The sequence below is a fragment of the Mycobacterium yunnanensis genome (assembly GCF_025823185.1).
GTDB lineage: Bacteria > Actinomycetota > Actinomycetes > Mycobacteriales > Mycobacteriaceae > Mycobacterium > Mycobacterium yunnanensis.
Genome location: NZ_JACKVK010000013.1, coordinates 458,823 through 514,926, shown reverse-complemented (window position 1 = coordinate 514,926; position 56,104 = coordinate 458,823). Strand labels below are relative to the sequence as shown.

Below are 56,104 nucleotides of genomic sequence, written 5' to 3'. Positions count from 1 at the left end.
GCAGTACACCAAGCACGTTGCGCGACAGGTCGATGTTGCGGTGGCCGAGAAGGCTGACGACCGCCAGGGCGATCAGTGCGTACACACCCCAGTGGATGTCGGGCAACCCGTAGGAGGCGAACAGCGCCTGCGCACCTTGTCCGAGAAGTCCGTAGACGCCGATCTCGAGGGCGAGGTAGGAGATCAGCGCTACGAACGCGAATCCGAAGCCGGTGACCTTGCCGAGGCCCTTGCCGATGTAGGAGTAGAACGCCCCCGCATTCGGTACGTGCGGTGTCAAAGCGGTGAAGCCGACCGCGAAGAGCAGGACGATGACCGTGCTGATGATGAAGATCGCCGGGAACCCGACGCCGTTGCCGCTGGCGATGCCGAGCGGCACCGGACCGCCGATCACTCCCAGCGGCGAGGCGGCGGCCACCACCACGAAGACGATGCCCCACACACCCAGTGAGCCGCGAAGCTTCCGGTGCGGATGAGCGTCTGCGGACTCGCCGGGGGCCAGAACGCCACCCGACTCGTCGATGTGATTGGACATGTCTGACTCCTCGAGGCCCCTGGGACGGCATGATCGCAGGGAATCAAGTTAACGACGACGAAACAAATGCTGCAGAGTTGCGATCACGGCGATCCCATCGCCGAAGTTCCGCGCCGAGTCAGTCCGGCGGACGGTAATTCGCCGCCGAATTCCTCAGCTGCCAGACCCGCACAGGGCACAGGATGCCGATCGCGTTGGACACCAGGTAATTGGCGGCGAACTCGTCATTGGGCGTGACGTCCGCCTTGACGTCGCTCATGACATCGGAGTACGACGCCCCTTGAGTCACCCTGTCGCACAACCGATAGCCGTAGCCAAGGGCGTCGTTGCCGGGAAATTCATAGTGCCGCCGCACCACCACGTCGTAGGTGTACTCCACCTCCGGAGCGGGCACTGCGCTGGCGACGGGAGCCTGCAACACCGCGGCATTGCCGATACAGCAGAGACCGAGGATCACCGAGCCGATCGTCCGCCGCATCATGGACGGGATCATAGTTCGGACGCTCGCACCGCATGGTGCCTAAGACGGGTCCCTTGGCAGGAACTGGCCGTCGAGGAAGCCGGTGTAGTCGGGCAGGTTCGTCGCCGGGTCCACCGAGCCCTGGCTCTTGGCCCACTGACCCAGCTCGTCGAGCTTCTGCGCGAGGTCCGGCTTGAGTTGCAGGGTGAAGTCGAACTCGCCGAGCACCGTTCGTAGCAGCGCGGGCTCGAGCTGCGTGGCCTTGGCGACGGCGTCCGTGGCGGCGTCGTCCTTCTTGGTCAGCGCGGTGCTGGCGTCCTGCAGAGCGGCGAAGAACGCCGTGATCGCCTTCCCCTTCGCGCCGATCGACGACTGTGTGGAGAGGTAGAGGCTGTGCTGGCTGTACGTGCCGCCCGTCAGTTCGACGGCGTCATCACCGAGCGCCTGGATCACCTGCGCCTGGTACGGCTGAAAGATCGAGACCGCGTCGACGTTGCGCTGGGTGGCGGCGGTGACCATGGCCGACGGTGCCACCTGAACGAGCTTCGCGTCGATCTCGTTCTGCGTCAACGCATTCGTGATGAAGTAGGCCGCACTGGTGCCGAGCGGGGTGCCGATCGACTTGCCCCTTAGGTCGGCGATGGTGTTGACGCCTGCGCTGCGGCGCGCGACGATGCGTGAGCCCTCCCAGCGCGAGCCGTCCCCGACGACGTGCAGAGTTGGCGTTCTGGTGAGCACGGCCGACGTCGGGACGTCGGCGGCGGTGGTGATGTCGACCTGGCCCGCCGATGCGGCTTGTAGGGCCTCCACGCCCGACTGGAAGTTCACTACCTTTACGTCGACGCCGTGTTTCGTGAAGAGACCCGTGTCGACCGCGACGGGGATCTGCGCCCAGGACGGGTCGACGACGAATCCGACGGTCAGGGTGTCGGCGGTGGCGGCGGTGTCCGAGCCTGCGCAGGCGGTCACGGATGCCGCCAGCGCGACGGTGGTCATGGCGATGGCCGTGAGGCGGCGCAGCGGTGTCTTCACTGTGATCGGTCCTTTCAGGACGCCGAGGGGGCGATGCCGAGCTGGTGGTGCAGGGTCTTGCGGATGTCGCTGTAGCCGGGTTGGTCGGCCAGTGCGTCGGCGGGCCGGGGCCGGCTCAGCGGATTGGTGATGCGCTCGACGATGCGGCCGTCGCGCAGCACGCTGACGGTGTCGCCGAGCCGAATGGCCTCGTCGATGTCGTGCGTGACGAAGACGACGGTCCGTTCGAGTCGCGTCCAGAGGTCGGTGAGCAGGTCCTGCATCCGTAGCCGGGTCAGCGCGTCGAGTGCTGCGAACGGTTCGTCCATGAGCATCACGACCGGTTCGCCAGCCAGCATCCTGGCCATGCTGACCCGCTGTCGCATGCCCCCGGACAGCTGGGCCGGACGTTGGCGTGCGACCTCCTCGCGCAGGCCGACGAGATCCAGGAGTTCGCGTGTCCTCCGCGGACGTTCGGACCTGTCCAATCGTGTTGCGGCGAGCGCGAACCCGATGTTGTCGGCCACCGTCATCCAGGGAAACAGCACGTCGCGCTGGAAGGCGACCCCTCGACGCGGGTGTGGCTCGCTTACTGTCTCGCCGGCGTCGGTCACCGTGCCAGACGTGGGGGTGATGAGGCCGGCAAGGGCATGTAGCAGCGTCGACTTGCCGCTACCGGAGGCGCCGACGAGGACATCGAACGATCCGTCGGGGACGGTCATCGAGACGTGGTCGAGAGTGGGGTCGCGCGTTCCGGGGAAACGGACGACGAGGTCATGGGCTTCGATGGCCACGTCAGCGTTCCTCTCGCGCCCAGCGCGTGAACGGTGTGGTCACCGCGTTGATCAGCAGGTCGCAGAGTGCGCCGAGCAGACCGAGCACGACGAGGCAGAAGATCAACCGGTCGGCCTGAGAGAACAGCTGCGCCTGGGAGATCCGGTAGCCGATGCCCGATGTGGTGCCGGTCATTTCGGCCACCACGATGAGGACGAACGACATCGCCGCACCGACTCGAAGACCGGCGGCGATGTCTGGGGCGGCTTCGGGCAGCACGACCTCGCGCAGGGTCTGCCATCGTCGCGCCCCCAGGCAGCGGGCGGCCATCAGGTAGTCGGTCGGGGTGCTGTTCAGGCCGGCGTGGCTGCTGATCCAGACGGGAACGAAGACGCCCAACGCGATCACCAGCGTCTTGCTGTTCTCGCCGAGGCCGAACCAGAGGATGGCCAGCGGTACGAGTCCGATCGTCGGGATGGGCGAGAAGACCCGTAGGACGGGTTGGAGGAGGTTGCGACCTGGCGCAGTGCTCGCGGTGATTACCGCCAGCACGATGCCGCTGACGGCCCCTATCGCGAAACCCACTGCAGCCCTTCGCAGACTGGCGGTGACGTCGTCGACCAGCAGCCCGTCGGTCCACAGTCTCAGACCAGCAGCGAGAATCTCGGGCACGCTCGGGAACAGCTGTCGCGGCAGCCGGCCGCTCGCCACCACGATCGACCAGACCGCCGCGGCCAGGACCAGTCCGGCGATCGTCCACCCCAGGGTGCCGAGGTGCCCAAGAGCCCGGGTCCATCGGTGAGGTCGCTCCAAATCAATTGCCACCGAGGCGGATCGCCCGGAGGCGGCGAGGTTCGGCCCCGCCGTCACGGTGAGCCGTCGATCGGGAGTCGAAGGTCGACGGGCCGAAGCGGTGATCGGGGTGTGCCCTCGGGCGTCCAAGCGAACGGCACCGCCTGCGATCGGTAGACCAGCGATGTCAGCGTCAGCCGGTCGACACCGGGAACCCTCGTCTGCTTGACCTCGGGCTCACCGGCGACGCCAAGGCCCTGGTATGGGCTGTGATACTCCCAGACCACGGCACCGTCGCGGGTGACTTGAAAGATCCTGCCCTGCATGCCCTCCGTGATGAGGGTGTTGCCGTTGGGCAGTCTCTGCGCGTTGCTGACGAACGAGCTGAAGAACGTCCACGGTGGAAGCCCAGAGTCCTCGGCGGTGTACTGCCAGACGATCTCCTCCGCGACGGGGTCGATCTCCAGGACGCGCGAACCGGCGTAGATCCCGAGCGACGCGGGCGGATACCCGGCACCGCCCTGGTTGTCGAACACCAGGACGTTGCCGGCACCGGGCAAACCGGGGGCGATCATGTGCGGATTGTGTTGACCGGACGTCTGATCGAGCGGACGTGGCACGTGGTGGGTGGTGATCCGTTGATGCTGGGCGCCTGCTACGGCGTCGTAGTAGGGCCCGAACTTCCAGGCAATCTTCCCGGTCGCCCTGTCGACGGCGGCGATGACGTTGGCCTTGCGAAAGCTGACGAGGACGTTGTCGGGATGGAAGGCCGAGTCGATCCGGCTGTCATACCAACGGTTCTCACCGAGGGTCTTGGCGCTGTTCATCTCGAGGTAGCCCCACGGGTCCTGCGGATCGCGCGCGGCGGTGTCGCGAAGGGCGGCCCAGCCCGCGTCGGAGAAGCCGAACTCCTCCAGATGATCGCCGGCGAGCCACGTCCAGATGATCTCGCCGTCGGGCGTGACCTCGTACAACCCCTGGTCTCCCACGACCGCGTCGCCAAGCCCTGGCACGACGCGCGGCACCGTGACGAGGATCAGCCGGTTTCCGTTGGGCAACAGCTCCCAGTCGTGGTTCTGCCTCGCCGCGCCGCCGGGCGCCTGGGTGCCCCACTCCCAGACCGGCGAGCCGTTCCAGTCCAATTGGCCGACGGTGCCGTTGGCGTAGATGCCACCCCGGGCGTCACCGCTGTCGGACAACTGAACGCCGACGTCGCCGATCCGTCCGCCGTTGAGGGCAGGGTCGAGAAGACGGGGCGGAACCCCGGCGAACGGCCACGCCTGCACGACGGTGCCGGTGAGGTCGACGAGACGGGTCGTGCCGTCGGCGCCGGTGAAGAGGACGTAACAGTCATGCACGCGTTCGGGGTCGAGGTACGTGACTCCACTGAGTCGAACGAAGGCCATCTATTCACTCCACCAATCCCGTATTGCCGCCACGTGTCGTCCGCGTAACCGTTCTAATCGATTAGCGTAGTGGCATCCCCATGCCGAGGAACTGTCACAATCGACGTGATCGAAAGGCTGGTGACGCCGGATCGAAGGACGGAGGAGAACTACGGTGACCGAGAAGCGTCCGACCCTTGCCGACGTGGCCACCCGCGCAGGGACGTCGACCGCAGTGGTGAGCTACGTCCTGAATGACGGACCCCGTCCGGTGTCGGAGCCGTTGCGGATGAAGGTCCTCGCCGCGATCGACGAGTTGGACTACCGGTTGGACCACCGCGCCAGGGCGCTGCGACGGCCGCGGCGATGGCGACAGATCGGGCTGTTGGTTCCCGACCTGACGATGCCGCTGTTCGGCGACTTCGTGGGGCGGATCGAGATCGCGGCCAGAACGCGAGACCACCTCACGATGATCGGCAACACCGGATACGATCCGGAACGCGAGTTCGAGTTCGCCACCGCCTTCGCCGAAGCCGGCATCGACGGTCTCGTCGTCATCGGTGCGGCCAACGCCACCGAGACGGCCAAACTTTGCGCACGGGAACGCATTCCGGTGGTGTGGATGCACAACATCCGCGGTGGCGTCGCCGCCACGATCGTCGGCGTCGACCACGTACGCGCGGGCGCACTCGTCACGCGGCATCTCGTCGACGTGCACGATTGCCGCGACGTTGCCTTCGTCGGGGGTTACACCGAGGCCGACGTCTCCCACGGCGACCGCGAGACGGTTCGGCAGCGGTTCGCCGGGGTGGAATCGGTCGTGGGCGACGTCGCGCACATCCCCACCGACCTCACCGCCGCAGGTGCCTACGCCGCACTCACCACATTCCTCCGAGCCGCGAGCCGGGCCCCCCGGGCCGTGGTCGCCGGAACCTACGGTCAAACCGCGGCGACCATCCGCGCCGTCGTCGACGCCGGGCTGAACATCCCCGATGACGTTCGCGTGGTCGGATTCGACGGCTCCGGCGACGATTACGGCCAGTTCGACGTCACCGCCGTACAGCAGCCCGTCGACGCCATCACTCGGGACGCCCTCAGCCTGTTGCTCGACAAACCCGCGGTGGCCCCGCAACCATTGGAGGCGACGCTGCGGATCGGCAACACCTGCGGGTGCCGGGAGGGTCAGTAGCCCGCCGGCAGTGCGAGCCTCGCCGTCAGCGTGCCACGACGGCGGGCCAGCGGTGTCGGGCGGCGGGATGCGTGTCGGGGAGCCGATCGGTGCCACGGAGTCGTGATCTCAGGGTGGTCACCGCGCTAGGGGGTTGATGCAGTCCGCGTTCGCGCAGCCGCGGCAAGATCAGCGTGACGAAGTCTTCGACCGTTTCGGGGGAGACGAAGGTACGCAGGATGTATCCGGCGGTGCCGGTCACCCGGGCGTGTCGCTCGATGGCGTCCGCGACCACGTCGGGCGTGCCGATGAAGCTACCCGAGTGGTCGCCACCGTAGAAGCTGCGGTGGGACCGCCTCAGCTCTTCTATGCGCAGCGGTGCTGGTCCCGAACCAGCCTCCTGCAGAACGGATTCGGTGTGACCGGTGCGCCGCTTCGCGAGATCGTCGGCGGTATGAGCCGCGAGGTCGACGCCGCTCCACGCGCTGAACGCGGCCATCTGGGCTTCGGCGACGTACACGCTCTGCATTCGGTCTACCTTGCGTTGCACCTCGGCCTCGGTTGGGGCCGTGACCACTGACAGACTGGACAAGGCCGACACGTCGGCGGGGTTACGGCCCTGTCCGGCGGCGTGCGCGCGAATGTCGGCCAGACCGCTGACGAAGGATTCTGGACCGTCGGCGCCGGCGAAGATGACTTCGGCGTGGCGGGCTCCGAATCTGCGGCCACGCGGTGACCAACCCGACTGGAAGATGACCGGCGTGCGCTGCCGGGACGGGACCGACACGTGTGGACCGGCGACCCGAAAGTGCTTGCCGTCGTGGTTGATCGGGCGAACTCGATCGGCGTTGGCAAAGAGTCCGGAGGCCGGATCGGCGATGAAGGCGTCATCGGCCCAACTGCCTTCCCACAACTGGTAGGTGACGTCGAGGAACTCCTCGGCGATCTCGTACCGTTCGTCGTGGTCGATCATGCGGTCCAGCCCGAAATTGCCTGCCGCGTTCGGCAGATAGGACGTCACGACGTTCCATCCGAACCGCCCCCCGGAGAGGTGGTCGATGGTGCTGAAGCGCCTGGCCAGGTCGAAGGGATGAGAGTAGGTGGTCGACGCGGTCACGACGAACGACAGGCGCTCCGTGGCTGCTGCCAGAATCCCCGCGAGGACGGCCGGATCGTGGGCAGGCAGCTCGACGCCGTAGGTGATCGCGGTCTCCGCCGACCCTGCGTAGGTGTCGTACATCCCCAGCACGTCACCGAAGAAGATCAGGTCCAGTCCGCCCTCCTCGCAGATGCGCGCGAGGTCGAGCCAATAACCGGGCGTGAGCGCTTCTAGCCGACGATCGTGCCGGTCCCGCCACAACGTGACGGCACCGGCGCCCATTCCGATGCAATTCTGTTCGTACAGGCCAAATATCAGCCCACCATCCCTGATGGTCATCGTGGCGGGGTCCTTTGCAGTTGGGGAAGTGAGGGCAGCGATTCGACCAGGTCCCGGCCGTATTCGGTGGTCGGTTCGGCAAGGAGCGCTTCGGTGGAGGCGAATTCGACGATCTCGCCGTCGGCCAGCACTGCCGTGTGGTCGGCCACTTCTCGGAGCACTCCCAAGTCGTGGGTGATGAACAGGTAGGTGAGGTCGCGTTCGACGCGCAGTTCGCGGATGAGTTCGATGACGTGCTGTTGCGTCGACACGTCCAGTGCCGAGACGGGCTCGTCCCACACCACGACGCTGGGGCCGACCGCGAGAGCGCGGGCGATGGCGACCCGCTGGCGCTGGCCGCCGGAAAGCCGCAGCGGGGACCGCGTCGCCAGGTGGTCCGGCAGGCGGACCAAGTCCAGCAGTTCGCGGATCTGGGTCCGCACCACCCGCCTGTCCGTCGTACCCGCGGCGCGGAGCGCGTCACGGAGAAGCCCGCCGACCGACAGCCGTGGATCGAAGGCGGACAACGGGTCCTGATGGACCAACTGGACCCGACGCCGCAGGGCACGTCGGGTGCGTTCGTCGGCGGTACGCCGTTCGGTTCCGAAGATGCGGACGGTACCGGCATCGGGGTCGGCCGCCCCGATCGCGACGCGAGCCAGAGTGGACTTGCCGGACCCGGACTGTCCCACCAGACCGATGCTGGCACCGGCTGGCACCTCCAGATTCACCGCACGCAACACGTCGACGCGCCGGCGTCCGGTCGACGGATAGGACACGTCGACCCCGAGCAAGCTGAGTGCGGGCTCGGCCTGCGGGCGAGGCGGTGGATGCTGCACGGGCTGCCGCCCTGGGATCGCCGACAGCAACGACCTGGTGTACGGGTGTCGGGGGTCACTGAGAACTGCAGTGGTGGAGCCGGTCTCGACGACGCGGCCGTCGTGGATGACGGCGACGTCGTCGGCGATCCTGCTGATGGCTCCCAGGTCGTGACTGACCAGCAGCACTCCGACACCGGTGGCGGCCACTTCGGCAAAGAGATCGAGGATGTGGCGCTGGGTGCGCGGATCGAGTGCCGTGGTCGGTTCGTCGGCGATGAGGATGCTCGGTTCGCCGACCAGCGCACCGGCGATCAGCACCCGTTGACGCTGGCCGCCCGACAGCTGATAGGCCCGTTGTCCGATGCGACTCTCGGCATCGGGCAGATGCACGCGTGCAAGTACGTCGAGGATCTTGGCGCGTCGCTCGGTCCTCGTCGAGCCGGGGCGCACCCGCAGGCTGTCTCCCACCTCGTCTTCGATCTTGCGCACCGGGTCCAGTGAGCCCAAGGCGTCCTGCAGGACGAACCCGATCTTGGCGCCCCGTAGCGGTCGCCACTGCCGGGTGCTCAGACCAGTCAGATCGACGTCGCCAAGTCGCATCGTGTCGGCGCTGACGGTGGCGCCCGATCCGGCCAAGCCGATCAGCGAGCGGGCGGTGACCGACTTGCCGGACCCGGACTCACCCACCAAGCCGAGGATCTTTCCGGGGTAGACGTCGAGATCCACCGACCGTACGGCCTCCACGTGCTTGGCGCCGCTGCCAAAGCGCACTGCCAGCCCTCGGACGGTGAGCAGCGGCGGCGTGGTGTCCGGTGCGCTCATCGACTGCCGCCCAACAGTGCTCGCTGCACCGAATAGCCCAGTGCGGTAAGGGTAACCGACACCAGCGCGATGGCAGCCCCTGGGAAGAAGGTGAGCCACCACGCGAGTGAGATCAGGGAGCGGGCGTTGGACAGCATCAAGCCCCATTCCGCGGTGGGTGGCTGTGCACCCAACCCGACGAAGCTCAACGCCGACGCCCAGATGATGGCCTGACCCACACCGAGCGTGGCCAAGGGGATGAGCGGGCGGGTGACGTTGCCGGCGATGGTGGTGGCGGCCACGTAGCGCCAACTGTGTCCCAGTTGCCGCTGCGAACGCGTGTACTCCGAAGCCGTCACGGCGATGACCTGAGCCCGGACGATCCGCGCGTAACCCGGGGAATTGCCGACCCCGACCGCCAAGGCAAGCGTCACCGGGGATGGTCCGAAGACGGCGATGAGGAGCAGCGCCAGCACCATGCCGGGGAACGAGAACAAGAGTTCGGTCACTCGGTCCAGCGGCTGGCGCAGCCAGCGTGGGCCCGTCGCCGCGAGCACGCCCAGCACCGCTCCTGTCGCCAAACCGACTGCCATGGCGCCGAACCCGATGAGAAGCGAGGCGCGCGTGCCGTACACGACCCGGGAGAATTCGTCGCGACCGGTCTGGTCGGTACCGAAGAGGTGCTGCCACGACGGGGGCAGTAACGCATCGGTGGAGATGGCGTTCGGATCATGGGTGCTCACCACCCCTGGGGCGACGGCCGCGACGACCACGATGGCGAGCACTGCCGCGCTGACGACCATGGCGGGATCCGCGCGTAGTCGTGTTCCGAACGCGAGCGTCGTCATGCGACCTGCTCGCGCAACCGCGGATTCAGCAGCCGTAGACCGAGATCGACCAGCGGTGTGATGACGACGTAGATCGCGGCGACGACCAGCACGAGCCCCAACACCAGCGGGTAGTCGCGGGAGCCGACCGCGCGCACCAACAGCTCACCGATTCCTTGGCGCGCGAAGATGACCTCGACGGCCACCGAGCTGCTGATCACCCACCCTACGGCCCATCCCGTCAGGGCCAGGCTCGCCGCAGCCGCGTGCCGGAGTACGCGTCGTGCGCGCACGGTGAGTTCGCCGACACCGCGCGCACGGGCAGCCAGGACGAACGGCATGTCGAGCGTCTCTTCAAAGGTTTGGCGCATCGTCTGCGCCAAGAAACCGGCCAGCGGAATGGCGATGGTCAGCGTCGGCAGGACCAAGGCGGCGAGGCCTTGGCCGCCGGATGACGGCAGCCAGTGCAGCCCGAAGCCAAACGCTCCCAACAACAACAGACCCAACCAGAAGTCGGGCAGGGACGCCGTGACCGCTTCGACGGCCCGACCGCTCCGTTCCGCGAGTGTCGAGCGGCCGGCGCTCACGAGGCAGCTGAACACGGCCATCGCCCAGGCCACCGTAATGGAGGCGATGGTCAGGATGATCGAACTGGGCAGCTGCTCGACGATGATGCCGGTGACCGGTTGCTTCAGTGTGTAGGAGATGCCGAGGTCGCCGTGCAGCAGCCCGCCCAGGTAGGACACGTACTGCAGGAGCAGTGGTCGGTCGAGTCCGAATTGCGATTGCAGGGCGGCGATCCGTTCCGGCGTGGGCTGAGACCCCGGGCCCAGGATCACCTGGATGGGGTCACCGGGGATGACGCGCAGCGCAAAGAACGTCAGCGTCACCCCCACCCAGAGCACGCCGACACCGCGGAGCGTCCCGCGCAAAAGCCCATGCGCCGAGGCAGTGTCACGCGCTCGTGACTGCGGGGGCGGTGGCGTGAGGGTGACGACCTCAGCTGGCGACATAGGCGTCGTAGAAGGCGGGGGTGACTCCGCTCCAGTCCAGTCGCACGTCGCGGATCTTGTCGGCATTGGCCGCGACTTGGATGGGGAACACGTACAGCGGCAGGGTCAACGCGTTGTCCGAGACGAGTTGCTGCGCCTGGGAATAGAGCCTCTTGCGTTCGGCGTCGTCGGTGCTGGCCCTGGCCTGGTTGACTGCCGCGTCGAATGCGGGGTTGCTGAAACCGGATTCATTGTTGTGATAACCGGCCACGGCCTTCAGCCCCTCGGTGGAGTAGATCAACCGCAGCGTGTCCGGGGTGTTGATGGTCCAGTAGTCCACGTAGAGGTCGTAGTCCCAGTCGGTTTGACGCTGTGAGTACGCCGTGCCCGAGCTGTTCTTCTGAATCTGTACGTCGAAGCCGGCGTCCTTGGCCTTCGCCTGAATGTACTCGTGCAGAGCATCTTCGGATGCCTGAATCTGGCCGCTGGAGGAGACGGGCAGGACGACGGTGAGTCGCTTGCCGTCCTTGGTGCGGTAACCCTGGGCGTCCCGCTGCGTCCACCCCGCGTCGTCGAGGAGGCGGTTGGCCGTGGTGAGGTCGTAACCGTACTTGCCCGCCTGTGCGGGGTCGTAGTCGGCGGTGCTCGGCGACAGCGGCGCGTCGGCGGCAGTGAACGCGCCGAAGAAGACCTGCTTCACGCCACCTGGAACGTCGGCGGCATGCAGGAAGGCCTGGCGCACCTTGATGTCGTTGAACGGCGCGCGGGTGGTGTTGAGGTCGAGTTGTTGCGGCACGCCGCCCTGAAGCTCGTTGAGGATCTGAAAGTTTGCCGTGGCCTTGGCTTCAGCGAAGTTCTCGGGGGGAATGGCGTCGATCGCGTCGACCTCGCCGGCGGTGAGCGCACCGAATCGGGTGGCCGGTTCGGAGATGAAACGGATGATCAGCTTGTCGGCGTAGGCGGCACCCGTGTGCTTGGCTTGCGGAGGGCCCCAGTCGTAGTCGTCGTTGCGGACCAGTGACACCTGGCTTTGGCGGTCCCACTTCTCCACCTTGAACGGACCGGTTCCGACCGGCGACGCGCATTCTGCTTCGGTGCCGCGGGCGATGGCCTTGGGCGACTCGATGCCTCCAGAGGGGTGGGCAAGATAGGACAGCAGAGCGGAGTTCGGCTTCGACAAGACGACCACGGCGGTCAGGTCGTCGGGAGTGCGGGTCTCGACGTAGTCGGCCAACGCCGCACCCCAATTCACCGAACCGGTCTCAGGGGCGCGCCAGAACTCGACATTGGACCGCACCGCAGCGGCGTTGAACGGAGTTCCGTCGGTGAACTTCACCCCGGGGTGCAACTTGAAGGTGTACTGCAGACCGTCATCGCTGATGGTGTAGGAATCGGCCAGCCACGGTTTGAAGCTGCCGTCCTGGTCCCGGGAGACCAGGCGGTCGAGGATCTGGGTGGCCACGTAGTTCTGGGGTTCGTCGCCACCGATCGCCGCTTCCAAGCACACGGGTTCTTGCTTGTAGGCAAAGGTGATGGTGCCACCGGAATGTGGCGCGACCGAGGAATTGGTCGACGCCGCGGAGCACCCGGCAGCGCTGGCCGCCACGAGGCCGAGGGCCAAGAGTCGACTCGCCGCCCGCACTCGTCCACGTCGGCCACGATGACTGGCAGCACCTCTGAGCTTCAACATGACCTTCTCTCCGATTGTGGCGTCAGCCCGAAACCGTAAGGTCACAACCGCGAACCGCCTATCGCCCTAGCGAGGCGACACCGGTCGCCGGCCCACGCGTCGGCCGCCAGTCAGACGCACCCGCGCTGGTCGAGACCGGATCGCGCGCAAATGCGTCCTCGTCAGTGGGTGGCTACACCTGGCCGGGGGCGAGAGTCCGTATTTCCGCCTCTTGAAACGTTTTGACGGAAAGATCGAACGCCTCGTGGACGTGGACTGAAGGCGGTCGAGTAGTCCTGGAGCAAATGAATTTTCACCCCGTCGCCGAAGCCACGACGAGCCGTACCAGAGTGCGGCGCGTCGACGACTCGATCAACTCACGCTGATCGATACCTCTCGCGATCACGGCGTCCAGCGTGCCCGGTTGGCATCACGGTGCGGGAATCCCTCGACGAGCGTGCCACTCTCGAACGACGATGAGCACCCTGAGACGTCGACGAATCGAAGGTGGTTGCAGTGCACGGACATCACGGCTACACCGGAGCGGCAGATCCTCGCTCCCGCACGGTGCTGGACATCGCGATGGGTGTTCTCGTCGGTCTTCGCGGCTGCAGCCCCGAGGAGGCCTTCGCCGAACTCGCCAGGGTGGTGAACGGCAGTGGCATCGGCATCGGTCGGATCTCGGGAGCGTTGGTGGATCTCGCCCGCGGGGCATCCGGGTCCTCGGCCGAGCACGCGGAGGCCTTTAGCGCATGGGGCACGTTGATCGACGGAGCCAAGACGAGAACCGTGGGCGCCGTTGGCTGACCCGGCCGGTCAACCGAGTCCTGGCCGACCGGATCACCGCGATCCGAAGTCTTGTCCGTTGGTCACGCCCCGTCGATGATCGCCGTGATCCGTCTACGAGGAGATGTCGTGAGTCAACCGAACCCTGCATCGCCAGCCGACGCGCCCTGGTATGCGCGCGTCGGGGTCGACTGGTGGGCGACCATCGTCGGCGGCGTGATCACGGTGCTCGCCGTGGCGAACCTGTTGCCCAAGATTCCGTGGTGACGTGATGAGCACGACGTCCGTCACCTCCGACGAGGACCGCACCGAGGACACGTTCACCTCCTCCAATCCGCTGGCCTACGTGCCCGGCGTCCTGCTTCTCATCGTGATCGGCCTGCTCGGCAAGTACGCTCAAATAGGGTGGAACGCGCTGGCCAAGCACGAGCATTGGACGGTCCCCGACATCGAATACGTGCTGTGGGCCATTCTGATCGGCCTGCTGATCACCAACACCGTCGGCGTGCACCGCGTGTTCAAACCGGGCGTGCAGACCTATGAGTTCTGGCTGAAGATCGGAATCGTGGCCCTGGGTTCACGTTTCGTCCTCGGTGACGTCCTGAAGCTTGGCGGTACCAGCCTCGTGCAGATCTTGGTGGACATGGCCGTCGCCGGTGCCATCATCATCGCCGCCGCCCGGCTGTTCGGACTGTCGGGAAAGCTCGGATCGCTCCTGGCAATCGGGACGTCGATCTGCGGGGTGTCGGCGATCATTGCGTCGAAGGGAGCGATCCGAGCCCGCAACTCCGAGGCAAGTTACGCCATCGCTGCGATACTCGCGCTCGGCGCGGTCGCGCTGTTCACGCTGCCCCCGTTGGGGCACTTGATCGGGCTCAGCGACCACGAATTCGGCTTGTGGGCCGGTCTTGCCGTCGACAACACGGCGGAGACCACGGCCACCGGGTACCTCTTCTCGGAGGAGGCCGGCAAGATCGCGGTTCTGGTCAAGTCGACCCGCAACGCCCTCATCGGATTCGTGGTCCTTGGCTTTGCGCTGTACTGGGCAGCACGCGGTGAGGCCGACGCCATCGCACCCGGGGTCAGGGCCAAGGCGGTCTTCGTCTGGCAGAAGTTCCCCAAGTTCGTCCTCGGCTTCCTTGCCGTGTCTGCGGTGGCCACCGCGGGATGGTTGACCAAGGGTCAGAGCACCAACCTGGCGAACGTCTCCAAGTGGGCGTTCCTGCTCACCTTCGCCGGCGTGGGACTGAACACCAACTTTCGCGAGCTCGCCAGGACCGGTTGGCGTCCGCTGGTCGTCGCAGTGATCGGATTGCTGGTGGTGGCAACGGTTTCCCTTGGATTGGTCTTGCTGACGTCCCGAGTCCTGGGGTGGGGCATTCACACGTGACACCCGAACGCGTCGTGGTCGTCGGCGGCGGTTTCAGTGGCGCGATGTCCGCGGTGAACCTCACCAGGCTTAGCCGACATCCCCTTCACGTCACCGTCCTCGACGACCGCGGATCGGTGGGGCGGGGCATCGCCTACGGTGTGCGGCGACCCGAGTACCTGCTCAACGTGGCCGCGCGCAACATGTCTGCGCTGCCCGACGAGCCCGACCACTTCCTGCAGTGGCTGCACACCCGCGCGGAGTTCGAGCAGACCCCCGACGTCGAGCTGCGCGAACGCTTCATCCCACGCCAAATCTACGGTGACTATCTACGCTCGATCGTTGCGCACCATCTGCAAAGCCCCGGCGAGTTGACCCTCGCCACAGCACAATTCGTCACCGGCACTGCGGTCGACGTCGAGCCCGCCCGGGCCGGGTGCTTGGTACACCTGGCCGACAGATCGGTTCTCCCGGCCGATCGGGTGGTGCTGGCCACGGGCAACGAGCCGCCCGCGCCACTGCCCGGCAGCGCCGACCTCACCGACCACCCCGCTTGGATCGGCGACCCCTGGGACGTCTGGGAGACGCGCTTGCCTCCGTCGGACGGGGACATCGTCATCCTGGGGACGGGCCTCTCGGCGGTCGACGCCGTCGTGACCCTCCGCGAATTGGGTTGGTTGGGGCGCATTCATGCGGTGTCACGGCACGGATGGTTTCCGCACGCTCACTTTCGTGGCATCGACTACCCCGAGTTCCCGCCTCCGGGAGTCGACCTCGCCGAACTGGGGCTTCGAGAACTGCAGTCCCTCGTCGCCGAGCACTGCTCGGCGTTGCACGAGCGCAACGAGAACCCCGCAATCATCGTCGACAAGCTGCGGCCGCACACCCAGCGGATCTGGGCTGGCTTCACCGATGACGAGAAGGTGGCGTTCGCCAAGGAAACTGCCGCCCGCTGGAACGTCTTTCGTCACCGCATCGCTCCGGTCATCCACGCTCAGGTCACGGGTTCTCGGCTCACCGGTCAGCTCGGGGTGCACGCCGCGGGCATCGCGAGGGTGTCGGCCGCAGGTCGGAATCGGGTCGACGTCGAGCTGGACGACGGCGCGACGCTGACGGGTGATCTCGTGATCAACGCGACCGGCCCGTCGACGAGGCTCAGCGCGACGCGGTCGGCATTGCTGCAGAACCTTCTGCGTCGAGGTGCGGTGGCCTCCGACGCCGTAGACATGGGTGTGCGCATCGACGCCGACCACACCGTGGTGGACGCAGCGGGGGAGCGGTCACCGTGGCTGCTGGCCGTGGGGCCCATGCTGCGTGGCACCTACTGGGAAACCGTTGCCGTGCCCGAATTGCGTTTCCAAGCGCGACGAGTGGCCGAGACCGTCCTCGGCGCGACGCACGACGAGCGCGGCGAGGTGGCGCCCCAACTCGAGTACATGATCTGAGTGCTCAGCGGGGAAGGCGCTCGCCCGCCTCGACGGCGACCTCCAGCCTGTTGACCGCTGGCGCCACCGGGCACGTCGCGAAGTCGGTGAAGGAGCACGGCAGGTTGGCAGCCCGGTTGAAGTCCAAGGTCACCGACCCGTCGGAATCGGGTTGCGCGACCGACAGCGACCGCGCTCCCGGATGGGTGGTCACACCACTCGTCGCGTCGGTGAACAGGACATGCAGTTCACCCGTCGCTCGACCGAACACGACCAGGCGTTGAGGCGTGCCGGCCAGGGTGAAGTCGACGACGCCCACCGCGTCGTGGTGGTGCCGGAGTCCGTCGACCACCGCGCCCGTCGTCACCTTGCTGGGGCGCTCATAGGGGGTGAACGTCCCCGTCACGACCCATGTCTCGCTGGGCTCATAGGTCGGGATGCCGCGGTAGGCCGCCAGCCGAGGTGACGCCGGATCGTGGACCCGTAGGGCGACCGAACCCGTCCGACGGATGACCTCGATGCGTCGTTCCCCGTCCTCGACGATCAGACCCGGAGCGCCCTCCACCGGCTCGAGCCGCTCCACTCCCGGGACACCGTCGACGTGTACGGCATCAGCATCGGCTCGCCAACGCCCCGGCAAATCCGCCACGCGCTCGAAATCTTCTCCGAGCCAATGCAGCCCGGTGATGCTGACCCAGCCCAGCGGGTCACCGAAGTAACGCTCGCGCTCGGCGTGCCACTGCGCCCACTCCGTCTCGGTCGTGGTCATGACGGGCTCTCTTCGAGGCGGAACCCGACCTTGAGGGTCACCTGAAAGTGGGCCACCTGGCCATCCTCGAGCTCACCTCGCACGGCCTGCACCTCGAACCAGTCGAGGTTGCGCAGCGTCTTGGAAGCCCGGCTCACCCCGTTGCGGATGGCGGCGTCGACCCCGTCGGGTGAGGTGCCGACGATCTCGACTATCCGGTAGGTGTGCTCGCTCATCGTGTCTCCTTCGTTGGGGCCCCGTCGTCTGAGTCAACCGCATGGCGGCGGATCTCGTTCGGCTTCCGACCAACGTGATCGAAACGACCGGCCACACCATGTCAGTACGAAAGCCATTGTGCGGACAGGGTGTTGGCCGGTCGGCTGCGCACGAGAAGTGGTGGCGCGCGGAGCACTCGGCGGCACTGACAATCGGCACTGCTTAACCTCGGCCCATGTTCGAGCACCACGAATGGGCCATTGACAAGGTCCGCCTCGATGCCTGGTGGCCGTGGGTCGTGCTCGCCGTGGGCATCGCCATCGTGACGGTCGGCGGCATTCTCTTCAGTCCCTAACGCGTCCTCAACGACCACATCGGAGATTTCATGCCAAAGCCGGCGAACGATCGTCCGCTCTACTTTTCGGCATTCGTGATGAACACCCCGTCCCACGTCATCCACGGTTTGTGGCGTGACCCGGCGGCGGCCAACCACGAGATCAACTCGCTTCGGCACTGGGTCGACCTGGCGCGCTATCTCGACGGCGCTGGCTACGACCTGATGTTCTTCGCCGACGTCAGCGGCCTGCGGTCACCGTGGAACGGCTCCTATGAGTTGGTGGCGCGGGAAGGCATGCAGATCCCCACCAACGATCCGTCGGTGCTGATCTCCGCACTTGCGACGGCGACTGAGAATCTGGGCCTGGTCTACACGAGTTCGATCGCGCAGAGCCTGCCGTTCGACTTCGCCCGGCGCATCTCCACCCTGGACCACTACACCGATGGCCGCGTTGGCTGGAACATCGTGACCAGTTTCTCCGACAACACCTATCGGAACTACGGCCACGACAAGCTCGTCGAGCACGATCTGCGCTACGAGATCGCCGAGGAGTACGTCGACGTCCTCTACAAGCTGTGGGAGGGCTCGTGGGACGAGGACGCGCTGCGCGCCGACAAGCAGGCCGGTGTGCATGCGGATGCCGAGAAGATCCACAAGATCAACCACGTTGGCGAGCACTTCTCGGTCGAGGGGCCGCATTTCGTGACACCGTCACCGCAGCGCGTTCCGGTGCTGTTTCAGGCCGGCGCGTCCCCGGTGGGTCAGCGCTTCTCGGCCCGCAACGCCGAGGGCGTGTTCATCTCCAGCCCGGACCCTCAGTCGGCCCGCGGCCTGATCGAGGAGACGCGAGCGCTGGCAGCCGATTTCGGGCGCGACCCGTATGACGTGAAGTTCTTCCAGGGTCTGTCGCTTGTCGTCGGCCGCACGTCGGAGGAGGCCAGGGAGAAGGAAGCTCGGATCGAGGAGCTGTCCAGCGTCGAAGGCGTGCTGTGCCATATCCTCGGCGACGCGGGCATCGACGCGGGGGCGCTGCCGCTGGACACGCCGCTGTCGGAGCTTGGCCAGTTCCGGGGAGTTCAGGGCTGGATCCGATGGGCAGGGGAGGCCGCGGGAGACGCCGAACCCACCATCAACGATCTGGGCCGTGCCTTCGAGCGGAGCAGCCGCATCGTCGGATCGCCCACCGAGATCGCCGACAAGCTCGAAGAGTGGCGTGACGCGGGCGTCGACGGGGTCAACGTGTTCCACGCGGTGCGCCCCGGCACCTTCTCCGACATCGCCGAACTGTTGTTCCCGGAACTGCGCAAGCGTGGGTTGCTCAGCGACGACAAGTCGGGCACGCTGCGGCACAAGCTGTCTGGCGGCGGGCCCGACCGGCTGCCCATCACCCATCCGGCCGCGAAGTACCGCGGCGCGTTCACCGACAACTCGTTGGCGGACAAGGTGGCCGAGCCGCTGACTCTGCCCGCACGGGTGTAGACGCTAACCGAGGGCGGTGCCGTCCTCGGCGACGATCGTCTCGACCGCGCCGCGTAGCCGTTCCAGCTCGCCGCGTTGCTCGTCGGTGTAGTCGCGGGCCTCGTCGTCCAGCACGCACACGGTGCCGACCACCTTGCCCTCCTGGTCGTGCACGGCCAGCCCCAGATAGTTGTGGAGGCCGAACTCCTTCTCGTCCTCGTTGCCCGCGAAGGTCTCGTGGGCGCGGGAGTCACGGACGAAGAGATCGGCGTCGGTGTCGACGATGCGCTCGCAGTACAGCGGTACCCGACTGGCGTCGTCGCCGGCCTTCTTGCCTGCCGCCCCCACGGTGTAGTGCTTCGTGGCCTCGCCTGCGGTGGCCGCGACGACCATCGAGTCGGGTTCGGAGCGCATCACCAGAACGGACTTCACCCCGAGTCGCTCGGCCACTCGCTCGAGGTCGGCGGAGAGCGCGGCGAGGCCGTCGGTGGTGTCGGTGCGGTGGGGTTCGGAGGTCATCTGACGATCTTCGCCCGCCGCGCCATTTCGGTCGAGCCTTGTCGGACCGTGCAATTACAATCGAACGCATGTTCGATACCCCGACCGCGCCATTCGGCCTGCTGCAGCGAGTCTGCTCGGCAGCCCGAGCGGAGTCGTGCGCGGCGGGTGAACGGTTGGCGGCGATCGGAGAATTGTTCGCACTGCGCTGCAGCCAGGCCGAGGAGACCACGGAGTGGGCGGTCGACGCCGAGGCTGCGGTCACGGCCGAGGTCGCCGCGGCGCTCGGTGTCAGTCAGGCCCTGGCCGGAAGCCAGCTGCGGTACGCCCGCGCCCTACGTGAACAATTGCCGCTGCTCGGCCGAGCGCTCATCGCCGGTGACATCACGGAGGCTACGTTCCGCACCTGCGTGTTCCGGACGGGTCTCGTACACGACGACGACGCCCTTGCGGCGGTCGACCGAAGGCTGGCACTCGAAGTGCCGAGATGGGGTCGACTGAATAAGCAGCAGATCATCGGGCGCATCGACCGGATCGTCGCCGGGGTGGACCTCGACGGGGTGCGGCGGCGCAAGGAGCGCGTCGCCGGTCGGGAAGTGTTCATGGCCGACGTCGACCGCGGGCTCTCGCAGCTCGACGCCACCTTGTCGTCGCCGGATGCCCACGCGTTCAGCGAGCGACTTACGCAGCTGGCCGTGACGGTCTGCGACTCCGATCCACGATCGATTGCCGAACGTCGGGCCGACGCGTACGGCGTTCTCGCCATCGGTGGTGACCGGCTCGGGTGTCAGTGCGGGTCGACGGATTGCCCGGCAGGCGGACGGGCCGCCAGTCCGGTGGTCATCCACGTCGTCGCCGAGGTGGCCACAGTCGACGGCACCGGCGGGGCGCCAGGGGCGATGCTCGGATTCGAGGGCCTAATCCCGGCGGAGCTCATTGCCGAACTCGCCAAGTCGGCGCGAGTCCGCCCGCTCGTGCACCCCCTCGACGCGCCACCCGAATCGCACTACGTCCCGTCGGCGGCCCTGGCGGACTTCGTCCGCTGCCGAGATCTCACATGCCGTTTTCCGGGGTGCACCGTCCCTGCCACCCGCTGCGACGTCGACCACGTCATCCCTCGCAGTCAGGGCGGGCCCACCCAGGCCTCCAACTTGAGCTGTAAGTGTCGAACTCATCATCTGCTCAAGACGTTCTGGGGGTGGCGAGACGAACAACTCGCCGACGGCACTCTGATCTGGACCTCGCCGGCGGGGGACAGGTATGTCACCCACCCGGGCAGCGCCTTGCTGTTCCCCGGGTCGACCATGCCCACTGGCGAAATCGCCCCTTTCGAGCGGGCGGAGGTCTGCGGCGACCGGTCGGTCATGATGCCCCGCCGACGCCAAAGCCGGGATCGCGACCGCGCCGCGGCGATCCTTGCGGAGCGCCGGCGCAATCTGCACGCGAGACTGGCTCCCGTCTGCGACGTGGACGTCGACTACGACGATCTGCGCTATGAGGACACGTTTCCCCGGCCACCGGACCCTCCGCCGTTCTGAACCGGGCCATTTCCTCCGGGTGATCGGAAGTGTCCACCTTCGCGCTGCGACGGCCTAGGGTCGCAGTCGACGGATGCGCTGTCGTAAAGGCATCTGCTGCAACGCTTTCCGCGAAGGAGTTCTCATGACCGACCTTGCCACCAGGGAGCCGTTGACACCGGCGGCCGACGCCTCGACCGTCGACGCCCCGCCGACAGCCGCCCCCGCGCGGGAGGGCAATCCGGGGTTGCTGGCCCTTCCGTTGGTGATCGCGGGTGGATTCGGGCTCGGGTTCACCAACACCGGCATCGTCGACGTCGCGGCGGCTGCGGTGCCAATCCTGTTGTCGGCCACCTCGGTTGGTCTGCTCCTGGCCACGGTGTGGGCTGCGGCGCTGGGGCAGAACGTCAACGCCACGGTCTACGGGGTGTTCTTCGGTTTCTACGCCAGCTATGCCGTGCTGTCCCTCGGCCTCACGCACGACTGGTTCGGCATCACCGCGGCCGGCGCAGGACCCACCACGGCCCTGTGGCTCGGCAGCTGGCTGCTGACCATCGGGCTGCTCACCGTGCTGGTGCTGCGGCTGCCGTGGACCTATCCGTTGTTGCTCGCCATCGTCGACGTCGCCCTGGTGCTCCTGCTGGTCGGCAATCTGACCGGCAGCACCGCGGCCACCCACGCCGGCGGGTGGTTCGTCTTCGCCTTCGTCGCGCTGGTCGCGTACTACTACGTCGCCGCCCTGTGGGAGGAGACCGGGGGACGCGCGCTGCCGCTGGGCCGGCCGCTCGTCGGCTGACTCACCTCACATCGGTGCGTTCGCGGGCTGGAACACGCCCGTGCTGTCGGCCTCTTCCTCGGCGCGGATCACGTGCACCACGGCGTTGATCAACGCCAGATGGGTGAACGCCTGCGGGAAGTTGCCCAGATGGCGACCCGTCCGCGGCTCGATCTCCTCGGCGTAGAGATGCAGGGAACTGGCGAATGACAGCAGCCGCTCGCATAGATGCTTGGCCCGGCTGATCTCGCCGATCTCCACCAGGGCCGAGACCAACCAGAACGAACAGATGGTGAACGAGCCCTCCTCACCGGAGAGGCCGTCGTCGGTCTCCTCGGTGCGGTAGCGCAGCACCAGGCCGTCCTCGGTGAGCTCGTCGGCGATGGCCAACACCGTCGCACGCACCCGCGGATCGTCGGGCGGCAGGAACCGCACCAGCGGCACCAACAGCAGCGACGCGTCCAGCGCATCGTGCCCGTAGCGCTGCGTGAGCGCGCCACGGTGGTCAACGCCGTGGGCCAGGATGTCGGCCTTGATGTCCTCGGCGATCGCCCGCCACTGCTGGGCGTAGCTCTTCTCACCCTGCAGGTCGGCCAGCTTGGACCCGCGATCCAACGCCACCCAGCACATCACCTTGCTGGAGGTGAAGTGCTGCGGCTCGCCGCGCACCTCCCAAATCCCGCGGTCGGGCTCGCGCCAATGCTTGATGGCCTCCTCGACCTGAAGCTTCAGCACGGGCCACAGCGTCTCGGGAATCTGCTCGCGCGACTTTGCGTGCAGATACACCGAATCCAGCATCGACCCCCAGATGTCATGCTGCATTTGGTCGTAGGCGCCGTTGCCGATGCGGACCGGTCGAGAGTTGTCGTACCCGGACAGGTGGTTGAGCTCGTCTTCGACGAGGCTGCGCTCGCCGCCGACGCCATACATCACCTGAAGGGGATGGCGCTCACCGTTGTTGGCCCCCGACACGTCGGCGATGAACGAGAAGAAGTCGTCGGCCTCGCGATCCAACCCGAGGGTGTAGAGCCCCCACAGCGCGAACGTCGAATCCCGGATCCACGAGTACCGGTAATCCCAGTTGCGTTCGCCCTGAGGAGTTTCCGGAAGCGACGTGGTGCTGGCCGCCAGCAGCGCGCCGGTGGGGGAGTAGGTCAGGCCCTTGAGGGTCAGTGCGCTGCGTTGCAGGTAGGACCGCCACGGGTGATCGGGGAAGTCGCCGATGTTGATCCACTGCCGCCAGCACTCACTGGTCTTCCACATCTTGTCGGCGGCCTCTTCGAAGGTCTGCGGCGCAGGGTGGCCCGACCAGCTCAGCGCCACGAACACGTTGTCGCCCTCGGTGAGTCGAGTCCGGGCGCGCGCCTCGTGACCCTCCAGGCCGATCCGCAAATTGGTGGTCAGCCGTAGCGTCGGGTGCGCCTCGGGATTCTTGCTCGAACGCGCGATCGCCTCGCCGTAGGCCTGCGCGGAGTACTCCCACGTCGCCGGCTCGCGGTGATAGTCGAACGCCGGCTCGCAGCTCATCACCAGCTCCACCACGCCACTGACGCACCGGACGGTGCGCAGCAGGATGTGTTCGGCGTCCCAGTCCATCGGCGTGCGGCGGTGGGTGCGCGACCGGGTGTCCAGGTCGTGCCACGGACCCATCACCAGTGCGTCGCGCACGATCAGCCACCCGGTGTGCGTCTGCCAGGTGGTCTCCATGATCAGGCTGCCCGGCAGGTAGCGGCGGGCCGACGGCACCGTCACCCCGTACGGTGCCAACCGGAAGTGTCCCGCTCCGCGGTCGAGGATCGCGCCGAAGACGCTTGGCGAATCCGGTCGCGGCACGCACAACCACTCGACCGAACCGGCCGAGGAGATCAGGCAGGTGTTCTCGCAGTCGGACAGGAAGCTGTAGTCCGCGATCGGCGGGAACGGGTTGCGCAGCGGCCCGCTGGGAGCGTACGGCACGGGTGCGGTGACCGTGTACGGCGCCTCCGGCACGTGCTCGGCGTCGTCGGATGAGCCGTTGCTGGACCCAGCTTGCTGCAAAACCATTTCGACATCATCGACCGGGCGGCCCTCCGGCGTCTACTCGTGCGGCTCCGGTCGTCTCGCGTAGGCCGGCGCGCGCTCGGGAAGGGGCCCGATCGCCACCGCATAGCCCGCCACGGTCCGCAGGAACGGCACCCGGCCCAGAACCCGGACCGCGACGGGCGGGGCGTCCGAACCGGACCCCTCGACCGAGGCCGCGATGAGCCGATCGTGCACGATCCGCTGCATGCCTTGAATGAGCGCGGTCGGAATCCACCGTCTGACCTGGATGCGCGCCAGGTCCCTGGTGGGGACGCGGCCGGAGCGCAGGGGAGCGGCCAGGACGCGCGCCGCGGCCACCGCGTCCGCCACCGCCAGGTTGATGCCGACACCGCCGACCGGCGACATCGCATGGGCGGCGTCGCCGATGAGCAGCAGCCCGTCGACGTACCACCGGCGCAGCCGGTTGAGCTGGACGTCGAGCAGCTTGACGTCGTCGAAGGACGTCAGTTCGCGCACGCGGTCCGCCAGCGCGGGCACCAGCTCGGCGACGGTGCGCTGCAACGATTCGATGCCCTCGGCGCGTAGTCGGGCGTCGGCTCCCTTCGCGATGATGTACGCGCACTGGTAGTAGTCGCCGCGGTCGATGACGATCATGGCGTGGCCGGAGGTGAAGACCCCCTCCAGACCGGGTGGGTCACCGTCACCGCGGGGCAGCCGGAACCACCAGACGTCCATTGGAGCGCCGAAGACTCTGTGCCGCAGCCTCATCGAGGCGCTCAGGGTCGAGCCGCGGCCGTCGCAGGCCACCGTCAGGTCGGCTCGCATCTCCTGGATTTGGCCGTCCGGACCGCGGTACCGGACCCCGGTGACGGCCCCGTCGCCACGACGCAGGGGTTCGAGCACCTCGGTGTTGCGCATCAACCGGAACGTCGGCTCCTGCTCCGCGGCGGTGGCCAGCAGCTCCAGGAAGTCCCACTGCGGTACCAGGGCGATGTGCTTGTGCGGGCCGGGGATGTGTCGCAGGTCGACGTCGACCGGCACGCCCTGTACCGACATGCCGATCGTCTCGATCACACGATGGGTGAGCCGTTCGAAGTCCTGGCCCAACCCGAGGTCGTCGAGCAGTCGCAACGTGCTCGCGTGCACGGTGTCACCTCGGAAGTCCCGGAGGAAGTCGGCGTGCTTCTCCATCACTGTGACGTCGACGCCGGCGCGGGCCAGCAGCAGGCCCAGCATCATTCCGGCGGGACCGCCGCCGGCGACGAGGCACGACGTGGACTGGGGCCCGTTCATCAAATGATCGTAGGGTGGATGAGGTGAAGGGCATCCTGAGTTGGTGGGACGGGGTCGAACTTTGGCTGTCCGGCCTTGGCTTCGTCGTGCAGACGGTGGTGGTGATGCCCGTGGCGCTGGCGTTGGCCTATCTGGTCGCGGTCCTGCTCGACGGCGCGTTGGGCAACGGCATCCGCCTGCTGCGGCGCGACAAGCACGCAGACGGGGATCCGTCGTGACCGGCATGCCTCGTTCCCGGGTGACATTGGTGCTGGTGGCGCTGCTATTGCTCGTCGTCGTGATGTGGTTGCTCGCCAGGTAACGGCACGTCGATGTGGTCTGTTACGCTTCGCGCCATGCACGCAGCTTCCAGCAGCGCCGAGAGCCATGTCTTGGCTCTCATCGCCGTGGGAAATTGCGCTGTCGCCGATGTGCACTGTTGTCGCTGACCCCCATTCCGTTGCGCGGTGTGGTGTCGGTCGCGGCATGTCGAATGCCTAAGAGCTGATACGTCCCCTCTCCGACGTGGCGGGTACCAAAACCCATGATCCGCCGCTAGGAAAGGCCTCATCCATGTCCGTCCTCACCCAGAAGTCGAAGCGGTCGCTGACCGCCGTCGGCGCCCTCGCCGTCACGGCCACCCTGCTGGCCGGGTGCGGCGGCGGTGCCAGCGACGTCGCCGGTGGTAGCTCGGGGCCCGCCGCCGAGACGACCCTGACCCTGGTGGCCTACGCCGTGCCGGAGCCAGGCTGGAGCAAGATCATCCCCGCCTTCGCCGCCACCCCCGAGGGCAAGGGCGTCGCCGTCACCGCCTCCTACGGCGCCTCCGGCGACCAGTCCCGTGGCGTCGTCGACGGCAAGCCCGCCGACATCGTCAACTTCTCCGTCGAACCCGACGTCACCCGTCTGGTCAAGGCGGACAAGGTGGCCAAGGAGTGGAATGCCAGCGCCACCAAGGGGATTCCCTTTGGCTCGGTGGTCACCTTCCTGGTCCGCAAGGGGAACCCCAAGGGCATCAGGGACTGGAACGATCTGCTCAAGCCCGGCGTCGAGGTCGTCACCCCGAGCCCGTTGAGCTCCGGCTCGGCGAAGTGGAACCTGTTGGCGCCGTATTCCTTCGCCAGCAACGGCGGCCAGAATGAGCAGGCCGGTCTGGACTTCGTGAACCAGCTCGTGACCGATCACGTCAAGGCGCGTCCGGGCTCCGGTCGCGAGGCCACCGACCTGTTCATCCAGGGCAGCGGCGACGTCCTCTTGGCCTACGAAGACGAGGCGATCAACGTCGAGCGGCAGGGCAAGCCAGTCGAGCACGTCACCCCACCGCAGACCTTCAAGATCGAGAACCCGGTGGCAGTGGTTACCTCCTCGCAGCACGTCAAGGAAGCCACCGCGCTGAACAACTTCCTGTACACCCCCGAGGGTCAGAAGCTGTGGGCGCAGGCCGGTTTCCGTCCCGTCGACCCCGCGGTGGCGGCCGAGTTCGCCAATGACTTCCCCGCGCCGCAGAAGCTGTGGACCATCGCCGACCTCGGCGGCTGGAGCAAGGTCGATCCCGCCCTGTTCGACAAGGACAACGGCAGCATCACCAAGATCTACAAGCAGGCCACGGGATGACGGCAGGCCTAGCGCCGAGCACGGAGGCGCCGGGTCGACTGCGCCGCGCCCGCGGGACCACATCGCTTCGCGTCGGTGCGGCAACCCTGTGGCTTAGCGTGATCGTGCTGCTGCCACTGGCCGCCATCCTGTGGCAGGCGGCCGGTGCCGGCTGGTCGGCGTTCGTGGATGCCGCGACCTCCAACGCGGCCCTGGAGTCCTACAAGGTGACGCTCTCGGTGTCCGTCGGTGTCACGTTGGTGAACCTCGTCTTCGGGCTGCTGGTCGCGTGGGTGCTCACGCGCGACGACTTCCCGGGCAAGCGGCTGGTGGACGCCGTGATCGATCTGCCCTTCGCCCTGCCGACGATCGTCGCCAGCCTGGTCATGCTCGCGCTGTACGGCCCCAACAGCCCCGTCGGGCTGCACCTGCAGCAGACCCGATGGGGCATCGGCATCGCCCTGCTGTTCGTGACGTTGCCGTTCGTAGTGCGGTCGGTGCAGCCGGTGCTGTTGGAACTCGACCGCGAGGTCGAGGAGGCCGCGGCGTCACTGGGCGCCAACAACTGGACCATCTTCAGCCGCGTCGTGCTGCCCGCACTGTTGCCGTCGTTGTTGTCCGGCGCCGGCCTGGCGTTCTCGCGGGCCATCGGCGAATTCGGTTCGGTGGTGCTCATCGGCGGCGCGATCCCCGGCGAGACCGAGGTGTCCTCGCAGTGGATTCGCACCCTCATCGAGAACGACGACCGCACCGGTGCCGCGGCGATATCCATCGTGCTGCTGGCGGCGTCCTTCCTCGTCCTGTTCATCCTGCGGGCAGTCGGTTCGCGAGCGGCCAAGCGTGAGGAGCTGTCGCGATGATCCTGTCCCGGACGGCGCGACTGCTCCTCCGCTACGTGGCGCTGGCCTACATCGTGATCCTCGTCGTGGTGCCGGTGGGGCTCATCCTGTGGCGCACGTTCTCGCCGGGGATTGGCACCTTCTTTGCCTCGGTGAGCACTCCCGCGGCGATCTCGGCGCTGCAACTGTCGTTGTTGGTCGTCGCCATCGTGGTGCCACTCAACGTCTTGTTCGGCGTCCCCACGGCATTGGTTCTGGCGCGCAACAAGTTTCGCGGCAAGAGTGCACTGCAGGCGGTCATCGACCTTCCGTTCGCGGTGTCACCGGTGGTCGTCGGTGTCGCCCTGATCCTGCTGTGGGGGTCCGCCGGCGTCCTGGGGTTCGTCGAGAACGACCTCGGCTTCAAGATCATCTTTGGCTTGCCCGGCATCGTCCTGGCCAGCATCTTCGTCACGGTGCCGTTCGTCATCCGCGAGGTCGAGCCCCTCCTGCACGAGCTCGGCACCGACCAGGAGGAAGCGGCCTCGACGCTGGGCTCGCAGTGGTGGCAGACGTTCTGGCGCATCACCCTGCCGTCCATCAGGTGGGGCCTGACGTACGGCATCGTGCTGACCATCGCCCGGACCCTTGGTGAGTACGGCGCGGTCATCATGGTGTCGTCCAACCTTCCCGGCACCTCGCAGACCATGACGCTGCTCGTCTCCGACCGGTACAGCCGCGGTCAGGAGTACGGCGCCTACGCCGTCTCGACGGTGCTGATGACGGTCGCGGTGCTGGTACTGATCGTCCAAGTAATCCTCGACGCCCGGCGTGCCCGGGCGGCAAAATAGGTTCGGGCTAGGAGACCTCATGACTTCCGACCAGGCCAACGCCATCACCGTGCGTGGCGCCAACAAGCGCTACGGCGACTTCGTCGCGCTCGACGACATCACCTTCGACGTTCCCGAGGGGTCGCTGACCGCCCTGCTGGGTCCCAGCGGATCGGGCAAGTCGACCCTGCTGCGCGCCATTGCGGGGCTGGACCAACCCGACACCGGCACCATCACCATCAAGGGACGCGACGTCACCGGGGTCCCGCCGCAGCGACGTGGCATCGGCTTCGTGTTCCAGCACTACGCCGCCTTCAAGCACCTCACCGTGCGCGACAACGTGGCCTTCGGTCCGAAGATCCGCAAGATGCCCAAGAACGAGATCAAGGACAAGGTCGACAGCCTGCTCGAGATCGTCGGGCTCGCCGGCTTCCAGAGCCGTTACCCCAGCCAGCTCTCCGGTGGGCAGCGTCAACGCATGGCGCTCGCACGTGCCCTCGCGGTCGACCCCGAGGTGCTGCTGCTCGACGAGCCGTTCGGCGCGCTGGACGCCAAGGTGCGGGAGGACCTGCGGGCCTGGCTGCGCCGGCTGCACGACGAGGTGCACGTCACCACCGTGTTGGTGACCCACGACCAGGCCGAAGCGCTCGACGTCGCCGACCGCATCGCCGTTCTCAACAAGGGTCGGATCGAGCAGGTCGGTTCGCCCACCGACGTCTACGACAATCCGGCCAATGGTTTCGTCATGTCGTTCCTGGGCGCCGTGTCGTCGCTGAACGGCACGCTGGTGCGCCCCCACGACATTCGCGTCGGCCGCAATCCCGACATGGCGTTGGCGAACGCCGACGGGAGCGTCTCCTCGACCGGCGTCGTCCGTGCCGTCATCGATCGCATTGCGGTGCTGGGCTTCGAGGTTCGCGTCGAGTTGACCAACGCGGCCGACCAGTCGCCGTTCACCGCGCAGATCACCCGCGGCGACGCCGAGGCACTGGGCCTGAAGGAGGGCGACACCGTCTACGTGCGGGCCACCCGGGTGCCGCCCATCCCCGGTGACGTCGAGCTGCCGGCCGCCGACCTCAGCGCGGCGGGTCTCCCCGCCACGTAAAGCTGTTGACGTACTTCGCCATGTCGAGGGCGAGGAAGAAGTTGGCACCCGAGGGATGCCCGGAGCCGAACTCGGGCGTGAACTCCCGGTACGGACCCGCGGCCGCGGCGATCAACGCGTAATCGTTCTTCACCCCGACCATGACGAGCACTCGGTTGCGGTCGTCGTCGCCGATCGCGTCGGCGGGATAGTCGTCGGCCAGCTCGCCGTATCCCAGTTGGTATCCCACGAAGGCATTGGGGATCTCGTAGTCGAACGTCGCGTCCGGGTAGTGCTCCCGCAGCATGTCGTCGGCGATCTGCTTGGGCGTCTGACCGTTGGCGGGTTGGCCGAACAAGCGCAGGGTGCCGCCGTCGCCGGCGAGCAGGTCGAGCACCACCCCGTTCGGCTCGAACGTGGCGTCGTATGCGGTTTCCGGTCCGGGATAGGACACCGAGAACTGGCCGTCGGCGGAGCTGAACCGTGGATTGGTGGCCACGGGTGTGGCGATGGGTGGGGTGCCGCAGTCGGGCGGGCACACCACCGCCGCCTCCTGCGGTACGAGCCAGACCGACGCCGCGGTGCAGCCGGCAGCCACCACGACTACCGCGACCGTCAGGACTGACAGCAGACGAACCGGCGAGATCGAACTCACCGGTGCGGGAGGCTCGGACCGCCGACGGGCCCGCGACGACTGTGACGCGGCCAGACCGGCCACGCCGCACCGGGGGCAGAACGGCAGATCGGGGACGACGCGCTCGCACTCGGCACATTGCAGCACCGCGTCGGGCATACCGGCGACGTCGGGTTGCGCGTGCAACAGCGTGCAGTGCACCACGATTCGCAGCACGTAGAGCGCGACCACCGTCAGAACCGCATAGACCACCGTCTCGACGACGCTGGGCGGAGAGACGAAGTCCAGCACGCCCAGCCCGAGGTAGGCGACGAGCCCGAACCCTATCGACGGCAGGGGGGACGTGAGCGAATACCACCGCGGCCGGTGGCCGGTGTCGCGCCGCGGCACGAACCACAGGGTGGCCCCCACCGCGCCGCCCACTGCAGCGGCCGTCAACGGCACCGCGATGCCCTGGATCAAGCCGCCGACGACCAGGTCGACGGCGGACTGACCGTCGGTGTCGACTGGGCCGCCGGACAGTTCGGGCAACAGGGCCGTCATGCTCCCCGCGGTGACGAAGCAGATTGCTCCGAACGACCCGATCATCATGCCGCGCAACGGCTCTCGGGAGCCGGGGCGCACCCTTTGGATGACGACCGTCGGCGCCAGCACCAGTATCAAGAAGCCCACCGGGATGCCAAGGCAGGTGAGCAGCAGGTCGAGCGTGCTGGCCGGCAGGCCCAGCGCGTCGTCGTCGACGCGTGCCGCAGCCAGGTCGGTCGCAATCCTCCAGCCGACGCCACATGCGATGCTCAGCACGGCGCTCACCAGCAACGCGGCCGCCAGTCGGTCGGCGACCGCGTCGGCCACGGCGAGATACCCCAGGAAGACCATCGGCAGCCCGACACCGACGACGCCGATGAGCGGGGCCAGCCACATCGGCACGGCCATTGCGACCAACAGGACGACGACGCCGGTCAGCGCAACGCCGAACGCCACGCGCAGATGCCGCGGCGCCCGAGGAAACACCGTGCTCGGCACCGACGGACGAAGCACGTGCTCGCGAGGAGCAGCGGCGTAGGCCGACAGCCGGAGCCACGACGGCCCGTCGCCTCGCCGCGCGGACGCCGCCGCCCCGCAGTTGCCGCAGAATTCGCCCTCCGGGACGACGACGGCGCAGACGCGACACGTCATCGTCGTCTCCGTCATCGAGGCGCCATTCCCTTCTGGATGGCCAGGAAGTCACGGGCCAACTGTGCGACGTTGGGGCTGCCGAGCCCGGTCGCCAGGTCGTAACCCGGGGCCGCTACGTCGACCGCACTGCCGCCAAGCATCACGTCCCGAAACCCCGCTTCACGGGCGCCGGCGGCGACGCGGTAGAGCAGCGGGTTGAGGTCACCGAGACGCTGTCCGCCGTTGGCCAGCAGATACTGGTTCATCAGCGCGGTCAAACCGGCCCATACGGGTGCCGCCTGCGACGTTCCGGCGCCCACCAAGTCTTGCTGGTCGAATCTGATGCGGACGCCGGTGAACGGATCGGCAAGGGCGGACACGTCGGGGGTGAGGCGTCGCTGCTTCTTGCCGGAGTCCCGCTCCACGGTGAGCCTGCGCTGCCACGCCGGCCGCGGAAACAGCTTGGACACACCGCCGCTGGTGCCTTGCGACAGCGGCGAGTCGATCCACGCCTGCTCGGCCAGCCACTGGCCGTTCTCGTCGGTGGACAGCGTCGTGCCGCCCACCGACGTCATGCCGGGGAGCGACGAGATCGCATCCAGCCCGACGTCGTCCGGGCCCGGAGCCGAGGACCAGTTCGGTCCGCCCTTGCACTCGAGCCCTCCGGTGTCGCCGCTGGCGTCGAAGGCCGAGGTCGAGTTGCGGTGTGCGCGTTCCAAGGCGGACTGCACCGGCTTGAGATCGGTCGCGGTGATCAGGGCGTCACAGCCCCACCCGATCGACAGGCTCCACACGGCGCCGGGGAACTGCTGATTGGTGGCGTCGAACATCTCGGCGATGCGCTCGTAGGTGCGACCGCCCTCCAGCGTCGGACGGGCGTTGACCACCACCATCCGGGCGTCGGGCGCAATCGCATGTGCCACTTCGAGATCCATCACCGTCTCGGCGCGTGACTCACTCGGCTGACCGCCCACGAGGATTGGCTTGAGCGGTGGCAGTCCGGACATCGACGCGAAGTCGTCGAGGTCACCCTGGTCGTACCCGCTGAACGCGAAGAAGACGATGGTCTGTCCCTTGCCCGTAAATCCCGCCTCGGTAAGGGGATTGGCGTTGTACGCCGTCAGCAGGGCCGTCGGCGTCAGCCCCTGGCTGGGCACGTCGAGCGGGATGAAGTCGGGGCGCGCCTCGCGGTGGGGGGTGAAGCCGAGGATGCGGCCGAGGTCGGTGACCGTGGTGCGGACCGCGGCGGGCACCTCGGGTTGCTGGGGGGAGGCGTAGAAGACTTGCCCCTGTTTGCCGCGGTAATCGTGTACGGGGACGTCGAAGGCATCGGCGACGACGTGGGGGGCACCCTCGACGATCGCCCAGTCCTCACCGCTTTGCCACCGTACGTCGAGTCCCTTGGTCGCAGCCCAGTGCAGCAGCGGGTCGGGCCGGGTCGACTCCCGGAGGCCGACGGTCAGCTGCGCGTGATCCAGCCGCGAGGGACCGAGATCGTCTGAGCTGGCCAGAAGATTGGCATAGGGACCGGCGATGGTCACCGCGGGTCGAGCCGGCGGTTCGGATCGGTGATCCGAGATCAGGACGGTCACCCCGGCGATCAACGACATGGTCAACGAGCATCCGGCCACGCGTGCGGCGATGCGTCGATCGAACATCAGGGACTCCCGGTCACCGTCGTCGACTCTGCAGGGACGCCACTGTGTGACGCCCCTGCAGAATGTCGAATTGCCTTGCGGCGACCGGAGTTAGGAACTGCTGCCGTTGCGGTGAGTTCCGGGCTCGCCGGTGGGAGCCGGCGGTGCCTTCACCGGCGGAGAGAAGCTGTTCGCCCCACCGGGGGTGATGCTCTTCTCCGTCGGGGTGACGGACGGCGCAGTGGTCGTCGTCGTGGTCGTGCTGCTGGGTGCGGGCTTCTCGCTGCTGCTACAGCCAGCGGTGAACGCACCCATCGTGATGATCGCACCGCCACCGATGACCAACGCCACGCGACGAGTGAAACGATCTGCATTCATGTTCTATCCCAATCCAATCCCCGAATTGCGATCCGACGACCGTTTGCGGGGCCGTGGGCGGCTGGACGCCGCCGTCAATATCATGCCACGAGATGAGCAAATCGCGTACTGAATGCCCGATTCGGCGACCAGACGCCCCAACTTGCCGATAGCGGCCGAGCCGTCGCCCCGGTGAGGCCGACGGCAAACCGCCGACGAATCAGGCGGCGACGCGGGCCAGCCGCACGGCGTCGTAGCGGTCGAGCAGGGCGGCGGCGACCAGGTTGTGGGACCCGAGCGGTTCGGCCATCGGGATGCCGAGCTCGGCGGCCGTGGCGGCGACGCGATCGGTGATGCGGCCGTGGGCCAGGAACCACGGTGCGACGACGAGACGTCGTGCGCCCCTGCTCCGAAGCCGGGTCGCGGCCTCGGCGACGGTCGGATGCGGGCCGGTGGCGAAGGCCACCTCCACCGCTGCCCATCGCGTCCGAGCGGTCAGCGCGTCCGCCAGTGTCGCCGTCCTGGCGTTGGCGGCCGCACTCGACGATCCGACAGCGACCACCACGACCCCCACGTCGCGACGGTCGGCCGGCGCCCCGGCGGCGGTCACGCGTTGTCCGAGCAGCGTGACCAGGTCGGGGTCCTCGCCGAGCGCTTCGGCGACCTCGACGGTCGCGCCGGACTCCTCGATCACCGCCGGCAGGTCGACCCTGGCGTGATGGGCGCTGGCCAGCAGCATCGGGACCACCACCGCGGGTGCACCGCACCGCGCGAGGTCGGACAGCACGTCGCCGACGTAGGGCTGCGACTTCTCCAGGAATGCAGCACGGACCTCGAGTCCGGGCCGCAGCCGGCGGATGCGGCCGGCCAGCGCGTGCGCCACCTCCGGTGAGCGGGGGTCCGCGCTGCCGTGGGCCGCGAGGATCAGAGCGGGGTCAGCCATCGACCGTCACGAGGCGTGAAGCCCGCACTCCGTCTTCGACAGACCGGCCCAGCGACCGCTGCGGGGATCGGCGCCGTCGATGGGCTTCGCCGTGCACGGTGCGCACCCGATCGACGGGTAGCCCTCGAAGACGAGCGGATTGACCAAGACGTCGTTGGCGTCGATGTAGGCCTGCATGTCGTCGTCGGACCAGGCGGCGATGGGGTTGATCTTCACGAGCCCAAAGGCCTTGTCGTAGCTGATCAGTGGGGCGTTGGCCCGCGTCGGCGATTCGACGCGGCGGATCCCGGTCACCCACGCCGAGTAGCCCTTGAGCGCCTTGCCAAGTGGTTCGACCTTCCGCATGCGGCAGCAGGCCGCCGGATCGGTGACGAACAGGTTCTTGCCGAACAGTTCGTCCTGCTTCGGCACGTCGTTCTCGGGCGTGACGTTGACCACGTTGACCCCGTAGACGGCCTCCACGGCATCGCGGGTGCCGATCGTCTCGGCGAAGTGGTAGCCCGTGTCGAGGAACAGCACGTCCACGCCGGGGCGCACCTTGGCGGCCATCGCCACCAAGACCGCGTCCTGCATGTTCGACGCCACGACGTATCCCGATGTCGCCGGCAGCCCGGCTCCGTAATCACCGCCGAACGTCTCGTCGGTCCACCGCAGCAGCTCGTCGGGGCTCGCGCCGTCGAGTTCGGCCGCGCCGCGCTCGGCGATGGCGATCAGGTCGGTCTCGGTCATCACGTCTGTCATCGCTACCTCTGTCCTCTGTCTTCGCGCAAGCGGCTCATCGACTTCACACTCTTCGCGCGAGCGCTCATCGAAGATCAGCTTCATCGGCCCGAACGGCCCACGTTGCAAAACGCTCGCCGTCCTCCCTTTGTTTCACGAAATTGCGGACCACCCGCTCGATGTAGTCACCGAGCTCGGTGCTGGTCACCTTGTGTTGACGCAGCTTTCGGCCGAACGCGCTGTCCAGGCCCAGGCTGCCGCCCAGGTGCACCTGGAAGCCCTCTTCGGGACCGTTTCCGTCGTCGACCATCTGGCCCTTGAACCCGATGTCGGCAATCTGGATGCGGGCGCACGAGTTCGGGCAGCCGTTGATGTTGATCGTCACGGGGACGTCGAGTTGAGCGTTGAGGTCCTCCAGACGCGTCTCGAGCTCCGGGGCCAGCAGCTGCGAGCGGCTCCGCGTCTCGGCGAACGACAGCTTGCAGAACTCGATTCCCGTGCAGGCCATCAGGTTTCGCCGCCAATGCGACGGCTTGGACGGCAACCCCAGCGCGTCCAGCCCGTCGCGCAAGGTGTCGAGCTGATCGTCGGGCACGTCGAGGATGACGAGCTTCTGGTACGGCGTGAACCGGATCCGGTCCGAGCCGGCGGCCTCGGCGAGGTCGGCGACCTTGGTCAGGATCGCGCCCGAGACGCGGCCTGCGATCGGGGCGACGCCGACGGCGTTGAGGCCGTTCTTGAGGCGTTGTACGCCGACGTGGTCGATGGGCCGCGGCACCGGCGTCGGCGCGGGTCCGTCCAACAGCGGACGCTTGAGGTACTCGGTCTCCAAGACCTCGCGGAACTTGGGGATGCCCCAGTCCTTGATGAGGAACTTCAGCCGAGCCTTGGCGCGCAGGCGGCGGTAGCCGTAGTCGCGGAACACGCTGACCACGCCCTCCCACACGTCGGGCACCTCGTCGAGCGGCACCCACGCGCCGACGCGTTGGCCCAGCATCGGGTTGGTCGACAGGCCACCGCCGACCCACAGGTCGAAACCGGGACCGTGCTCGGGGTGCTCGACGCCGATGAACGCGACGTCGTTGATCTCGTGCACCACGTCCTGCAGGCCCGAGATCGCGGTCTTGAACTTGCGCGGGAGGTTGGAGTACTCGGGCTTGCCGATGTAGCGCTTGGTGATCTCGTCGATGGCGGGGGATCCGTCGATGACCTCGTCGAGCGATTCGCCGGCCAGCGGCGAGCCGAGCACGACGCGGGGGCAGTCGCCGCAGGCCTCGGTGGTCTGCAGGCCGACCTCGTCGAGGCGCCGCCAGATCTCCGGCATGTCCTCGACCCGGATCCAGTGGAACTGCACGTTCTGCCGGTCGGAGATGTCGGCGGTGTCGCGGGCGAACTCCGTGGAGATGCCGCCGAGGGCGCGCAGCGCCGCCGCGGTCAGCGCACCGCCGTCGGAGCGCACCCGCAGCATGAAGAACTCGTCTTCGAGCATGTCGGTGTTGTCGTCACCGGTCCAGGTGCCGTCGTAGCCGGGCTTGCGCTGCGTGTAGAGGCCCCACCAGCGGAAACGTCCGCGCAGGTCGCCCTTGTCGATGCTCTCGAAGCCGCCCTTGGCGTAGATGTTCTCGATGCGCCCGCGAACGTTGAGCGGGTTGTCGTCCTTCTTCGCCTGCTCGTTGGCGTTGAGCGGCTCGCGGTATCCGAGCGCCCACTGGCCTTCGCCCTTGGGTCGCTTTACGGGCTTGGCGTCGGCTTGGGTCATGCGGATGGCCCCTCTCGAGGGAGCCAGCGTAGGAATCGCGCGTCGTCACCGGTGGCTGTCCGGCGGCGCAGATCCGGCGGCCAGCTGAATTACAGGTGGACAGGTCTACGGCGTCAAGGCAGACAACAACAGGTGCATACGCGCTTGAAGTCGACGTGCCGACGGGACACCAGCGAAACGCGGGTGGAAGTCCGGGCGGCAGTCACGCTCGCCATTCTGCCATGAAGCCCGCCATGGACCCCAACCGGCCAAGTCTTGCGCTCACCACGAGCATAATTCGGCTCTGGAAGACTGGACCGATGCTCACCGGACGTTCTGCGGCGCGCCCATTCGGGGTGTACGTCCACGTCCCGTTCTGCGCGACCCGCTGCGGGTACTGCGACTTCAACACCTACACCCCGGCCGAACTGGGTGGTGCGAATCCCGACGGCTGGCTCGAGGCGATGAAGCTCGAGCTCGAATTGGCGGCCCGCCAGCTGTCGGCCCGCGGCTCGGTGCCCGAGGTGGCCACGGTGTTCGTCGGCGGCGGCACCCCGACGATGCTCGGCGGGGAGCGGCTGGCCGCGGTGTTGGACGCGGTGCAGGCCAACTTCTCGTTGGCCGTCGACGCGGAGGTCACCACCGAGGCCAACCCGGAGTCGACCACCCCGGAACTGCTCGACCGCCTGCGCACGGCCGGCTTCACCAGGATCTCGCTGGGCATGCAGTCGGTGGCGCCGCACGTGCTGGCCGCGCTGGACCGGGTGCATTCGCCGGGTCGGGCGCTGGCCGCTGCCGCCGACGCCCGGGCCGCGGGCTTCGAGCACGTCAACCTCGACCTCATCTACGGCACGCCGGGGGAGAGCGACGACGACCTGGCCCGTTCGGTGGACGCGGCGATTGGAGCCGGCGTCGACCACGTCTCGGCGTATGCCCTGGTGGTCGAGGAGGGCACCGCGTTGGCGAGACGGGTGCGCCGCGGCGAACTGCCCGCACCCGACGACGACGTGCTCGCCGCCCGCTACGAACTGCTCGACGCCCGCCTCTCCGCGGCGGGCTTCGACTGGTACGAGGTGTCCAACTGGAGCCTTCCGGGTGGGGAGTGCCGGCACAACCTCGGCTACTGGGACGGTGGCGAATGGTGGGGGGCCGGCCCGGGGGCGCACGGCTACACCGACGACGCGCGATGGTGGAACGTCAAGCATCCCAACGCCTATGCCGGTATGCTGGCCCGTGGCGAATTGCCCGTCGGCGGTCGCGAGGAGCTCAGCGCGCCCGAACGGCACACCGAGGACGTCATGCTGACGGTGCGGTTGCGCGGCGGCTTGCCGGTCAGCCTGCTCGACGCCGAGGAACGGTCGCGGGCCGAGGAGCTGTGCCGCAGCGGCCTGCTAGTGGACCGGGGCGAGGCGATGGTGTTGACCGACCGCGGCAGGCTGTTGGCCGACGCCGTCGTGCGCGAACTACTGGCCTGAGCCGCTAGGGCTGCTGATCGAGCGGGAAGTCCATGTCGTAGACCCGTGCGTGCAGGACGGCCCGGTTGCGCAGCGCGGCCCGGACCGCTTGATGCACACCGTCTTCGAGGTACACGTTGCCCTCCCACCGGACGGCGTGGGGGAAGAGGTCGCCGTAGAACGTCGAATCCTCGGAGAGCAGACGGTCCAACTCCAGCACGGTGGTGGTGGTGACCAACTCGTCGAGCCGGATCTGCCGGGGAGGGATCTGCGCCCATTGCCGGTAGGACAGGTTGTGCTCGGGATACGGCTTGCCGTCGCGGACGCCCTTGAAGATCATCGTCGCGTCCCGGTGAGCACGTCGTCAGGCTATCTGTTGACCGACCGGTTGGCACCGCGCGGCGGTGCGGCGCGTCGGCGCTGCTGGGCGACGTAAAATGACGACGACTGGGAGGTGAACCATGGGTACTGCAGATGATCGTCGTTTCGAGGTGCTGCGCGCCATCGTCGCCGACTTCGTCTCCACGAAGGAGCCGATCGGTTCGAAGAGCCTCGTCGAACGCCACAACCTCGGCGTGTCCAGTGCCACCGTGCGCAACGACATGGCCGTTCTGGAGGCCGAGGGGTACATCACCCAGCCGCACACCAGCTCGGGTCGGGTGCCCACCGAGAAGGGCTACCGCGAATTCGTCGACCGCCTCGACGACGTCAAGCCGATGTCGTCGGCCGAGCGCCGCGCGATCCTCACGTTCCTGGAATCGGGCGTCGACCTCGACGACGTCCTGCGTCGGGCGGTCAGGCTGCTCGCTCAGCTGACCCGCCAGGTCGCGATCGTGCAGTACCCGACCCTGTCCACGTCCTCGGTGCGTCACCTCGAGGTCGTCGCCCTCACGCCGGCGCGCCTGCTCTTGGTCGTGATCACCGACTCCGGCCGCGTCGACCAGCGGATCGTCGAACTCGGCGACGCCATCGACGACGGACAACTCTCGACGCTGCGCGAACGGCTCGGGCAGGCGCTGGAGGGCAAGCCGATCACCGCCGCGTCGGTCGCGGTCTCGGACCTGGCCTCACAGCTCGTCGGTCACGGCGTTCTCGGCGACGCGGTGGGGCGGGCGGCCACAGTGCTCGTCGAAACCCTGGTGGAGCACTCCGAGGAGCGTTTGCTGCTCGGCGGCACCGCCAATCTGACGCGAAACACCGCCGACTTCGGTGGATCCCTGCGTTCGGTGCTGGAGGCACTGGAGGAGCAGGTCGTGGTGCTGCGCTTGCTGGCCGCTCAGGAGGAGGCCGGTAAGGTGACGGTGCGCATCGGACACGAGACCGCGGCCGAGCAGATGGCGGGGACGTCCGTCGTGAGCACCACCTACGGCAGCTCGGGCAAGGTGTTCGGCGGAATGGGTGTGGTGGGTCCCACTCGGATGGACTATCCGGGAACCATCTCCAACGTCGCCGCGGTTGCTCTGTACATAGGTGAAGTCCTGGGCGCCCGCTAGGCCCCGGGAACGACGGCGACTGCGGATTCACGAAGCTAAGAAGGGTTTGGCGTGGCACGCGATTATTACGGCCTGCTTGGAGTGAGCAAGGGCGCGAGCGACTCGGAGATCAAGCGCGCCTATCGCAAGTTGGCGCGCGAGCTGCATCCCGACGTCAACCCCGACGCGTCGGCACAGGAGCAGTTCCGCGAGATCGGCGTCGCCTACGAGGTGCTGAGCGACCCGGAGAAGCGGCGCATCGTCGACCTCGGCGGGGACCCGATGGAGAGCGCCGGGGCGGGTGGATTCGGAAACGGCTTCGGCGGGGCCAACTTCGGTGGCCTCGGTGACGTCTTCGAGGCGTTCTTCGGTGGTGGCGGCGGCGGGGGTCGCGGTCCGGTCGGCCGGGTGCGTCCTGGGGCGGACTCCCTGCTGCGGATGCGACTCGATCTGGCCGAGTGCGCGACGGGCGTCACCAAGCACGTCACCGTGGACACCGCGATCCTGTGCGACCTGTGCCAGGGCAAGGGCACCCACGGCGACTCCAAGCCCGTCACCTGCGACACCTGCGGTGGCCAGGGTGAGGTGCAGTCCGTCCAGCGTTCCCTGCTCGGTCAAGTCATGACCTCGCGCCCCTGCCCGGTGTGCGCGGGCGTCGGCGAGGTCATCCCGGACCCGTGTCACCGTTGTGGCGGTGACGGGCGGGTGCGCGCGCGCCGCGACATCAGCGTCAAGATCCCGCCCGGCGTCGGTGACGGCATGCGGGTGCGGCTGGCGGCCCAGGGCGAGGTCGGCCCCGGCGGCGGCCCCGCGGGTGATCTCCACGTCGAGGTGCACGAGACCCCGCACGACGTCTTCGTTCGTGACGGCGACGATCTGCACTTCACGGTGTCCGTGCCGATGGTGGACGCGGCGCTGGGCACCACGGTCTCGGTCGACGCGATCCTCGACGGTGACACCGACATCGTCGTCGCCCCAGGAACGCAGCCGGGCTCGGTCACGACCCTGCGTGGCCACGGGATGCCCAACGTGCGGTCCGGCGTGCGGGGCAATTTGCACGCCCACATCGAGGTCGTCGTTCCCACGCGGCTCGATCACCAGGACACCGAGCTTCTGGGCAAGCTCAAGGAGCACCGCGTCCGCGACGTGGCGGAGGTCAAGTCGACGCAGGCCGCACCCGGCGGCGGAGGTTTGTTCAGCCGGCTGCGCGAGACGTTCACCGGCCGCTAGCCAGGCCGGGCCGCCGTGAGTCGCGCACTGTTCTACGTCGACGCGGTCCCCGAGGTCGGCGCTCTCGTCGCCGTGGACGGTGACGAGGGCTTTCACGCCGCCTCCGTGCGCCGCCTCCGTGTCGGTGAGGAACTCGACCTCGGCGACGGGACGGGCACGGTCGCCCACGTCGTCGTCGACGCCGTCGCCAAGGGCTCACTGACCGCCCGCGTGCTGAGCAGGCGCGTCGTCGCGCCGTCCGCCCCCGACGTCACGGTCGTGCAGGCTCTGCCGAAGTCGGACCGCTCGGAGTTGGCGGTGGAACTGGCCACCGAGGCGGGCGCCGACGCGTTCATCGCGTGGCAGTCGGATCGCTGCGTGGCCCGGTGGGACGGAGCGGCCAAGGTCGAGAAGGGACTGCGGCGCTGGCAGGCGGTGGCCCGGTCAGCCGCCCGGCAGTCCCGCCGACCGCACGTCCCGCCGGTCACCACGCTGATGTCGACCAAGGAGCTGGCCGCGCACGTGCGATCGGTCGTCGACGGGACGACGGTGCTGGTGCTGCACGAGTCCGCGACCGTCCCGCTGGCGGCAGCCGGCGTCGCCGAGGCCCGCTCGCTGATGTTGCTGATCGGCCCCGAAGGCGGCATCGGCGAGGACGAGCTGCGTGTGTTGACCGACGCCGGGGCGACCGCCGTGCGGCTCGGTCCCAGTGTGCTGCGGACCACATCGGCGGCCGCAGTGACGCTTGGCGCACTCGGCGTCCTGACGTCGCGCTGGTTGATGTGATCGTCATCGCCGCGAAACGTCCAGGTTTCTTCTCTACCGGAATTAATCGTCTGATCAGTGCGTTCGTGCAAGCAGACCGGTCGGATGGCTCCACCGCCGGTCGACTTCACCACAGAGGGCACGAAAGAAGAAATGAAGAACACGAAGAAGATCGGACTTGCCACCCTCGTTGCCAGCGGCTTTGCTGCGGGCATTCTTGGGGTCGCCGCTCCGATGCAAGCGACCGCATCCGCCGAAACGCTGCCGGTGCTGGAAATGCCCGGCTACTCCGCCGGTGTCGACCACGACCGCAAGGTCAAGTCGGTACTCCCGGCCGTCAACATCGCCCACGCCGACAACACCGTGCAGCAGAGCCGCTGACACGCACCACTCGACGAAGGGGCACCCAGCACGGGTGCCCCTTCTTCGTTGGGTCGACTCGTCCTTTGAGGTGGCGTGGTGACCAGCGGTAAGCTGTCGGCAGTAGCAGCACATATCTGAGCACGGAAAGCAGGCACTGAACACCACGTGACGCCCCGCGAGACGACCGCCGCTCCCCACAGCACCGCCTCGGACAGCACCGTGCGTAGCAACATAAGTGTTCCGCCCGACCTGATGGTGGGTCTGCTGGGTTCGGCCGACGAGAACCTGCGCGCCCTGGAAGCCCTGCTGACCGCCGACGTCCACGTGCGCGGCAATGCCGTGACGCTGTCCGGCGAATCCGCCGACGTGGCGGTCGCCGAACGCGTGATGACCGAGCTGATCGCCGTGGTGTCGCGCGGGCAGACTCTCACCCCCGACGCCGTCCGGACGAGCGTCGGAATGGTCACCGGTACCGGCAACGAGTCACCCGCCGACGTCCTGACGCTGGACATCTTGTCGCGGCGGGGCAAGACGATCCGGCCCAAGACGCTCAACCAAAAGCGCTACGTCGACGCGATCGACGCCCACACCATCGTGTTCGGCATCGGTCCCGCGGGCACCGGCAAGACGTACCTGGCGATGGCCAAGGCGGTCAACGCCCTTCAGACCAAACAGGTGTCCCGCATCATCCTGACCCGGCCCGCGGTGGAAGCCGGTGAGCGCCTTGGCTTTCTGCCTGGCACGCTGAGCGAGAAGATCGACCCCTACCTGCGGCCGCTGTACGACGCGCTGCACGACATGATGGACGCGGAGCTGATCCCGAAGCTGATGAGCGCCGGCGTCATCGAGGTGGCGCCGCTGGCCTACATGCGCGGCCGGTCGCTCAACGACGCGTTCATCATCCTCGACGAGGCACAGAACACCACGCCCGAGCAGATGAAGATGTTCCTCACCCGCCTGGGCTTCGGCTCGAAGATCGTCGTCACCGGTGACTCCACCCAGGTCGACCTGCACGGCGCCAAGTCGGGTCTGAGCGCCGCGATGGAAATCCTCGACCGCATCGACGACATCCACTTCTCCGAGCTCACCAGCGCCGACGTGGTGCGGCACCGATTGGTCTCCGAGATCGTCGACGCCTACGCCAGGTCCGAGGCGCCCGCGCTGAACCGGGCCGAGCGCCGCTCGGGTACGGGGAGGCCGCGCCGATGAGCATCGAGGTGTCCAACGAATCGGGCGTCGACGTCGCCGAGAACGAATTGGTCAGCGTCGCACGGTTCGTCATCTCGAAGATGGACGTGAACCCCGGCGCAGAGCTGTCGATGGTGCTGCTCGACACCCCCGCCATGGCCGATCTGCACATGCGGTGGATGGACCTGCCGGGACCGACCGACGTCATGAGCTTCCCCATGGACGAGCTGGAACCAGGCGGTCGTCCCGACGCCCCGGAGCCCGGGCCGTCGATGCTGGGCGACATCGTGCTGTGTCCCGAGTTCGCGGCCAAACAGGCTGAGAAGGCCGGACATTCGCTCGGTCAAGAACTTGCCCTGCTCACCGTGCACGGCGTGCTGCACCTCTTGGGGTACGACCACGCCGAACCGGACGAGGAGAAGGAGATGTTCGCCCTTCAGCGCGAACTGCTCGAGGAATGGGTGGCCGACCAGGTCGCCGCCTACCACCAGGACCGCCAAAGCGAGAAGGATCGCAGACTGTTGGACAAGTCCCAGTTCTTCGACGAACCGTGACCGGACTAGCCTCTCTCGTCGGCGCTCTCGCGCTCATCGCACTCGGCGGCGTATTCGCCGCCGTGGACGCCGCCATCAGCACGGTGTCCATCGCGCGAATCGAGGAGATGGTCCGCGAGGAACGGCCCGGCGCCCCTCGGCTGGCCCGTCTGGTCGAGGACCGGCCCCGCTTCGTCAACCTCATCGTGCTGTTGCGCATCACCTGCGAGACTGCGGCGACCGTCCTGCTGGTCGCCTTCCTCTACGAGGATCTCGGGCTGACGTGGGGGCTGCTCGCGGCCGCCGCGATCATGGTGGTGGTCAGCTTCGTCGCCATCGGCGTGGGGCCACGCACGCTCGGACGGCAGCACGCCTACTCCATCGCGTTGGGCGCAGCCCTTCCGCTGCAGGCGATCTCGGTGCTGCTGACCCCCATCAGCCGACTGCTGGTGTTGATCGGCAACGCGCTGACGCCGGGTGTGGGTTTCCGCAACGGCCCGTTCGCCTCTGAGATCGAACTACGCGAGGTCGTCGACCTCGCCCAGCAGCGCGGCGTCGTCGCCGACGACGAGCGCCGCATGATCCAGTCGGTCTTCGAACTCGGCGACACCCTGGCCCGTGAGGTGATGGTGCCCCGCACCGAGATGGTGTGGATCGAAAGCGACAAGACGGCCGGGCAGGCCACGTCGTTGGCGGTGCGGAGCGGGCACTCGCGGCTGCCCGTGATCGGCGAGAACGTCGACGACGTCGTCGGCGTGGTGTTCCTCAAGGATCTCGTCGAGCAGACCTACTACAGCAACGGGGGCGTCGACACCCGCGTCGGCGAGGTCATGCGCCCGCCGGTGTTCGTTCCCGACTCCAAGCCCCTAGACGCCCTGCTGCGCGAGATGCAGAAGGACCGCAACCACATGGCGCTGCTGGTCGACGAGTACGGCGCCATCGCCGGGCTGGTCACGATCGAGGACGTGCTCGAGGAGATCGTCGGGGAGATCGCCGACGAATACGACACCGACGAGGTCGCGCCCGTCGAAGAGCTGGGCGACAAGCAGTTTCGCGTCAGCGCGCGGTTGCCGCTGGAGGATCTCGCCGAACTCTACGAGCTCGAACTCGACGACGATCTCGACGTCGACACGGTCGGCGGGTTGCTGGCCCACGAGTTGGGGCGGGTGCCGCTGCCTGGTGTCGAGGTGACCTGGGACGCGTTGCGCCTGCGCGCCGAGGGCGGCCGGGACCACCGCGGCCGGCTGCGCATCGGCACCGTCCTGGTCAAGCCCACCGAGCGGGAGGAAGACGACCAATGAGCGAATTCCGCTCCGGCTTCGTCTGTTTCGTCGGCCGACCCAACACCGGAAAGTCGACGCTGACCAACGCTCTGGTGGGTGCCAAGGTCGCGATCACCTCGAACCGCCCGCAGACCACGCGGCACACGATCCGCGGCATCGTGCACCGCCCGGAGTTCCAGATCATCCTCGTCGACACCCCGGGCCTGCACCGGCCGCGGACCCTGCTGGGGGAGCGGCTCAACGAACTGGTCAAGGCGACCTACTCCGAGGTCGACGTGATCGGGTTCTGCATCCCCGCCGACGAAGCCATCGGCCCGGGGGACCGCTGGATCTACGAACAGATTCGGGCCGTCGCGCCGCGGACCGCGTTGACCGTCGTGGTGACCAAGGTCGACAAGGTGTCCAAGGAGAAGGTCGCCGCGCAGCTGCTCGCCGTGGGTGAGCTGACCGGCGGCGCCGCCGAAATCGTGCCGGTGTCGGCGGTCTCGGGGGAACAGGTCGACGTCCTCACCGGGGTGCTCGCCGCGCAGCTGCCACCCGGCCCCGCGTTCTACCCCGACGGCGAGTTGACCGACGAGCCCGAGGAAGTCCTCATGGCCGAGCTCATTCGCGAGGCCGCGCTGGAGGGTGTTCGCGACGAGCTGCCCCACTCCCTGGCCGTCGTGATCGACGAGGTGGAGCAGCGCGAGGGGTACCGAGACAAAAACGGAGACCTCAGCTCGATGATTGATGTCCACGCGATCCTCTACGTGGAACGGGACTCCCAGAAGGGCATCGTCATCGGCAAGGGCGGGGCGCGATTGCGTGAGGTCGGGACGGCGGCCAGGCAGCAGATCGAAACGCTGCTCGGCACCAAGGTCTACTTGGATTTGCGGGTCAAGATCGCCAAGAACTGGCAGCGTGACCCGAAACAGCTTGGCCGGCTTGGCTTCTGAGCGCTTGCGCGAAGAACATCTAGCCTGAGCTGAGCGCTTGCGCGAAGAACATCTAGCCTGAGCTAGCCGGGCAGCGCGTAGATGCAGTGCGCGCTGCCGCCGATTGGTTGCTGGGCGACGACCTTGCCGTTCAACACGATTCGGCAACCTGGACCCGGGTTGTCGCGACCGGTGGCGACCACCTGCAACAGGTGCGTGTCGGGTCCGATGGTCATGGACCTGGAGAAGGGCAGTGGGGTGTGGTCGCCCACGAAGGTGCCGTCGGGATCGGTGACGATGTTGAACACCTCACCCGGCCCGGTGACTTCGAAGACCACCTTGCCACCGGCTTGCGCTGGCGCCGCGAACGTCGTCGGCAGGGGCACGTTGGTCTGCTTGCGGGACGCGGCCGCGGCGTTGTCGGCCAGGGTCGCGCTACGGACCGCCGGGGTGACGCAGATGGTGTCACCGTCGAACGCTTCGCGCCAGACGTAGCCCTGCGAACAGGATTCCGGCCCGGAACCTGCCTGTGGGTCCTTGTTCGCACCGGCGTTGGCATTCTGGGCGGCGATCGCGTCGCGGACGCCGGGCGTCACGCAGACGGTGTCACCTGGTCGCGCCTCGCGCCAGACGAATCCCTGCACGCAGGTGTCCGGGCCGTAGGGGAGCGGGTCGGCGACCGCAGGCGTCATGACGTTGAGGGTGACGGCCCCGGCGACGACGGTCGCCGACGCCGTCGCCGCGGCAACCAGGCAGGTGGAACGGGTGATCTTCATGGCGTCCTCCGATGTCGTCCGGTACGCGGCCCAGGCTAGGGGCGACGCGCGGCCGGACATATCGGGTGTTTCCCTATCCTCGGGCCGCCTCCGGCGTGCCCCACCAGACCGCGGGTTCGTCGGCGCGCCAGGCGCCGCTCGCCTCGAGCGCGGCCGCCAACGCCACCAGTAGCGGTTCGCTGCCGGCCGGACCCATCAGCTGAACACCGATCGGCAGTCCGTCGGAGGTGAACCCGGCCGGGACGTTGACCGACGGCCAGCCGAGCAGGTTCCACGGCCAGGTCACCGGGCAGGCGCGGATCATCGCGCGGTCGGTCGACAACCCGCCGCGCCGGTCGAAGTCGTGGACCCTCGGCGGTGGCAGCGCCGTCGTCGGGGCGAGCACGACGTCGGCGAGGTTGAAGATCCACCCGATTCGACGTCGGGACTCGGCCTCGCGTGCCCGGGCGTCGCGCAGGATCTTCTCCGACAGCAGCCGTCCCATCCGCAGGTTGGCGACCGTGCGCCGGTCGAACGTCACCCCGGGTCCAAGTCGTTCCGCCCACTCCAGCAGTCCCGAGGTCGACCGGGACAGGAAGTTCCAGGACGTGCGCAACCCGTAGTCGGGGTCGGCGGGACGAACGGTGTGGCCGAGGTGTTCGAGGTGTCCGGCCATCCTCTCCAGTGCGGCTCGAATCTCGGGGTGCAGAGTGGCGCGAAAGCCGGTGAAGGGAAACTTCGTTGACATTGCCACCGTGAGCGGGGCCGGGGGCTGGCTGACGTACTCGGCCGTGGTCACCGGCGGTGGCTGGTGGCGGTCGCCGGGGGAGTTGCCCGACGCGGCGTCGAGGACCAGTGCGGCGTCGGCGACCGTACGGGCCAGCACGCCGTTGACGGTGATCCCGTTGAACGCCTCGGGTAGCGGCCAGGTCGAGATCCGGCCGCGCTGCGGCTTGATGCCCACGAGATGCGTCCAGGCCGCCGGGATCCGAACGCTGCCCGCACCGTCGGATCCGATGGCGGCGGTGACCAGTCCGGCGGCCACCGCCGCGGCGCTGCCGCCCGACGACCCGCCCGGCGTGTGCGCGGCCGACCAGGGATTGCGGGTGTGCCCGAACGCCGGCCCGCTGGTGAACGGCCACTGTCCGAGCTCGCAGGTGTTGGTCTTGCCGACGATGACCGCACCCGCCGCGCGCAGTCGCCGGACCACCTCGGCGTCGGCCGTGGCCGGCGACACCTCACCGGAAGCGCCGAAGCGCGTGGGCACCCCGGCGACGTCGACGTCGTCCTTCACCGCGATGGGGATGCCCAACAGGGGGAGATATTGTCCTGCAGCGCGTTTGCGGTCCGCCGCTGCGGCGTCGGCGAGCGCCTGCTCGGTCATGACGACCCGGAAGGCGTTGAGCGTGGACTGGCTGGCTTCGATCGCCTCCAACGATCGGGTGGTGAGGTCGACGGAGGTGGTCTTGCCGCTGGCCAGCCGGTACTGCAGCTGGGTCAGGGTGGGGAGGTGCGCGCGGCGGGGCCGCGTGCTCGCCCCGGGGGTGGAGGTGGCTGACATTTGCAACGAGAATATCCGGACCGCTCACCCCGGCGTGGTCGGTGCGGGTGGTCGGACCTAGGTGGGACACTGTGTGCATGCGGTTGTACCGGGATCGAGCGGTCGTGCTGCGCCAGCACAAGCTCGGCGAGGCCGACCGGATCGTGACACTGCTCACCCTCGAGCACGGGTTGGTTCGTGCCGTGGCCAAGGGAGTGCGTCGAACCAGGAGCAAGTTCGGCGCCCGACTCGAGCCGTTCGCGCACATCCACGTCCAGCTCTATCCGGGCCGCAACCTCGACGTCGTCACCCAGGTGCAGGCCATCGACGCGTTTGCCGGAGACATCGTCAGCGAATACGGGCGGTACACCAGCGGGTGTGCGGTGCTCGAGACCGCCGAGCGGCTGGCCGGTGAGGAACGCGCCCCGTCGCCCGCTCTGCACCGGCTCACCGTCGCGGCGTTGCGGGCAGTCGCCGACGGCACCCGGCCGCGGGAACTCGTCTTGGACGCATATCTGTTGCGGGCCATGGGAATTGCGGGCTGGGCTCCGGCGCTCACCGAGTGCGCGCGCTGCGCGGCTCCCGGGCCGCACCGGGCCTTTCACGTCGCCGCGGGCGGCAGCGTGTGCATGCACTGTCGGCCGTCGGGTTCGATAACCCCGCCCCAGGGCGTGCTCGACCTGATGTCGGCTCTGCACGACGGGGACTGGGCTGCCGCGGAGGCGTCGACCGCGTCCTACCGCAGCCAGGCCAGCGGGCTGGTGGCCGCGCATCTGCAATGGCACCTCGAACGCCAATTGCGGACCTTGCCGCTGGTCGAGCGCGCCTATCGGGTCGACCGGACGGTCGCCGAACGACGACATGCACAGTTCGGGCAGGATGAAGCACATGGCTACGACACGGGGCAGGGGCAAGAAGGAGACGTTCCCGCAGTTGCCTCCGGCGCCTGAGGACTATCCGACCTTCCCGGACACGTCCACCTGGCCGGTGGTCTTCCCGGAACTCCCGCCGCACACCAACGGCAGGTTCTCCCGGCCGCCTCAGCACCCGTCGAAGGAATCGGCGCCGCTGATTCCCGCGGGGCAGGTACCCCAGCACGTCGCGGTGGTGATGGACGGCAACGGCCGATGGGCCACCCAGCGCGGGCTCGGGCGCACCGAGGGGCACAAGATGGGCGAGGCGGTGCTCATCGACATCACCTGCGGGGCGATCGAGATCGGCGTGAAGCACCTGACCGTCTACGCGTTCTCCACGGAGAACTGGAAGCGCAGCACCGAAGAGGTGCGATTCCTGATGGGCTTCAACCGCGAGGTGGTGCGCCGCCGCCGCGAGAACCTCAACGCGATGGGCGTGCGGATGCGGTGGGTCGGTTCGCGGCCGCGCATGTGGAGCAGCGTCATCAAGGAATTCGACATCGCCGAGAAGATGACCGTCGGCAACGACGTCATCACCATCAACTACTGCGTGAACTACGGCGGCCGCACCGAAATCGTCGAGGCCGCCCAGGAATTGGCGCAGTTGGCCGCCGACGGCAAGATCAAGCCCGGTCGCATCAACGAGTCGTCGTTCGCCAAGCACCTGCACCGCGACGACATTCCCGACGTCGACCTGTTCATCCGTACGTCCGGAGAGCAGCGGGCCAGCAACTTCTTGCTGTGGCAAGCCGCATACGCCGAGTTCGTGTTCCAGGACAAGCTGTGGCCCGACTACGACCGGCGGGACCTCTGGGCGGCGTGCGTGGAGTACGTCAACCGCAACAGACGGTTCGGTAGGGCCGAATGAGCCTGCTCGATCGGTTGGCCTCGGCGCTGGGGGAGGCGACCACGGTGGTCGCGGAGTCCGACGGCGCGCTGACCGTCACGGTGGACGGCATGGTGGCCTCGCTGCGCGTGGTGGTGATCGCCGAGGGGCTGGAGATGGTGTCGCTGACTTCTCCGCTGGCCTGGGATCTGCCGCTGTCGGCAGAGATTCGCGATCTGGTGGCCGAGCAGGCCGGCCAGGTGATGCTCGGGACGGTGACGCTGGTGGGCAAGGCGGCCGACGACGGCGTCGCAGACGTCATGCTGCGCTACAACTTCCCGGCCGCGGGCCTGTCCGAGGAATCGTTGCGCACGCTGATCTTGCTGGTGCTCACCACCGGCGCCGAGGTTCGGCGCACCCTCATCCGGTGATGGTCATCCGGATCGTCGCGGGTGTCGTCCTCGACGACCGCGGGCACGTGCTGGTGGTCCGCAAGCGGGGGACGTCGGCGTTCATGCAACCAGGCGGCAAGATCGAGCCGGGGGAGCGACCGCTGGAGGCGCTGGCCCGGGAGGTCGGGGAGGAACTGGGAACCGGGGTCGACGAGGCGTCGGCGCGGCCGCTGGGCCGGTTCACCGCGGCGGCGGCCAACGAACCCGGACACGTCGTCGACGCCGATCTGTTCGCCGTCGACCTCGTGGGCGTGCCCCGGGCATCGGCCGAAATCGACGAGATGCGGTGGGTCGACCCACGCTCACCCGAGGGCGTGCCTTTGGCGCCGCTGACGGCGCAGACGGTGCTGACGCTGGTGCTCGACGGGCTCAGCTGACGTCGGCGGCGCAGTCGGCGCACACCCCGAAGATCTCGATGGTGTGGCTGACGTCGGAGAAGCCATGTCGGGCAGCCACTTCCGCGGCCCAGGCCTCGGCGGCGGCACCCTCCACCTCGACGGTGGAACCGCAGGTGCGACACACCAGGTGATGGTGGTGGTGTTCCGAGCACCGGCGATAGACCGACTCGCCGGTATCGGTGCGCAACGTGTCGAGCAGCCCCGCCGAGGCCATCGACTGCAGCGTGCGGTAGACGGTGGTCAGGCCGATGCCCTCGCCCTGGCGGCGCAGCTCGTCGTGCAGTTCCTGGGCGGAGCGGAATTCCTCGACGTTCTCCAGCAGCGCCGAGATGGCGGCGCGTTGGCGCGTGGAACGCACGGCGGTGGTGCTCATCGGTCCTCGCCTCCCTCGTGGTGGTGGGCGTATTCACCTGCATGTGCCACCGCGGCCAGCACGATGTCGCTGAGGTGGTGGTCGACGAGGCGGTAGCGGACCTCGCGTCCGGAGCGTTCCCCGGCGACCACCCCGGCAGACTTCAGAATGCGTAGATGCTGGCTGACCAGAGGCTGAGCCACGGCGAGCACGTCGACCAGTTCGTGCACGCACCGCGACGATTCCCGCAGTTGGAGCACGATGGCGATCCGGACGGGCGCGGCCAGGGCGCGCAACAGATCCCCAGAGTGGTCCAGCACCGCGCGCGGCGGCACGTCGAGAGCAGGTGCGGCGCCAAGCTGGTGGTCGGCGTGCTCTGAGGCCGGCGGCGCAGTCGACTTGGAAACCGTTTTCATCAAGGCCAGAATACATGCGTCGACGCGCATGTCAATCGAGCCCGCACCGCCCGCTACGCTGTTCACCCGTGGCCTCCATCATCGACACCGTTGCCAATCTCGCGAAGCGCCGTGGCCTCGTCTACCAAGCGGGCGAGATCTACGGCGGCACCAAGTCGGCGTGGGACTACGGGCCCTTGGGCGTGGAGCTCAAGGAGAACATCAAGCGGCAGTGGTGGCGGTCGGTCGTCACCGGCCGCGAGGACGTCGTCGGACTGGACAGCTCGATCATCCTGCCGCGGGAGGTCTGGGTGGCCTCCGGCCACGTCGCGACGTTCAACGACCCATTGATCGAATGCCTCAACTGCCACAAGCGGCACCGGCAGGATCACCTCCAAGAGGCCTACGCCCAGAAGAAGGGGCTGGCCAGTCCGGACGACGCGCCGATGTCGGAGATCGTCTGCCCGGACTGCGGCACCAAGGGGCAGTGGACCGAGCCGCGCGACTTCAACATGATGCTGAAGACCTACCTCGGACCGATCGAGAGCGACGAGGGCATCCACTACCTGCGCCCCGAAACGGCGCAGGGCATCTTCGTCAACTTCGCCAACGTGGTGACGACGTCGCGACGCAAGCCCCCGTTCGGCATCGGCCAGATCGGCAAGAGCTTCCGCAACGAGATCACCCCGGGCAACTTCATCTTCCGCACCCGTGAGTTCGAGCAGATGGAGATGGAGTTCTTCGTCGAACCGTCGACGGCGCCCGAATGGCACCAGTACTGGATCGACGCGCGGCTGCAGTGGTATGTCGACCTGGGCATCGACCCGGACAACCTACGGCTCTACGAGACACCGAAGGACAAGCTCGCGCACTACTCCGACCGCACGGTCGACATCGAGTACAAGTTCGGTTTCCAAGGCAATCCGTGGGGTGAGCTCGAGGGCGTCGCCAACCGCACCGACCACGATTTGTCCAATCACTCGAAGGCTTCCGGCACCGACCTGTCGTTCTACGACCAGACCACCGAGACGCGCTACACGCCGTACGTCATCGAGCCGGCGGCCGGGCTGACACGGTCGTTGATGGCCTTCCTGATCGACGCTTACCACGAGGATGAGGCGCCAAATGCGAAGGGCGGCACCGACAAGCGCACGGTGCTGAAGCTCGATCCGCGTCTGGCGCCGGTCAAGGCCGCGGTGTTGCCGCTGTCGCGCAACGCCGATTTGTCCCCCAAGGCCAAGGATCTCGCCGCCGAACTCCGCACGTCGTGGAACATCGAGTTCGACGACGCCGGTGCGATCGGCCGGCGGTACCGCCGTCAGGACGAGATCGGCACGCCGTTCTGCGTCACGTTGGACTTCGACTCGCTCGAGGACCACGCCGTGACGATCCGCGAGCGCGACGCGATGACGCAGGAGCGCGTCGCGATCGACGCGGTGTCGGACTACCTCGCGGTGCGACTCAAGGGCGCCTAACCAGTAGCGTCGCCACGATGGCGTGTCCGAGACGCCTTCCGACTGACCGCCATCGACGACGATCTGCTGGTTGGGCATGGCACCGGCACCGCGGAGGCCAGCAACTCGATCACCGAGCCGACCCCGTCTGGCGTCGACAATTCCGCTGCCGCTGTCGCCGCCATCGATGCGGCGTAGGCGCCGTAGCCTGCCCGTCACGCTCGTGTGCCTCGGTGCGGTGACCTTTCATTCCCGAGACGTCGCCGGGTTTTGGCTAAGGCAACGGCATTGATACCGAAGACGGCGTCGACCTACATGCACTTAATCCGCCTGGCGCCACCCGCTCGGTGCCGCACACCGAGGCGCCACCGATCATGAGCCCGTGTATCGTCGTCTCCGTTGTTCCAATAGGTGCGAGAGCTCGACAGGATGCAAAGTGCTTGTGCTGAGAATCGACCGCGCAGCACGCTCAACTGATTCGATGTTCTCTTCGACGAATTCATCGAGCACATGGTCTCTCCGCGCCGCGTCCAGGATCTCGACCAGCCATTCAGAGTTAGAAGCAAAGGCCCGCTCGAAATCAAATTCAACCTCCACGAGCTGATCCGTGACTCCAAGTGTCGATCCCAGCAGTAGGCATGCGGCGCCGGTCCATGACGAGAACGGGGCCAGCAATGTTGACAGTCGGACAACCCGCTCAACGGCATCGTTCCGTGACACTGCCCCCGTGGCGACTTCAGCCCAGAGCCGTGCGATCGGATTCTCTGCGACCCTTGGCTCAGACAGTTCGATGGTCGGCACGGCGCAGCCGGATTTCCGAAGTTGCCACGCCAACCACCCAATGCCGAGCAGGTACTCGTTGGGTTGGGTGAGCCGGCCGCGAGTCACAAGCGCGATTGGACCCCGGTCGATGTAGGAATCTGCCATCAGCCGCCCCTTCGAGGCGTCGAGGTGTCGCATGACGGAGACGAGTCGGCCGGCTTGCCACGGCGAAAGGCGCGGCGGGTCTTGCTCGCATAACATCACAGCGATATCCGTCGCGATGTCGTCGCGCCCGGCCTGGTCGAGGGCAATTAGTAGCGGGGCGATGGCCGGCGCGTCGCGGGCCCAGCCATTCCGCAGTCTTCGCACCAGCCCTGGCCCGTCCAGGTGAGTGGCGAATTCGGCGGCTAAGCGTGGCTTCAGGGCCTGCAAACCGAAAAGCAGCTTGTGTACCGACCACGGGCTGCGCATCATCGAAATCACCGATGCACCTGGGGGACTGGTCCAGGCATTTCGGAGTAAGTCTTCGTCTTTGCGGGTCAAATGCATGCCCACCACCGCCAGGTTCCGAAGAGTTTCTCCTTGCTCGACAGGATGATCCGAGTCGACCAACCACCACCGACGGTTGGTCCATACGGGTTGCTTATTGAGGCGATCCACGACTGCCGCACTAAGCCTTGGATTCGCCTTCGATACGCTGGCGAGCAACTGCAAGCCGTAGGCGTGCGACGCCGAGCGGTCGTTAATCATTCGGACTATTGCATGCGCGGCCTGGGTTCCGTCGCGGGCCGCATGCAAATTATTCAGAGCGGCCTCAGCCAGCACCGGATCGATCTTGCGAAAGATGTCGATGGCCTGGCTCAGTTCCTCGGCCCGCTTCGCTTGACCGAGCCGCGACCCCCATTCGCGCCCATTTGGGGCCACTCTGCGCAGAAGCTTCGGCCCGGGAGTCGCGTGGCCGCCGTAGCCGAGTGTCGCTGTGCACGCTTGGACGGCCTCGAGAAGGTCGACCACTGACCATGAGCGAGAAGTGCCCGCACCTAGCCGCACCTTTGCGAAATCTTTCGAGAAACTCACGCATAGTTCGGGAGCGACAGCAGTCGCGAGCCTTTGATAGGCGGCCATCGCGTTGGGTTCGTTGACAGCACGCATGCGCGTGGAAAGCTCCCGCTCATCTATGTCTCCCGCGCGAATTCGCCCCGACATCATCTCGACAAACGTTTCTCCAAGATTGTCGTCCTCGCACAGCAACCATGCCAGCCGGGCTATGCCAGCGTCCGCGAAGTTGGACTTGAACTGCTCGACAATCTTGTCCAGGAGTGGACCCGCGATGCGGACGAGATGGAAGTTGTCCAGGTCGGCCAATGCGAGTGCCCTCAGCACATTCTCGACGACCGACGTTCGAGGTTCAGTGTGAAGTGTGTCCCATAGAGGCGCCAGCCGATTGGCAAGGGCGACGGAGAAGCGGTCACCACCGGCGTTGAACTCGATGTCGAGATTCGCGCAGGCCTGCAACAGGATGCCAGCGGACCGGTGATCACCGGTTGCCAGTGCCGTCACGAATCGGTTCAGCACCTCGATCTTTGGCGCTCCCGTGGCGTCGTAGTGAAGCGCAATCGCAAGTCTGGGGCTCAGTTTATTCAGTGTGTGGATGAGGTGGCCCATCGCGATCGGCGGCGTTGCCGGGACGATGCCCTCGATGGCCGAACCTATGTCAGCACGTCGTACGTCACGCATGCGGCTTGGCGCGTGTTTGCGGAGCAGCATGAGTCCGCTGGCGAGCCGCATCGCGTGCGTGCGGGGAATGCGATGCGCCAGTTGCAGTTCCACCTCTTTCGGCGTGATTTCACCTTCACCAATGGCGGTGGTCAGTGCCAAATGAGCCAGGAAGTCGTATGCATCACCTCCGGAGGGTGCCGTCTTGACAAGGGTTCGGAATGACTTGCTGGAGACGACCACGCTCTCCAACGGGTCATCCCCAGGGCCGCGCCTACGGTCCATCCGCCGCGTGAGTTCAATGATCGATAATGCGGCGAAGCGGTCGTCTCCGCTATCGCCGCGGGATTCACGAAGAGACACCCGGCACAGATGAGTGATGATCTTCTTCGTCAGATCCCACCTGCCGGTCCGATCGAGCGCCCGGATCAGCCCCATCGCATGCGAAGGCGATGCACCGTGAGCAACCGTCGAGATATCGTCCTCCAAACGACGAAAAGCTCGCTGCCAGTGTGCATCTGGTTCGTCTACATCGTGAACGACGAAGTTGTCGTTCTTGTCCAAGAGCTGAACGACTGAAGTCGCACCTGCGACGGTGAGACCGCGCCACCCATATCCGTTCAGTCGTGTAAATATTTGCAAGGCAAGCCTGCCGCGATCAACCTGATGTAGGGGAGCGGACATCAGGCTCAGAGCGCGCGCGAGTTTTTGCGTAGCCACATCACCCGCGCACATAACCTGAAGCAACCGTTCGCGATTGGTTCGCACGAGCTTGT

The 56,104-nt window shown here is 67.4% G+C and carries 56 protein-coding genes (2 of these 56 only partly in view); 28 read left to right on the top strand and 28 right to left on the bottom strand.

Annotated features, from left to right (window positions below; translation table 11 throughout):
- The 6 genes from H7K45_RS26100 to H7K45_RS26075 form a co-directional block, all read right to left on the bottom strand.
- Positions 1 to 535: the 5' end (the start) of an APC family permease gene (locus H7K45_RS26100; RefSeq protein WP_263998986.1), read on the bottom strand. Its footprint begins 923 nt before the window's first position; 535 of the gene's 1,458 nt are visible here — the first part of the coding sequence; its start codon is at positions 533 to 535; its stop codon lies beyond the left edge, outside the window.
- 118 nt (positions 536 to 653) lie between these two features.
- The gene (locus H7K45_RS26095; RefSeq protein WP_263998985.1) at positions 654 to 1,016 is read right to left on the bottom strand and encodes a DUF732 domain-containing protein; all 363 of its coding nucleotides are present in this window, start codon (positions 1,014 to 1,016) and stop codon (positions 654 to 656) included.
- A gap of 39 nt (positions 1,017 to 1,055) precedes the next feature.
- Positions 1,056 to 2,027: an ABC transporter substrate-binding protein gene (locus H7K45_RS26090; RefSeq protein ID WP_263998984.1), complete on the bottom strand. Its 972-nt coding sequence runs from the start codon at positions 2,025 to 2,027 to the stop codon at positions 1,056 to 1,058.
- Positions 2,028 to 2,041: 14 nt separating this feature from the next.
- Positions 2,042 to 2,800 (bottom strand): ABC transporter ATP-binding protein, encoded by a 759-nt coding sequence (locus tag H7K45_RS26085; RefSeq protein WP_263998983.1) that lies wholly within the window; start codon positions 2,798 to 2,800, stop codon positions 2,042 to 2,044.
- Between the two features lies 1 nt (position 2,801).
- The gene (locus H7K45_RS26080; RefSeq protein ID WP_263998982.1) at positions 2,802 to 3,605 is read right to left on the bottom strand and encodes an ABC transporter permease; all 804 of its coding nucleotides are present in this window, start codon (positions 3,603 to 3,605) and stop codon (positions 2,802 to 2,804) included.
- Between the two features lie 41 nt (positions 3,606 to 3,646).
- Complete coding sequence (locus H7K45_RS26075) at positions 3,647 to 4,978, bottom strand: aryl-sulfate sulfotransferase (protein WP_263998981.1); 1,332 nt, start codon at positions 4,976 to 4,978, stop codon at positions 3,647 to 3,649.
- Between the two features lie 154 nt (positions 4,979 to 5,132).
- On the opposite strand from H7K45_RS26075, the gene H7K45_RS26070 reads away from it, so the two are divergent.
- Positions 5,133 to 6,146, top strand: a complete 1,014-nt coding sequence (locus tag H7K45_RS26070) for a LacI family DNA-binding transcriptional regulator (protein WP_263998980.1) — start codon at positions 5,133 to 5,135, stop codon at positions 6,144 to 6,146.
- 25 nt (positions 6,147 to 6,171) lie between these two features.
- Here H7K45_RS26070 and H7K45_RS26065 read toward each other — a convergent pair whose 3' ends face one another.
- Genes H7K45_RS26065 through H7K45_RS26045 form a run of 5 tightly spaced genes read right to left on the bottom strand, consistent with a single transcriptional unit; the run spans position 6,172 to position 12,604 of the window.
- Positions 6,172 to 7,563: an NtaA/DmoA family FMN-dependent monooxygenase gene (locus H7K45_RS26065; RefSeq protein ID WP_263998979.1), complete on the bottom strand. Its 1,392-nt coding sequence runs from the start codon at positions 7,561 to 7,563 to the stop codon at positions 6,172 to 6,174.
- Entirely contained in the window at positions 7,560 to 9,185 is a 1,626-nt protein-coding gene (locus H7K45_RS26060; protein WP_263998978.1) for an ATP-binding cassette domain-containing protein, read from the bottom strand. Before H7K45_RS26060 ends, H7K45_RS26065 begins: the two co-directional genes overlap by 4 nt.
- Positions 9,182 to 10,012 carry an ABC transporter permease gene (locus H7K45_RS26055; protein ID WP_263998976.1) on the bottom strand — a complete coding sequence of 277 codons (831 nt, stop codon included), beginning with the start codon at positions 10,010 to 10,012 and terminating at the stop codon, positions 9,182 to 9,184. Before H7K45_RS26055 ends, H7K45_RS26060 begins: the two co-directional genes overlap by 4 nt.
- Positions 10,009 to 11,004 carry an ABC transporter permease gene (locus H7K45_RS26050; RefSeq protein ID WP_263998975.1) on the bottom strand — a complete coding sequence of 332 codons (996 nt, stop codon included), beginning with the start codon at positions 11,002 to 11,004 and terminating at the stop codon, positions 10,009 to 10,011. The genes H7K45_RS26055 and H7K45_RS26050 overlap by 4 nt, the downstream gene beginning before the upstream one ends.
- A complete protein-coding gene (locus H7K45_RS26045) occupies positions 10,991 to 12,604 on the bottom strand; it encodes an ABC transporter substrate-binding protein (RefSeq protein WP_263998974.1) in 1,614 nt (537 codons plus the stop codon). Before H7K45_RS26045 ends, H7K45_RS26050 begins: the two co-directional genes overlap by 14 nt.
- A 564-nt stretch (positions 12,605 to 13,168) precedes the next feature.
- Between H7K45_RS26045 and H7K45_RS26040 the strand changes: the two genes are divergently transcribed.
- The 4 genes from H7K45_RS26040 to H7K45_RS26025 all read left to right on the top strand — a co-directional run bounded on the left by H7K45_RS26040 (position 13,169) and on the right by H7K45_RS26025 (position 16,252).
- On the top strand, positions 13,169 to 13,459 hold the full coding sequence (locus H7K45_RS26040) for an ANTAR domain-containing protein (protein ID WP_372512645.1): 291 nt from the start codon (positions 13,169 to 13,171) through the stop codon (positions 13,457 to 13,459).
- Positions 13,460 to 13,567: 108 nt separating this feature from the next.
- Positions 13,568 to 13,705 carry a hypothetical protein gene (locus tag H7K45_RS26035; protein WP_263998973.1) on the top strand — a complete coding sequence of 46 codons (138 nt, stop codon included), beginning with the start codon at positions 13,568 to 13,570 and terminating at the stop codon, positions 13,703 to 13,705.
- A 4-nt stretch (positions 13,706 to 13,709) separates the two neighbouring features.
- Positions 13,710 to 14,828, top strand: a complete 1,119-nt coding sequence (locus H7K45_RS26030; protein WP_263998971.1) for a YeiH family protein — start codon at positions 13,710 to 13,712, stop codon at positions 14,826 to 14,828.
- Entirely contained in the window at positions 14,825 to 16,252 is a 1,428-nt protein-coding gene (locus H7K45_RS26025; protein ID WP_263998970.1) for an FAD/NAD(P)-binding protein, read from the top strand. Before H7K45_RS26030 ends, H7K45_RS26025 begins: the two co-directional genes overlap by 4 nt.
- Positions 16,253 to 16,256: 4 nt before the next feature.
- Here the strand turns inward: H7K45_RS26025 and H7K45_RS26020 are convergent, their stop codons facing one another.
- Together H7K45_RS26020 and H7K45_RS26015 are read right to left on the bottom strand one after the other, a co-directional pair.
- Complete coding sequence (locus tag H7K45_RS26020; RefSeq protein ID WP_263998969.1) at positions 16,257 to 17,000, bottom strand: DUF1684 domain-containing protein; 744 nt, start codon at positions 16,998 to 17,000, stop codon at positions 16,257 to 16,259.
- The gene (locus tag H7K45_RS26015) at positions 16,997 to 17,215 is read right to left on the bottom strand and encodes a dodecin (RefSeq protein WP_263998968.1); all 219 of its coding nucleotides are present in this window, start codon (positions 17,213 to 17,215) and stop codon (positions 16,997 to 16,999) included. The genes H7K45_RS26020 and H7K45_RS26015 overlap by 4 nt, the downstream gene beginning before the upstream one ends.
- Before the next feature lie 365 nt (positions 17,216 to 17,580).
- On the opposite strand from H7K45_RS26015, the gene H7K45_RS26010 reads away from it, so the two are divergent.
- Positions 17,581 to 19,011, top strand: coding sequence for an NtaA/DmoA family FMN-dependent monooxygenase (locus H7K45_RS26010; protein ID WP_263998967.1), 1,431 nt, complete (start codon positions 17,581 to 17,583; stop codon positions 19,009 to 19,011).
- A gap of 3 nt (positions 19,012 to 19,014) precedes the next feature.
- Here the strand turns inward: H7K45_RS26010 and H7K45_RS26005 are convergent, their stop codons facing one another.
- On the bottom strand, positions 19,015 to 19,509 hold the full coding sequence (locus H7K45_RS26005; protein WP_263998966.1) for a GAF domain-containing protein: 495 nt from the start codon (positions 19,507 to 19,509) through the stop codon (positions 19,015 to 19,017).
- Between the two features lie 68 nt (positions 19,510 to 19,577).
- Between H7K45_RS26005 and H7K45_RS26000 the strand changes: the two genes are divergently transcribed.
- Both H7K45_RS26000 and H7K45_RS25995 read left to right on the top strand, forming a co-directional pair.
- Complete coding sequence (locus H7K45_RS26000; RefSeq protein ID WP_263998964.1) at positions 19,578 to 21,026, top strand: HNH endonuclease signature motif containing protein; 1,449 nt, start codon at positions 19,578 to 19,580, stop codon at positions 21,024 to 21,026.
- Positions 21,027 to 21,150: 124 nt separating this feature from the next.
- Positions 21,151 to 21,801 carry a GPR1/FUN34/YaaH family transporter gene (locus H7K45_RS25995; RefSeq protein ID WP_263998962.1) on the top strand — a complete coding sequence of 217 codons (651 nt, stop codon included), beginning with the start codon at positions 21,151 to 21,153 and terminating at the stop codon, positions 21,799 to 21,801.
- A gap of 6 nt (positions 21,802 to 21,807) precedes the next feature.
- Here H7K45_RS25995 and H7K45_RS25990 read toward each other — a convergent pair whose 3' ends face one another.
- Together H7K45_RS25990 and H7K45_RS25985 are read right to left on the bottom strand one after the other, a co-directional pair.
- Complete coding sequence (locus tag H7K45_RS25990; protein WP_263998961.1) at positions 21,808 to 23,823, bottom strand: glycoside hydrolase family 15 protein; 2,016 nt, start codon at positions 23,821 to 23,823, stop codon at positions 21,808 to 21,810.
- A 33-nt stretch (positions 23,824 to 23,856) separates the two neighbouring features.
- Positions 23,857 to 25,095 carry an FAD-dependent oxidoreductase gene (locus tag H7K45_RS25985; protein WP_263998960.1) on the bottom strand — a complete coding sequence of 413 codons (1,239 nt, stop codon included), beginning with the start codon at positions 25,093 to 25,095 and terminating at the stop codon, positions 23,857 to 23,859.
- 23 nt (positions 25,096 to 25,118) lie between these two features.
- On the opposite strand from H7K45_RS25985, the gene H7K45_RS25980 reads away from it, so the two are divergent.
- The 6 genes from H7K45_RS25980 to H7K45_RS25960 all read left to right on the top strand — a co-directional run bounded on the left by H7K45_RS25980 (position 25,119) and on the right by H7K45_RS25960 (position 29,420).
- The gene (locus H7K45_RS25980; RefSeq protein WP_263999326.1) at positions 25,119 to 25,313 is read left to right on the top strand and encodes a hypothetical protein; all 195 of its coding nucleotides are present in this window, start codon (positions 25,119 to 25,121) and stop codon (positions 25,311 to 25,313) included.
- 93 nt (positions 25,314 to 25,406) lie between these two features.
- Positions 25,407 to 25,523, top strand: a complete 117-nt coding sequence (locus tag H7K45_RS31725; RefSeq protein ID WP_372512644.1) for an Ms4533A family Cys-rich leader peptide — start codon at positions 25,407 to 25,409, stop codon at positions 25,521 to 25,523.
- A gap of 124 nt (positions 25,524 to 25,647) precedes the next feature.
- A complete protein-coding gene (locus H7K45_RS25975) occupies positions 25,648 to 26,688 on the top strand; it encodes a sulfate ABC transporter substrate-binding protein (protein WP_263998959.1) in 1,041 nt (346 codons plus the stop codon).
- On the top strand, positions 26,685 to 27,527 hold the full coding sequence (gene cysT, locus H7K45_RS25970) for a sulfate ABC transporter permease subunit CysT (protein ID WP_263998958.1): 843 nt from the start codon (positions 26,685 to 26,687) through the stop codon (positions 27,525 to 27,527). The genes H7K45_RS25975 and cysT overlap by 4 nt, the downstream gene beginning before the upstream one ends.
- Positions 27,524 to 28,336: a sulfate ABC transporter permease subunit CysW gene (gene cysW / locus H7K45_RS25965; RefSeq protein WP_263998957.1), complete on the top strand. Its 813-nt coding sequence runs from the start codon at positions 27,524 to 27,526 to the stop codon at positions 28,334 to 28,336. The genes cysT and cysW overlap by 4 nt, the downstream gene beginning before the upstream one ends.
- 19 nt (positions 28,337 to 28,355) lie before the next feature.
- Positions 28,356 to 29,420: a sulfate/molybdate ABC transporter ATP-binding protein gene (locus tag H7K45_RS25960; protein ID WP_263998956.1), complete on the top strand. Its 1,065-nt coding sequence runs from the start codon at positions 28,356 to 28,358 to the stop codon at positions 29,418 to 29,420.
- Here the strand turns inward: H7K45_RS25960 and H7K45_RS25955 are convergent.
- From H7K45_RS25955 to H7K45_RS25930, 6 genes are all read right to left on the bottom strand, one after another.
- Positions 29,392 to 31,224 (bottom strand): zinc ribbon domain-containing protein, encoded by a 1,833-nt coding sequence (locus tag H7K45_RS25955; protein ID WP_263998955.1) that lies wholly within the window; start codon positions 31,222 to 31,224, stop codon positions 29,392 to 29,394. The two genes, H7K45_RS25960 and H7K45_RS25955, sit on opposite strands and share 29 nt — an antisense overlap.
- The gene (locus H7K45_RS25950) at positions 31,221 to 32,846 is read right to left on the bottom strand and encodes a S53 family peptidase (protein ID WP_263998953.1); all 1,626 of its coding nucleotides are present in this window, start codon (positions 32,844 to 32,846) and stop codon (positions 31,221 to 31,223) included. The genes H7K45_RS25955 and H7K45_RS25950 overlap by 4 nt, the downstream gene beginning before the upstream one ends.
- A gap of 90 nt (positions 32,847 to 32,936) precedes the next feature.
- On the bottom strand, positions 32,937 to 33,203 hold the full coding sequence (locus tag H7K45_RS25945; RefSeq protein WP_263998952.1) for a hypothetical protein: 267 nt from the start codon (positions 33,201 to 33,203) through the stop codon (positions 32,937 to 32,939).
- A 199-nt stretch (positions 33,204 to 33,402) separates the two neighbouring features.
- A complete protein-coding gene (locus H7K45_RS25940) occupies positions 33,403 to 34,125 on the bottom strand; it encodes a sirohydrochlorin chelatase (protein WP_263998950.1) in 723 nt (240 codons plus the stop codon).
- A gap of 6 nt (positions 34,126 to 34,131) precedes the next feature.
- Complete coding sequence (locus tag H7K45_RS25935; RefSeq protein WP_263998948.1) at positions 34,132 to 34,866, bottom strand: phosphoadenylyl-sulfate reductase; 735 nt, start codon at positions 34,864 to 34,866, stop codon at positions 34,132 to 34,134.
- Positions 34,867 to 34,930: 64 nt separating this feature from the next.
- On the bottom strand, positions 34,931 to 36,604 hold the full coding sequence (locus tag H7K45_RS25930) for a nitrite/sulfite reductase (protein WP_263998947.1): 1,674 nt from the start codon (positions 36,602 to 36,604) through the stop codon (positions 34,931 to 34,933).
- Between the two features lie 299 nt (positions 36,605 to 36,903).
- Between H7K45_RS25930 and hemW the strand changes: the two genes are divergently transcribed.
- On the top strand, positions 36,904 to 38,058 hold the full coding sequence (hemW, locus tag H7K45_RS25925) for a radical SAM family heme chaperone HemW (protein ID WP_263998946.1): 1,155 nt from the start codon (positions 36,904 to 36,906) through the stop codon (positions 38,056 to 38,058).
- A 4-nt stretch (positions 38,059 to 38,062) separates the two neighbouring features.
- Here hemW and H7K45_RS25920 read toward each other — a convergent pair whose 3' ends face one another.
- Entirely contained in the window at positions 38,063 to 38,377 is a 315-nt protein-coding gene (locus tag H7K45_RS25920) for a type II toxin-antitoxin system VapB family antitoxin (RefSeq protein WP_263998945.1), read from the bottom strand.
- 121 nt (positions 38,378 to 38,498) lie between these two features.
- Here H7K45_RS25920 and hrcA point away from each other — a divergent pair, with 121 nt between their 5' ends.
- From hrcA to era, 8 genes are all read left to right on the top strand, one after another.
- On the top strand, positions 38,499 to 39,530 hold the full coding sequence (hrcA, locus tag H7K45_RS25915) for a heat-inducible transcriptional repressor HrcA (RefSeq protein ID WP_263998944.1): 1,032 nt from the start codon (positions 38,499 to 38,501) through the stop codon (positions 39,528 to 39,530).
- Between the two features lie 51 nt (positions 39,531 to 39,581).
- A complete protein-coding gene (gene dnaJ, locus H7K45_RS25910) occupies positions 39,582 to 40,739 on the top strand; it encodes a molecular chaperone DnaJ (protein WP_263998943.1) in 1,158 nt (385 codons plus the stop codon).
- Between the two features lie 15 nt (positions 40,740 to 40,754).
- Positions 40,755 to 41,504 (top strand): 16S rRNA (uracil(1498)-N(3))-methyltransferase, encoded by a 750-nt coding sequence (locus H7K45_RS25905; protein ID WP_263998942.1) that lies wholly within the window; start codon positions 40,755 to 40,757, stop codon positions 41,502 to 41,504.
- A gap of 84 nt (positions 41,505 to 41,588) precedes the next feature.
- Entirely contained in the window at positions 41,589 to 41,864 is a 276-nt protein-coding gene (locus H7K45_RS25900; protein ID WP_263998941.1) for a hypothetical protein, read from the top strand.
- Between the two features lie 147 nt (positions 41,865 to 42,011).
- Positions 42,012 to 43,055, top strand: coding sequence for a PhoH family protein (locus tag H7K45_RS25895; RefSeq protein ID WP_263998940.1), 1,044 nt, complete (start codon positions 42,012 to 42,014; stop codon positions 43,053 to 43,055).
- On the top strand, positions 43,052 to 43,588 hold the full coding sequence (ybeY, locus tag H7K45_RS25890) for an rRNA maturation RNase YbeY (RefSeq protein WP_263998938.1): 537 nt from the start codon (positions 43,052 to 43,054) through the stop codon (positions 43,586 to 43,588). Before H7K45_RS25895 ends, ybeY begins: the two co-directional genes overlap by 4 nt.
- Entirely contained in the window at positions 43,585 to 44,868 is a 1,284-nt protein-coding gene (locus tag H7K45_RS25885; protein WP_263998937.1) for a hemolysin family protein, read from the top strand. Before ybeY ends, H7K45_RS25885 begins: the two co-directional genes overlap by 4 nt.
- Complete coding sequence (era, locus tag H7K45_RS25880) at positions 44,865 to 45,785, top strand: GTPase Era (RefSeq protein ID WP_263998936.1); 921 nt, start codon at positions 44,865 to 44,867, stop codon at positions 45,783 to 45,785. Before H7K45_RS25885 ends, era begins: the two co-directional genes overlap by 4 nt.
- A gap of 62 nt (positions 45,786 to 45,847) precedes the next feature.
- Here era and H7K45_RS25875 read toward each other — a convergent pair whose 3' ends face one another.
- Complete coding sequence (locus tag H7K45_RS25875; protein ID WP_263998935.1) at positions 45,848 to 46,540, bottom strand: hypothetical protein; 693 nt, start codon at positions 46,538 to 46,540, stop codon at positions 45,848 to 45,850.
- A 73-nt stretch (positions 46,541 to 46,613) separates the two neighbouring features.
- Positions 46,614 to 48,080: an amidase gene (locus H7K45_RS25870; RefSeq protein ID WP_263998934.1), complete on the bottom strand. Its 1,467-nt coding sequence runs from the start codon at positions 48,078 to 48,080 to the stop codon at positions 46,614 to 46,616.
- Positions 48,081 to 48,157: 77 nt separating this feature from the next.
- On the opposite strand from H7K45_RS25870, the gene recO reads away from it, so the two are divergent.
- From recO to H7K45_RS25850, 4 genes are read left to right on the top strand one after another with little or no spacing between them, the layout of a single operon-like run.
- On the top strand, positions 48,158 to 49,009 hold the full coding sequence (gene recO, locus H7K45_RS25865) for a DNA repair protein RecO (RefSeq protein ID WP_263998933.1): 852 nt from the start codon (positions 48,158 to 48,160) through the stop codon (positions 49,007 to 49,009).
- On the top strand, positions 48,948 to 49,841 hold the full coding sequence (locus H7K45_RS25860) for a decaprenyl diphosphate synthase (RefSeq protein WP_263998932.1): 894 nt from the start codon (positions 48,948 to 48,950) through the stop codon (positions 49,839 to 49,841). Before recO ends, H7K45_RS25860 begins: the two co-directional genes overlap by 62 nt.
- A complete protein-coding gene (locus tag H7K45_RS25855) occupies positions 49,838 to 50,230 on the top strand; it encodes a hypothetical protein (protein ID WP_263998931.1) in 393 nt (130 codons plus the stop codon). The genes H7K45_RS25860 and H7K45_RS25855 overlap by 4 nt, the downstream gene beginning before the upstream one ends.
- Complete coding sequence (locus H7K45_RS25850) at positions 50,230 to 50,628, top strand: NUDIX hydrolase (protein ID WP_263999325.1); 399 nt, start codon at positions 50,230 to 50,232, stop codon at positions 50,626 to 50,628. Before H7K45_RS25855 ends, H7K45_RS25850 begins: the two co-directional genes overlap by 1 nt.
- Here H7K45_RS25850 and H7K45_RS25845 read toward each other — a convergent pair.
- The gene (locus H7K45_RS25845) at positions 50,621 to 51,022 is read right to left on the bottom strand and encodes a Fur family transcriptional regulator (protein ID WP_263998930.1); all 402 of its coding nucleotides are present in this window, start codon (positions 51,020 to 51,022) and stop codon (positions 50,621 to 50,623) included. The two genes, H7K45_RS25850 and H7K45_RS25845, sit on opposite strands and share 8 nt — an antisense overlap.
- Positions 51,019 to 51,417, bottom strand: coding sequence for an ArsR/SmtB family transcription factor (locus tag H7K45_RS25840; protein ID WP_263998929.1), 399 nt, complete (start codon positions 51,415 to 51,417; stop codon positions 51,019 to 51,021). The genes H7K45_RS25845 and H7K45_RS25840 overlap by 4 nt, the downstream gene beginning before the upstream one ends.
- Positions 51,418 to 51,431: 14 nt before the next feature.
- Here H7K45_RS25840 and H7K45_RS25835 point away from each other — a divergent pair, with 14 nt between their 5' ends.
- Positions 51,432 to 52,871, top strand: coding sequence for a glycine--tRNA ligase (locus H7K45_RS25835; RefSeq protein ID WP_263998928.1), 1,440 nt, complete (start codon positions 51,432 to 51,434; stop codon positions 52,869 to 52,871).
- 351 nt (positions 52,872 to 53,222) lie between these two features.
- On the opposite strand, the gene H7K45_RS25830 is transcribed toward H7K45_RS25835, so the two are convergent.
- A protein-coding gene (locus H7K45_RS25830; RefSeq protein WP_263998927.1) for a hypothetical protein crosses the window boundary here: on the bottom strand, positions 53,223 to 56,104 show its 3' portion. It continues 2,221 nt past the right edge of the window; 2,882 of the gene's 5,103 nt are visible here — the last part of the coding sequence; its start codon lies beyond the right edge, outside the window — the gene reads right to left on this strand; it ends in the stop codon at positions 53,223 to 53,225.

Coding starts and splice junctions, on each gene's coding strand:
- H7K45_RS25855 (WP_263998931.1), top strand. CDS start 49,838: ATGAGCCTGCTCGATCGGTTGGCCTCGGCGCTGGGGGAGGCGACCACG.
- H7K45_RS25870 (WP_263998934.1), bottom strand. CDS start 48,080: ATGTCAGCCACCTCCACCCCCGGGGCGAGCACGCGGCCCCGCCGCGCG.
- recO (WP_263998933.1), top strand. CDS start 48,158: ATGCGGTTGTACCGGGATCGAGCGGTCGTGCTGCGCCAGCACAAGCTC.
- H7K45_RS25935 (WP_263998948.1), bottom strand. CDS start 34,866: ATGACAGACGTGATGACCGAGACCGACCTGATCGCCATCGCCGAGCGC.
- ybeY (WP_263998938.1), top strand. CDS start 43,052: ATGAGCATCGAGGTGTCCAACGAATCGGGCGTCGACGTCGCCGAGAAC.
- H7K45_RS26095 (WP_263998985.1), bottom strand. CDS start 1,016: ATGATGCGGCGGACGATCGGCTCGGTGATCCTCGGTCTCTGCTGTATC.
- H7K45_RS26075 (WP_263998981.1), bottom strand. CDS start 4,978: ATGGCCTTCGTTCGACTCAGTGGAGTCACGTACCTCGACCCCGAACGC.
- H7K45_RS26010 (WP_263998967.1), top strand. CDS start 17,581: ATGCCAAAGCCGGCGAACGATCGTCCGCTCTACTTTTCGGCATTCGTG.
- H7K45_RS25850 (WP_263999325.1), top strand. CDS start 50,230: ATGGTCATCCGGATCGTCGCGGGTGTCGTCCTCGACGACCGCGGGCAC.
- H7K45_RS26020 (WP_263998969.1), bottom strand. CDS start 17,000: ATGACCACGACCGAGACGGAGTGGGCGCAGTGGCACGCCGAGCGCGAG.
- H7K45_RS26015 (WP_263998968.1), bottom strand. CDS start 17,215: ATGAGCGAGCACACCTACCGGATAGTCGAGATCGTCGGCACCTCACCC.
- H7K45_RS26050 (WP_263998975.1), bottom strand. CDS start 11,004: ATGTCGCCAGCTGAGGTCGTCACCCTCACGCCACCGCCCCCGCAGTCA.
- H7K45_RS25945 (WP_263998952.1), bottom strand. CDS start 33,203: ATGAATGCAGATCGTTTCACTCGTCGCGTGGCGTTGGTCATCGGTGGC.
- H7K45_RS25845 (WP_263998930.1), bottom strand. CDS start 51,022: ATGAGCACCACCGCCGTGCGTTCCACGCGCCAACGCGCCGCCATCTCG.
- H7K45_RS25960 (WP_263998956.1), top strand. CDS start 28,356: ATGACTTCCGACCAGGCCAACGCCATCACCGTGCGTGGCGCCAACAAG.
- H7K45_RS25835 (WP_263998928.1), top strand. CDS start 51,432: ATGCGTCGACGCGCATGTCAATCGAGCCCGCACCGCCCGCTACGCTGT.
- cysT (WP_263998958.1), top strand. CDS start 26,685: ATGACGGCAGGCCTAGCGCCGAGCACGGAGGCGCCGGGTCGACTGCGC.
- H7K45_RS25875 (WP_263998935.1), bottom strand. CDS start 46,540: ATGAAGATCACCCGTTCCACCTGCCTGGTTGCCGCGGCGACGGCGTCG.
- H7K45_RS31725 (WP_372512644.1), top strand. CDS start 25,407: ATGTGGTCTGTTACGCTTCGCGCCATGCACGCAGCTTCCAGCAGCGCC.
- H7K45_RS26000 (WP_263998964.1), top strand. CDS start 19,578: ATGTTCGATACCCCGACCGCGCCATTCGGCCTGCTGCAGCGAGTCTGC.
- H7K45_RS25860 (WP_263998932.1), top strand. CDS start 48,948: ATGGCTACGACACGGGGCAGGGGCAAGAAGGAGACGTTCCCGCAGTTG.
- H7K45_RS26055 (WP_263998976.1), bottom strand. CDS start 10,012: ATGACGACGCTCGCGTTCGGAACACGACTACGCGCGGATCCCGCCATG.
- H7K45_RS26030 (WP_263998971.1), top strand. CDS start 13,710: ATGAGCACGACGTCCGTCACCTCCGACGAGGACCGCACCGAGGACACG.
- H7K45_RS25920 (WP_263998945.1), bottom strand. CDS start 38,377: ATGATCTTCAAGGGCGTCCGCGACGGCAAGCCGTATCCCGAGCACAAC.
- H7K45_RS25990 (WP_263998961.1), bottom strand. CDS start 23,823: ATGGTTTTGCAGCAAGCTGGGTCCAGCAACGGCTCATCCGACGACGCC.
- H7K45_RS25975 (WP_263998959.1), top strand. CDS start 25,648: ATGTCCGTCCTCACCCAGAAGTCGAAGCGGTCGCTGACCGCCGTCGGC.
- H7K45_RS25955 (WP_263998955.1), bottom strand. CDS start 31,224: ATGACGGAGACGACGATGACGTGTCGCGTCTGCGCCGTCGTCGTCCCG.
- H7K45_RS25950 (WP_263998953.1), bottom strand. CDS start 32,846: ATGTTCGATCGACGCATCGCCGCACGCGTGGCCGGATGCTCGTTGACC.
- era (WP_263998936.1), top strand. CDS start 44,865: ATGAGCGAATTCCGCTCCGGCTTCGTCTGTTTCGTCGGCCGACCCAAC.
- H7K45_RS25930 (WP_263998947.1), bottom strand. CDS start 36,604: ATGACCCAAGCCGACGCCAAGCCCGTAAAGCGACCCAAGGGCGAAGGC.
- H7K45_RS26065 (WP_263998979.1), bottom strand. CDS start 7,563: ATGACCATCAGGGATGGTGGGCTGATATTTGGCCTGTACGAACAGAAT.
- H7K45_RS25995 (WP_263998962.1), top strand. CDS start 21,151: ATGACCGACCTTGCCACCAGGGAGCCGTTGACACCGGCGGCCGACGCC.
- H7K45_RS26060 (WP_263998978.1), bottom strand. CDS start 9,185: ATGAGCGCACCGGACACCACGCCGCCGCTGCTCACCGTCCGAGGGCTG.
- H7K45_RS25940 (WP_263998950.1), bottom strand. CDS start 34,125: ATGGCTGACCCCGCTCTGATCCTCGCGGCCCACGGCAGCGCGGACCCC.
- H7K45_RS26005 (WP_263998966.1), bottom strand. CDS start 19,509: ATGACCTCCGAACCCCACCGCACCGACACCACCGACGGCCTCGCCGCG.
- hemW (WP_263998946.1), top strand. CDS start 36,904: ATGCTCACCGGACGTTCTGCGGCGCGCCCATTCGGGGTGTACGTCCAC.
- H7K45_RS25900 (WP_263998941.1), top strand. CDS start 41,589: ATGGCTCCACCGCCGGTCGACTTCACCACAGAGGGCACGAAAGAAGAA.
- cysW (WP_263998957.1), top strand. CDS start 27,524: ATGATCCTGTCCCGGACGGCGCGACTGCTCCTCCGCTACGTGGCGCTG.
- hrcA (WP_263998944.1), top strand. CDS start 38,499: ATGGGTACTGCAGATGATCGTCGTTTCGAGGTGCTGCGCGCCATCGTC.
- H7K45_RS25840 (WP_263998929.1), bottom strand. CDS start 51,417: ATGAAAACGGTTTCCAAGTCGACTGCGCCGCCGGCCTCAGAGCACGCC.
- H7K45_RS25985 (WP_263998960.1), bottom strand. CDS start 25,095: ATGAACGGGCCCCAGTCCACGTCGTGCCTCGTCGCCGGCGGCGGTCCC.